This window comes from Methylibium petroleiphilum PM1 (genome assembly GCF_000015725.1).
Lineage (GTDB): Bacteria > Pseudomonadota > Gammaproteobacteria > Burkholderiales > Burkholderiaceae_C > Methylibium > Methylibium petroleiphilum.
Map to the genome: position 1 here is coordinate 557147 of NC_008825.1, position 53221 is coordinate 610367.

65 protein-coding genes and 1 tRNA gene (2 of these 66 cut by a window edge) are annotated in these 53221 nt (G+C 67.6%); 36 read left to right on the top strand and 30 right to left on the bottom strand.

The annotated features are described in order from the left end of the window. Nucleotides 1-409: the 3' portion of a lytic transglycosylase domain-containing protein gene (locus MPE_RS02605; protein WP_011828118.1), read on the top strand. The gene continues 212 nt to the left of window position 1, outside the view; only the last 409 of its 621 coding nucleotides appear in the window; its start codon lies beyond the left edge, outside the window; its stop codon occupies nt 407-409. A 13-nt stretch (nt 410-422) separates the two neighbouring features. On the opposite strand, the gene MPE_RS02610 is transcribed toward MPE_RS02605, so the two are convergent. The 6 genes from MPE_RS02610 to hemA form a co-directional block, all read right to left on the bottom strand. Further along, nucleotides 423-986 carry a UbiX family flavin prenyltransferase gene (locus MPE_RS02610; RefSeq protein WP_011828119.1) on the bottom strand — a complete coding sequence of 188 codons (564 nt, stop codon included), beginning with the start codon at nt 984-986 and terminating at the stop codon, nt 423-425. Between the two features lie 79 nt (nt 987-1065). Beyond that, nucleotides 1066-1398 carry a Grx4 family monothiol glutaredoxin gene (grxD, locus tag MPE_RS02615; protein WP_011828120.1) on the bottom strand — a complete coding sequence of 111 codons (333 nt, stop codon included), beginning with the start codon at nt 1396-1398 and terminating at the stop codon, nt 1066-1068. Nucleotides 1399-1488: 90 nt separating this feature from the next. Continuing rightward, nucleotides 1489-2178: a hypothetical protein gene (locus tag MPE_RS02620; RefSeq protein WP_011828121.1), complete on the bottom strand. Its 690-nt coding sequence runs from the start codon at nt 2176-2178 to the stop codon at nt 1489-1491. Nucleotides 2179-2355: 177 nt separating this feature from the next. Continuing rightward, the gene (prmC, locus tag MPE_RS02625) at nt 2356-3195 is read right to left on the bottom strand and encodes a peptide chain release factor N(5)-glutamine methyltransferase (RefSeq protein WP_041929502.1); all 840 of its coding nucleotides are present in this window, start codon (nt 3193-3195) and stop codon (nt 2356-2358) included. Nucleotides 3196-3197: 2 nt separating this feature from the next. Further along, complete coding sequence (gene prfA, locus MPE_RS02630; RefSeq protein WP_011828123.1) at nt 3198-4277, bottom strand: peptide chain release factor 1; 1080 nt, start codon at nt 4275-4277, stop codon at nt 3198-3200. A gap of 66 nt (nt 4278-4343) precedes the next feature. Then, complete coding sequence (gene hemA, locus MPE_RS02635) at nt 4344-5675, bottom strand: glutamyl-tRNA reductase (RefSeq protein WP_011828124.1); 1332 nt, start codon at nt 5673-5675, stop codon at nt 4344-4346. A gap of 116 nt (nt 5676-5791) precedes the next feature. On the opposite strand from hemA, the gene MPE_RS02640 reads away from it, so the two are divergent. The 7 genes from MPE_RS02640 to trhA all read left to right on the top strand — a co-directional run bounded on the left by MPE_RS02640 (nt 5792) and on the right by trhA (nt 11216). After that, a complete protein-coding gene (locus MPE_RS02640) occupies nt 5792-6067 on the top strand; it encodes a hypothetical protein (protein WP_036229630.1) in 276 nt (91 codons plus the stop codon). A gap of 10 nt (nt 6068-6077) precedes the next feature. Further along, nucleotides 6078-6713, top strand: coding sequence for a 7-carboxy-7-deazaguanine synthase (gene queE, locus MPE_RS02645; protein WP_011828126.1), 636 nt, complete (start codon nt 6078-6080; stop codon nt 6711-6713). Between the two features lie 146 nt (nt 6714-6859). Then, nucleotides 6860-7249 carry a 6-pyruvoyl trahydropterin synthase family protein gene (locus tag MPE_RS02650; RefSeq protein WP_011828127.1) on the top strand — a complete coding sequence of 130 codons (390 nt, stop codon included), beginning with the start codon at nt 6860-6862 and terminating at the stop codon, nt 7247-7249. Beyond that, complete coding sequence (gene bioA / locus MPE_RS02655) at nt 7246-8577, top strand: adenosylmethionine--8-amino-7-oxononanoate transaminase (RefSeq protein ID WP_011828128.1); 1332 nt, start codon at nt 7246-7248, stop codon at nt 8575-8577. The genes MPE_RS02650 and bioA overlap by 4 nt, the downstream gene beginning before the upstream one ends. Beyond that, entirely contained in the window at nt 8574-9287 is a 714-nt protein-coding gene (gene bioD, locus MPE_RS02660) for a dethiobiotin synthase (protein WP_011828129.1), read from the top strand. Before bioA ends, bioD begins: the two co-directional genes overlap by 4 nt. Further along, on the top strand, nt 9277-10467 hold the full coding sequence (gene bioF / locus MPE_RS02665) for an 8-amino-7-oxononanoate synthase (RefSeq protein WP_011828130.1): 1191 nt from the start codon (nt 9277-9279) through the stop codon (nt 10465-10467). The genes bioD and bioF overlap by 11 nt, the downstream gene beginning before the upstream one ends. Before the next feature lie 104 nt (nt 10468-10571). Beyond that, nucleotides 10572-11216: a PAQR family membrane homeostasis protein TrhA gene (gene trhA / locus MPE_RS02670; RefSeq protein ID WP_011828131.1), complete on the top strand. Its 645-nt coding sequence runs from the start codon at nt 10572-10574 to the stop codon at nt 11214-11216. Nucleotides 11217-11234: 18 nt separating this feature from the next. Here trhA and miaB read toward each other — a convergent pair whose 3' ends face one another. Both miaB and MPE_RS02680 read right to left on the bottom strand, forming a co-directional pair. Further along, nucleotides 11235-12608, bottom strand: a complete 1374-nt coding sequence (miaB, locus tag MPE_RS02675; RefSeq protein ID WP_011828132.1) for a tRNA (N6-isopentenyl adenosine(37)-C2)-methylthiotransferase MiaB — start codon at nt 12606-12608, stop codon at nt 11235-11237. Next, nucleotides 12605-12979: a hypothetical protein gene (locus MPE_RS02680; RefSeq protein ID WP_011828133.1), complete on the bottom strand. Its 375-nt coding sequence runs from the start codon at nt 12977-12979 to the stop codon at nt 12605-12607. Before MPE_RS02680 ends, miaB begins: the two co-directional genes overlap by 4 nt. Before the next feature lie 219 nt (nt 12980-13198). Here MPE_RS02680 and MPE_RS02685 point away from each other — a divergent pair, with 219 nt between their 5' ends. Continuing rightward, on the top strand, nt 13199-13687 hold the full coding sequence (locus tag MPE_RS02685) for a DUF3568 family protein (protein ID WP_011828134.1): 489 nt from the start codon (nt 13199-13201) through the stop codon (nt 13685-13687). 35 nt (nt 13688-13722) lie between these two features. On the opposite strand, the gene MPE_RS02690 is transcribed toward MPE_RS02685, so the two are convergent. Together MPE_RS02690 and MPE_RS02695 are read right to left on the bottom strand one after the other, a co-directional pair. Next, nucleotides 13723-13971: a hypothetical protein gene (locus MPE_RS02690; RefSeq protein WP_041929503.1), complete on the bottom strand. Its 249-nt coding sequence runs from the start codon at nt 13969-13971 to the stop codon at nt 13723-13725. 112 nt (nt 13972-14083) lie between these two features. Further along, nucleotides 14084-14329 (bottom strand): hypothetical protein, encoded by a 246-nt coding sequence (locus MPE_RS02695; RefSeq protein ID WP_041929504.1) that lies wholly within the window; start codon nt 14327-14329, stop codon nt 14084-14086. 329 nt (nt 14330-14658) lie between these two features. Between MPE_RS02695 and MPE_RS23120 the strand changes: the two genes are divergently transcribed. After that, nucleotides 14659-16227 carry an anti-phage dCTP deaminase gene (locus MPE_RS23120; protein WP_011828136.1) on the top strand — a complete coding sequence of 523 codons (1569 nt, stop codon included), beginning with the start codon at nt 14659-14661 and terminating at the stop codon, nt 16225-16227. Nucleotides 16228-16502: 275 nt separating this feature from the next. Here the strand turns inward: MPE_RS23120 and MPE_RS02705 are convergent, their stop codons facing one another. The 8 genes from MPE_RS02705 to MPE_RS02740 all read right to left on the bottom strand — a co-directional run bounded on the left by MPE_RS02705 (nt 16503) and on the right by MPE_RS02740 (nt 23341). Continuing rightward, the gene (locus MPE_RS02705) at nt 16503-18881 is read right to left on the bottom strand and encodes a phage tail tape measure family protein (protein ID WP_011828137.1); all 2379 of its coding nucleotides are present in this window, start codon (nt 18879-18881) and stop codon (nt 16503-16505) included. Nucleotides 18882-19114: 233 nt separating this feature from the next. Next, entirely contained in the window at nt 19115-19504 is a 390-nt protein-coding gene (locus MPE_RS24840) for an HNH endonuclease signature motif containing protein (protein ID WP_011828138.1), read from the bottom strand. 3 nt (nt 19505-19507) lie between these two features. Continuing rightward, nucleotides 19508-19909, bottom strand: coding sequence for a hypothetical protein (locus MPE_RS02715; RefSeq protein WP_202796704.1), 402 nt, complete (start codon nt 19907-19909; stop codon nt 19508-19510). Nucleotides 19910-19933: 24 nt separating this feature from the next. Continuing rightward, nucleotides 19934-21100 carry a phage major capsid protein gene (locus MPE_RS02720; RefSeq protein WP_011828140.1) on the bottom strand — a complete coding sequence of 389 codons (1167 nt, stop codon included), beginning with the start codon at nt 21098-21100 and terminating at the stop codon, nt 19934-19936. 360 nt (nt 21101-21460) lie between these two features. Next, nucleotides 21461-21718 carry a hypothetical protein gene (locus tag MPE_RS02725; protein WP_041929505.1) on the bottom strand — a complete coding sequence of 86 codons (258 nt, stop codon included), beginning with the start codon at nt 21716-21718 and terminating at the stop codon, nt 21461-21463. Nucleotides 21719-21876: 158 nt separating this feature from the next. Next, the gene (locus MPE_RS02730) at nt 21877-22839 is read right to left on the bottom strand and encodes an AAA family ATPase (RefSeq protein ID WP_041929506.1); all 963 of its coding nucleotides are present in this window, start codon (nt 22837-22839) and stop codon (nt 21877-21879) included. Then, complete coding sequence (locus tag MPE_RS02735) at nt 22836-23084, bottom strand: hypothetical protein (RefSeq protein WP_011828144.1); 249 nt, start codon at nt 23082-23084, stop codon at nt 22836-22838. The genes MPE_RS02730 and MPE_RS02735 overlap by 4 nt, the downstream gene beginning before the upstream one ends. After that, nucleotides 23084-23341 carry a hypothetical protein gene (locus tag MPE_RS02740; RefSeq protein ID WP_011828145.1) on the bottom strand — a complete coding sequence of 86 codons (258 nt, stop codon included), beginning with the start codon at nt 23339-23341 and terminating at the stop codon, nt 23084-23086. The genes MPE_RS02735 and MPE_RS02740 overlap by 1 nt, the downstream gene beginning before the upstream one ends. Before the next feature lie 20 nt (nt 23342-23361). Between MPE_RS02740 and MPE_RS23855 the strand changes: the two genes are divergently transcribed. After that, nucleotides 23362-23556: a hypothetical protein gene (locus tag MPE_RS23855; protein ID WP_148210874.1), complete on the top strand. Its 195-nt coding sequence runs from the start codon at nt 23362-23364 to the stop codon at nt 23554-23556. Nucleotides 23557-23686: 130 nt separating this feature from the next. On the opposite strand, the gene MPE_RS23860 is transcribed toward MPE_RS23855, so the two are convergent. From MPE_RS23860 to MPE_RS02755, 4 genes are all read right to left on the bottom strand, one after another. After that, nucleotides 23687-24406, bottom strand: coding sequence for a hypothetical protein (locus MPE_RS23860; RefSeq protein ID WP_011828146.1), 720 nt, complete (start codon nt 24404-24406; stop codon nt 23687-23689). Nucleotides 24407-24515: 109 nt separating this feature from the next. Next, the gene (locus MPE_RS02745; RefSeq protein WP_011828147.1) at nt 24516-24986 is read right to left on the bottom strand and encodes a hypothetical protein; all 471 of its coding nucleotides are present in this window, start codon (nt 24984-24986) and stop codon (nt 24516-24518) included. 106 nt (nt 24987-25092) lie between these two features. Beyond that, nucleotides 25093-25965 (bottom strand): tyrosine-type recombinase/integrase, encoded by an 873-nt coding sequence (locus MPE_RS02750; protein ID WP_049820746.1) that lies wholly within the window; start codon nt 25963-25965, stop codon nt 25093-25095. A gap of 215 nt (nt 25966-26180) precedes the next feature. After that, nucleotides 26181-26257: transfer RNA gene (locus tag MPE_RS02755), tRNA-Met, on the bottom strand. Between the two features lie 121 nt (nt 26258-26378). On the opposite strand from MPE_RS02755, the gene MPE_RS02760 reads away from it, so the two are divergent. Beyond that, nucleotides 26379-26777 carry a hypothetical protein gene (locus tag MPE_RS02760; protein WP_011828149.1) on the top strand — a complete coding sequence of 133 codons (399 nt, stop codon included), beginning with the start codon at nt 26379-26381 and terminating at the stop codon, nt 26775-26777. 10 nt (nt 26778-26787) lie between these two features. Here the strand turns inward: MPE_RS02760 and MPE_RS02765 are convergent, their stop codons facing one another. Both MPE_RS02765 and MPE_RS02770 read right to left on the bottom strand, forming a co-directional pair. Then, the gene (locus tag MPE_RS02765; RefSeq protein ID WP_011828150.1) at nt 26788-26982 is read right to left on the bottom strand and encodes a DUF2905 domain-containing protein; all 195 of its coding nucleotides are present in this window, start codon (nt 26980-26982) and stop codon (nt 26788-26790) included. Between the two features lie 15 nt (nt 26983-26997). Then, the gene (locus tag MPE_RS02770) at nt 26998-28074 is read right to left on the bottom strand and encodes a class I SAM-dependent methyltransferase (protein ID WP_011828151.1); all 1077 of its coding nucleotides are present in this window, start codon (nt 28072-28074) and stop codon (nt 26998-27000) included. A 78-nt stretch (nt 28075-28152) separates the two neighbouring features. On the opposite strand from MPE_RS02770, the gene MPE_RS02775 reads away from it, so the two are divergent. From MPE_RS02775 to MPE_RS02790, 4 genes are read left to right on the top strand one after another with little or no spacing between them, the layout of a single operon-like run. Next, nucleotides 28153-28932 carry an SDR family oxidoreductase gene (locus tag MPE_RS02775; protein WP_011828152.1) on the top strand — a complete coding sequence of 260 codons (780 nt, stop codon included), beginning with the start codon at nt 28153-28155 and terminating at the stop codon, nt 28930-28932. Between the two features lies 1 nt (nt 28933). Further along, nucleotides 28934-29335 carry a dihydroneopterin aldolase gene (locus MPE_RS02780; RefSeq protein WP_011828153.1) on the top strand — a complete coding sequence of 134 codons (402 nt, stop codon included), beginning with the start codon at nt 28934-28936 and terminating at the stop codon, nt 29333-29335. Next, nucleotides 29332-30273, top strand: a complete 942-nt coding sequence (gene ttcA, locus MPE_RS02785; protein ID WP_011828154.1) for a tRNA 2-thiocytidine(32) synthetase TtcA — start codon at nt 29332-29334, stop codon at nt 30271-30273. The genes MPE_RS02780 and ttcA overlap by 4 nt, the downstream gene beginning before the upstream one ends. A gap of 19 nt (nt 30274-30292) precedes the next feature. Further along, nucleotides 30293-30928, top strand: a complete 636-nt coding sequence (locus tag MPE_RS02790; RefSeq protein ID WP_011828155.1) for a DUF4136 domain-containing protein — start codon at nt 30293-30295, stop codon at nt 30926-30928. 4 nt (nt 30929-30932) lie between these two features. On the opposite strand, the gene MPE_RS02795 is transcribed toward MPE_RS02790, so the two are convergent. After that, a complete protein-coding gene (locus tag MPE_RS02795) occupies nt 30933-31808 on the bottom strand; it encodes a DUF6279 family lipoprotein (protein ID WP_148210875.1) in 876 nt (291 codons plus the stop codon). On the opposite strand from MPE_RS02795, the gene glmU reads away from it, so the two are divergent. Beyond that, nucleotides 31807-33189, top strand: a complete 1383-nt coding sequence (gene glmU, locus MPE_RS02800; RefSeq protein WP_011828157.1) for a bifunctional UDP-N-acetylglucosamine diphosphorylase/glucosamine-1-phosphate N-acetyltransferase GlmU — start codon at nt 31807-31809, stop codon at nt 33187-33189. The genes MPE_RS02795 and glmU overlap by 2 nt on opposite strands. Before the next feature lie 170 nt (nt 33190-33359). Next, nucleotides 33360-33893: a J domain-containing protein gene (locus MPE_RS02805; protein ID WP_011828158.1), complete on the top strand. Its 534-nt coding sequence runs from the start codon at nt 33360-33362 to the stop codon at nt 33891-33893. A gap of 38 nt (nt 33894-33931) precedes the next feature. Here the strand turns inward: MPE_RS02805 and MPE_RS02810 are convergent, their stop codons facing one another. Continuing rightward, nucleotides 33932-34420 (bottom strand): Lrp/AsnC family transcriptional regulator, encoded by a 489-nt coding sequence (locus MPE_RS02810; protein ID WP_011828159.1) that lies wholly within the window; start codon nt 34418-34420, stop codon nt 33932-33934. A 152-nt stretch (nt 34421-34572) separates the two neighbouring features. Here MPE_RS02810 and glmS point away from each other — a divergent pair, with 152 nt between their 5' ends. From glmS to MPE_RS02830, 4 genes are all read left to right on the top strand, one after another. After that, nucleotides 34573-36432: a glutamine--fructose-6-phosphate transaminase (isomerizing) gene (gene glmS / locus MPE_RS02815; RefSeq protein ID WP_011828160.1), complete on the top strand. Its 1860-nt coding sequence runs from the start codon at nt 34573-34575 to the stop codon at nt 36430-36432. Between the two features lie 99 nt (nt 36433-36531). Further along, entirely contained in the window at nt 36532-36978 is a 447-nt protein-coding gene (locus tag MPE_RS02820; protein ID WP_011828161.1) for a hypothetical protein, read from the top strand. 285 nt (nt 36979-37263) lie between these two features. Continuing rightward, complete coding sequence (locus MPE_RS02825) at nt 37264-38391, top strand: aminotransferase class V-fold PLP-dependent enzyme (protein WP_011828162.1); 1128 nt, start codon at nt 37264-37266, stop codon at nt 38389-38391. A 14-nt stretch (nt 38392-38405) separates the two neighbouring features. Continuing rightward, the gene (locus MPE_RS02830; RefSeq protein ID WP_049820866.1) at nt 38406-38783 is read left to right on the top strand and encodes a translation initiation factor Sui1; all 378 of its coding nucleotides are present in this window, start codon (nt 38406-38408) and stop codon (nt 38781-38783) included. Between the two features lie 30 nt (nt 38784-38813). On the opposite strand, the gene fliE is transcribed toward MPE_RS02830, so the two are convergent. After that, nucleotides 38814-39146 (bottom strand): flagellar hook-basal body complex protein FliE, encoded by a 333-nt coding sequence (gene fliE, locus MPE_RS02835; protein WP_011828164.1) that lies wholly within the window; start codon nt 39144-39146, stop codon nt 38814-38816. Nucleotides 39147-39330: 184 nt separating this feature from the next. Between fliE and fliF the strand changes: the two genes are divergently transcribed. The 14 genes from fliF to MPE_RS02905 all read left to right on the top strand — a co-directional run bounded on the left by fliF (nt 39331) and on the right by MPE_RS02905 (nt 51856). Beyond that, nucleotides 39331-41034, top strand: a complete 1704-nt coding sequence (gene fliF / locus MPE_RS02840; RefSeq protein ID WP_011828165.1) for a flagellar basal-body MS-ring/collar protein FliF — start codon at nt 39331-39333, stop codon at nt 41032-41034. A 61-nt stretch (nt 41035-41095) separates the two neighbouring features. Continuing rightward, complete coding sequence (gene fliG, locus MPE_RS02845) at nt 41096-42091, top strand: flagellar motor switch protein FliG (protein ID WP_011828166.1); 996 nt, start codon at nt 41096-41098, stop codon at nt 42089-42091. Beyond that, nucleotides 42075-42881, top strand: coding sequence for a FliH/SctL family protein (locus MPE_RS02850; RefSeq protein ID WP_011828167.1), 807 nt, complete (start codon nt 42075-42077; stop codon nt 42879-42881). The genes fliG and MPE_RS02850 overlap by 17 nt, the downstream gene beginning before the upstream one ends. 95 nt (nt 42882-42976) lie before the next feature. Continuing rightward, nucleotides 42977-44341, top strand: coding sequence for a flagellar protein export ATPase FliI (fliI, locus tag MPE_RS02855; protein WP_193373383.1), 1365 nt, complete (start codon nt 42977-42979; stop codon nt 44339-44341). A 44-nt stretch (nt 44342-44385) separates the two neighbouring features. Beyond that, nucleotides 44386-44862, top strand: a complete 477-nt coding sequence (gene fliJ, locus MPE_RS02860) for a flagellar export protein FliJ (protein ID WP_011828169.1) — start codon at nt 44386-44388, stop codon at nt 44860-44862. A 23-nt stretch (nt 44863-44885) separates the two neighbouring features. Continuing rightward, a complete protein-coding gene (locus MPE_RS02865) occupies nt 44886-46379 on the top strand; it encodes a flagellar hook-length control protein FliK (protein WP_148210877.1) in 1494 nt (497 codons plus the stop codon). Between the two features lie 158 nt (nt 46380-46537). Continuing rightward, complete coding sequence (locus MPE_RS02870; RefSeq protein ID WP_011828171.1) at nt 46538-47170, top strand: flagellar basal body-associated FliL family protein; 633 nt, start codon at nt 46538-46540, stop codon at nt 47168-47170. Between the two features lie 184 nt (nt 47171-47354). Beyond that, a complete protein-coding gene (gene fliM / locus MPE_RS02875; protein WP_011828172.1) occupies nt 47355-48356 on the top strand; it encodes a flagellar motor switch protein FliM in 1002 nt (333 codons plus the stop codon). Further along, a complete protein-coding gene (fliN, locus tag MPE_RS02880; RefSeq protein WP_011828173.1) occupies nt 48349-48777 on the top strand; it encodes a flagellar motor switch protein FliN in 429 nt (142 codons plus the stop codon). Before fliM ends, fliN begins: the two co-directional genes overlap by 8 nt. 28 nt (nt 48778-48805) lie before the next feature. Further along, nucleotides 48806-49150: a FliO/MopB family protein gene (locus MPE_RS02885; protein ID WP_011828174.1), complete on the top strand. Its 345-nt coding sequence runs from the start codon at nt 48806-48808 to the stop codon at nt 49148-49150. 130 nt (nt 49151-49280) lie between these two features. Then, nucleotides 49281-50021, top strand: a complete 741-nt coding sequence (gene fliP / locus MPE_RS02890; protein ID WP_041929853.1) for a flagellar type III secretion system pore protein FliP — start codon at nt 49281-49283, stop codon at nt 50019-50021. 9 nt (nt 50022-50030) lie between these two features. Then, the gene (gene fliQ, locus MPE_RS02895; protein ID WP_011828176.1) at nt 50031-50300 is read left to right on the top strand and encodes a flagellar biosynthesis protein FliQ; all 270 of its coding nucleotides are present in this window, start codon (nt 50031-50033) and stop codon (nt 50298-50300) included. Nucleotides 50301-50342: 42 nt separating this feature from the next. Beyond that, nucleotides 50343-51113, top strand: a complete 771-nt coding sequence (gene fliR, locus MPE_RS02900) for a flagellar biosynthetic protein FliR (RefSeq protein ID WP_011828177.1) — start codon at nt 50343-50345, stop codon at nt 51111-51113. 116 nt (nt 51114-51229) lie between these two features. Continuing rightward, nucleotides 51230-51856, top strand: coding sequence for a M48 family metalloprotease (locus tag MPE_RS02905; RefSeq protein WP_011828178.1), 627 nt, complete (start codon nt 51230-51232; stop codon nt 51854-51856). Nucleotides 51857-51866: 10 nt separating this feature from the next. On the opposite strand, the gene MPE_RS02910 is transcribed toward MPE_RS02905, so the two are convergent. The 3 genes from MPE_RS02910 to MPE_RS02920 all read right to left on the bottom strand — a co-directional run. Beyond that, nucleotides 51867-52292 carry a GFA family protein gene (locus MPE_RS02910; protein ID WP_011828179.1) on the bottom strand — a complete coding sequence of 142 codons (426 nt, stop codon included), beginning with the start codon at nt 52290-52292 and terminating at the stop codon, nt 51867-51869. Nucleotides 52293-52298: 6 nt separating this feature from the next. Continuing rightward, nucleotides 52299-52550, bottom strand: coding sequence for a DUF1272 domain-containing protein (locus MPE_RS02915; RefSeq protein WP_011828180.1), 252 nt, complete (start codon nt 52548-52550; stop codon nt 52299-52301). 67 nt (nt 52551-52617) lie between these two features. After that, nucleotides 52618-53221, bottom strand: partial view of a response regulator gene (locus tag MPE_RS02920; RefSeq protein ID WP_011828181.1) — the 3' portion only. Its footprint extends 29 nt past the window's final position; 604 of the gene's 633 nt are visible here — the last part of the coding sequence; its start codon lies beyond the right edge, outside the window; the stop codon is at nt 52618-52620.

A 53221-nucleotide genomic window follows, 5' to 3' on the forward strand; every position in this document is an offset into this window, starting at 1 on the left:
GATGAGCCAGCGTTTGCAGAAGCGCAAGGCCGAACACCTCACGCGCGTCGAGTTCCTCGAAACCCTCTGGTATGAAAGCCGCCGCGCCGGACTCGATCCGGGGCTGGTGCTGGGGTTGGTGGAAGTCGAGAGTGGCTTTCGCAAGTACGCGGTGTCGGTGGCCGGCGCGCGCGGTTACATGCAGGTGATGCCGTTCTGGATGCGAACCATCGGCGATGGCGACGTCGGCCGTCTGTTCCATCTGCAGACCAACTTGCGCTTCGGCTGCGTGATCCTGCGGCATTACCTCGACCGCGAGCGCGGTGACCTGTACCTCGCGCTGGGCCGCTACAACGGCAGTCGCGGCCGCCCCGAGTATCCGAACGCCGTGTTCGCCGCGCGCAAGCGGTGGGAATACAAGCCCGGCTGAGCGGCTCCGAACCTCAGAGACCCGACCACGCCCTGGGCGTCGCGGCGTCGAGCCCCAGCAGGCCGAGCACTCGTTCCACCGTGTCGTCGACCAGCTCGTCGATGCTCGCTGGCCGGTGGTAGAAGGCCGGCAACGGTGGGAACACAATGCCGCCCATCTCGGTCACCGCGGTCATGTTGCGCAGATGTGCCAGGTTGAACGGTGTTTCGCGCACCAGCAGCAGCAGCCGGCGTCGCTCCTTCAGCGTCACGTCGGCAGCGCGCGTCAGCAGGTTGTCGCCGAAGCCATGCGCAATGGCGGCCAGCGACTTCATCGAACACGGCGCGATGACCATGGCCGCGGTCGCGAAGCTGCCGCTGGCGATGCAGGCGCCAATGTCACCGGGCGCATGCGCGTGATCGGCCAGCGCTTCCAGCGCCTGCCGGTCCAGGCCGAGTTCGTGATGCACGTTCAGCACGCCGGCCGGCGTCACGACGAGGTGCGTCTCGGCGCCCAGCGCGCGAGCGCGTGCCAACAAGCGTGTGCCGTAGACCGCGCCGGTCGCTCCGGTGATGCCGACCACGAGGCGTCGGGTCATGTGCTGTACCTTCAGGTGAAGGGTCGTCCTGCGAGGCAGGACGACGGCGGCCAGGACGGTGGCCGTGCGGAGCGGGGCCTCAGGCCTGGGTGCTCAACAGCGGCTGCAGTTCACCGGACTGGTACATCTCGGCCATGATGTCCGAGCCACCGACGAACTCGCCGTTCACATACAACTGCGGGATAGTGGGCCAGTTGGCGTAGTCCTTGATGCCCTGGCGGATGCCGTCGTCCTCGAGCACGTTCACCGTGGCCAGGTCGGTGACGCCGCAGGCCTTCAGGATCTGCACGGCGCGGCCCGAGAAGCCGCACATCGGAAACTGCGCGCTGCCCTTCATGAACAGCACCACGCGGTGGGACTTGACCAACTGGTCGATGCGCTGCTGGACGTCGGAGGAGGTGGTCTGGGTCATGATGGCTCGCGGCAAGAATTCGGAAACAGCCGCGGTTATACGGCAAAGCGGGCCGCTGTCGGCCGCCGCCGCGGCAAATCCCCACCCGGGTCAGAACGAGTATGAGGCGCCGAGTTGCAGCAACGGACTCAGTTGCAGATCGCGCAGGCTGTCGCTCAGGCCCTGTTGGCCGAAGCGCACGGCCGAGCGCGGTTGCAGCGCCACCAGACCGACGTCGGCGCTGAAGCCCCAGCCGCCACCGGTGGCGCGCAAGGACTGCAGCCCGGTGTAACCCACGCCCACATAAGGCACCGAACTGTTGCCCTCCTCCGTGCCCAGCCCTGGGTTCGCGAGGCTGAAGTTGCGTCGCACCGCGCTGAAGCTGCCGCTCAATGCCGTCAGGCCTGACGGCAGCGAGGACCATGCTGCGCTACGCGGTCCGTAGATCAGCCCGCCGGTGGCTCGCAGCCCACCGCTGTAGCCTGCGCCGGCGATGCCTTGCTGAAAAAAGTAATAGTCGCCGAACAGGCTCAGACTCTGTTGCGGACGTTCCCCGCCGTAGGCGGTGATGGTGTCCAGCCCCGGGTCGTAGCGCCCGCCGGCCAAGGCCGCTGGGCTGCCGCTGATGAGTCCGAGCCGGCCTTGCCAACGAGGCCAGATACTGTCGCTGCCGCGCAGGCCGAGGCCACCGGCGTGGGGGGAGGACGTGATGGGTTCGCCGCTCCAGGCGGGCGTGACGCCCGCCGCCATCGCGAAGACCAGGGGCAGTGTCGGGCGGAACAAGGTGCGGCACACAGGCATGGCGAGCTCCTCGGGCAGACCGGGAAAGCGCCGGGCATTGCATCCGGGCCTTCCGAAAATCGATCCTACGCCGCTGCGACGGCTTGTGGGATCGGGGTCGTCGGATCGCAACAGGCACGCGCGTGGCGGTGCGATCTTTCGCACGGTCCGCGCACCGGGGCCGGGGCCCTCCCAGGTTCAGTCGCGGCAGCGACCGCCCGAGCAGCGTGGCTGGCCGCCCAGGTCATGCCGGGTGGCGATGTGCTCGAAGCCCGCCACGCCGAGCAAAGCCTGGACCGCCTCGGCTTGGTCATAGCCGTGCTCGATCAGCAGCCAGCCGCCCGCTGTCAGGAAGCTCGCGGCGCTCGCAACGATGTGACGGATCGCTGCCAAGCCGTCAGGTCCGGAGGTGAGCGCACGCTGCGGTTCATGTGTCAGGGCATCGAGGTGGCAGTCGCCATCGGCGATGTAGGGCGGATTGCTGACGATCAGCGCGAATCGGCGGCCTTCGAGGGCCGAGAACCAGTCGCTGAGCCGCCATTCGACCGCCAAGCCAAGTCTGCCGCCGTTCCGCTCGGCGACCGCGAGGGCGTCCGAGCTGGCGTCCACGGCGGTCACACGGCACGTGGGGCGTCGCGCGGCCAGCGCCAGCGCGATCGCGCCGCTTCCCGTGCCAAGGTCGGCCACGGCAGTCTCGACATTGCAGGGCAGCAGCTCGAGCGCCCATTCCACCAGGGTCTCGGTATCGGCGCGGGGGATCAGGACATCGGGCGTCACCTCCAGCCTCAGGCCGAAGAACTCCTTCTCGCCCAGCACATAGGCCAAGGGTTCGCCGGCAGCGCGGCGCGCCAGCAAGGCGTCGTAGTGACGGGCTGCCTGGGGATCGAGAGCCTCGTCCGCGTGCGCCAGCAGCCAGCTGCGGGGGCGTGCGAGAACCGCGCTGAGCAGGCACTGCGCGTCGAGCCGGTCGATGCCGCGCTCGCGGGCCGCCAGCAGCGCGGCGGCGACGCTGTCGGGGGGCGGCACTGGGCAGCTCATCCTCAGCCGATTTCCAGCTCGGCCAGCAACTCGGCCTCGCGCGCCGCTACCAGCGCCTTCACGACCGGGTCGAGGTCACCGTCCATGATTGCGCCGAGCTGGTAGAGCGTGAGGTTGATGCGGTGGTCGGTGAGTCGCCCTTGCGGGAAGTTGTAGGTGCGGATGCGGTCACTGCGGTCGCCGCTGCCGATCAGGCTCTTGCGTGTGGCTGCTTCCCTGGCTTGCCGCTCCAGCCGGTCCTTGTCGCGCAGGCGGGCTGCGAGCACCGCCATGGCCTTGGCCTTGTTGCGGTGTTGCGAGCGGTCGTCCTGGCATTCGGCCACCAGCCCGGTCGGAAGGTGGGTGATGCGCACGGCCGAGTCGGTCTTGTTGACGTGCTGCCCGCCGGCCCCGCTGGCGCGGTAGGTGTCGATGCGCAGGTCGGCCGGATTCAGCGTCACCTCCTGCGCTTCGTCGGGCTCGGCCAGCACGGCGACGGTGCAGGCGCTGGTGTGGATGCGGCCCTGCGTCTCGGTAGCGGGCACGCGCTGCACGCGGTGGCCGCCGGATTCGTATTTCAGGTGACCGAACACCGCGTCGCCCTCGATGCGCGCCACGACCTCCTTGTAGCCGCCCAGCTCGCTGTCGCTCGCCGACAGCAGCTCGACGCGCCAGCCCTTGCGCTCGGCGTAGCGGGTGTACATCCGCAGCAGGTCGCCGGCGAACAGGGCCGATTCATCGCCGCCGGTGCCGGCGCGGATCTCCAGGAACACCGAGCGCGCATCGTCCGGGTCTCGCGGCAACAGCAGGCGCTGCAGCTCGGTGGCCAGGCGATCGAGCTCGGCCTGCGCGCTCGCGGCTTCCTCCGCGGCCATGGCGGCCAGCTCCGGGTCCGAGGCCATTTCCGCGGCGGCCGCCAGGTCGCGCTCACGCTGGGCGTGGCGGCGCTGGCGCTCGACGATGCCCGACACCTCGACGTGTTCGCGGCTCAGAGCCCGGAAGCCGCCGGCGTCCCGCATCACCGCGGGATCGGCGAGCAGCGAATCGAGCTCGGCGAGACGGCGGACGTAGCGGTCGAGTTGCAGGCGCAGGGCGGGTTTCATCGGTGGGCAGGGGAGCGCCAGACCGGCAGCCGCTGCGGCTCCCGGTAGCCGGCAACGGCCGGCGGGCTACACCCCGTCGAGATGATCGTCTTCGCGGGGCCCGCTGGGCCGCACCGCGTCGGGCGGGATCGCCCCGCGCAGGAACAGGCGCGACACTGTGGTGGCGAGCTGAGCACGCTGGGCCGGGTCCGAGGCGTGCAGTTCGGCCAGCGTGCCGTGCAGCATCTTCTGCGTGAGCCCGCGTGACAGCGCGTCGAGCACGGCGTCGACGCTTTCGCCGCGGGCCAGCAGCTTGCGCGCGCGCACCAGTTCGTTCTCGCGCCAGCTGTCGGCCTGGGCGTTCAGCGCCTGGATCAGCGGCACCGTGCCCCGCTGACCCAGCCAGTGCACGAAGCTCTGCACGCCGGTCTCGATGATGGCCTCGGCCTGCGCCACGGCAGCCAGACGCTTCTCGCCGCCGCTCTGGACGATGGCCGACAGGTCATCGACGGTGTACAGGTAGACGTCGTCGAGCCGCGCCACCTCGGGCTCGATGTCTCGCGGCACGGCCAGGTCGACCATGAAGATCGGGCGGTGGCGTCGCACTTTCAGCGCGCGCTCGACCGCGCCCAGGCCGATCAGCGGCAGTGAGCTGGCGGTGCAGGAGACCACCGCGTCGAACTCGTGCAGCCGCTGCGGCAGATCCGACAGCCGGATCGATTCGGCACCGAAGCGCGAGGCCAGTCGCTCGCCGCGTTCCAACGTGCGATTGGCCACCGCCATGCGGGCCGGTGCCCGCGCGGAGAAATGCGTGGCGGCCAACTCGATCATCTCGCCGGCGCCGACGAACAGCACGCGGATCTCGCGCAGATCCTCGAACAACTGCGCGGCCAGGCGCACGGCCGCCGCCGCCATGCTGATGGAGTGGGTGCCGATCTCGGTGGCCGTCCGCACTTCCTTCGCCACCGCGAAGCTGCGCTGGAACAGCTGGTGCAAGGTGCTGCCCAGGGTGCCAGCGGCGTCGGCCTCGCGCACCGCCTGCTTCATCTGACCCAGGATCTGAGGTTCGCCCAGCACCATGGAGTCCAGTCCGCTGGCCACGCGGAAGGCGTGGCGGGCCGCCTCGCCCCCCTCCAGCATGTAGGCGTGGTGGCTCAGCGTGTCGGCGCCGACGCCGCCCACCCCGGCTAGCCACTCGAGCGCCGGGCGCACCAGTTGCGGCTCGGCGGCGCAATACAGCTCGGTGCGGTTGCAGGTCGAGAGGATGGCGGCCTCGGGCGTGCCGGGGCGCTGCCCTGTGGTCAGGCGTTCGCGAAAGCCTTGCAGCGTGGGAGCCAGTTGTTCGAGCGTGAACGCAAAACGACCGCGCAAATCCACAGGCGCGGTCGTGTGGTTCAGGCCCAGGGCAAACACTGACATGGCCTGATTATAAAATTGATGTCGACTTCAACGGCCGTACTTACCAGCAGTCCGAGCGCCATCGGCGCCTTCTGCAACGGCCAGCGGCCCCGGCTCTGATGCCATCCGCACACCCCATGACCGCGCTTGACGCCCTGACCCATCTGCTCAACTTCGTGCTGCCGGCCCTTCTCCTCGGGGGCTTGGCCGCGGGCCTGGCGAAGCTGGTGTGGTTCCGTGCACTGAAATCCGTGCCGTTGCGGCGGTTGGCCGGCTGGGCCAGCGCGGCTGCCACGGCGGCCCTGGTCGGCGGATTGCTGCTGACGGGCCGCGACGGCGCGATGCTGACCTACGGCGCCATGGTGTTGGCTTGTGCCGCGGCGCTGGGTTGGGCCGGCTGGGGCCGGCATTGAGGCGCAACCGATGACTTACTCGGTCAAGGAAGTCTTCTATACCCTTCAGGGAGAAGGCAGCCATGCCGGCCGCCCGGCGGTGTTCTGCCGCTTCGCCGGCTGCAACCTGTGGAGCGGGCGCGAGGCGGACCGGGCCGATGCGGTCTGTCGCTTCTGCGATACCGAATTCGTCGGTACCGACGGCACCGGCGGCGGCAAGTTCACCATCGCCGAATCGCTCGCATCGCATGTGGCGGCGCATTGGCCCGCGGGCGATGCGGGTCCCCGCTTCGTCGTGCTGACCGGTGGTGAACCCCTGCTGCAGGTCGATGCCCCGTTGATCGACGCGCTGCACGCACAGCGCTTCGAGATCGCGGTCGAGACCAACGGCAGCGTGCCGGCGCCGCCCGGCATCGACTGGCTCTGTGTCAGTCCGAAGGCCGGTGCGCCGCTGCTGCAGCGCTCGGGCCAGGAGCTGAAGGTGGTGGTGCCGCAGGGCGGCATCGATCTCGGTGAACTCGACGGACTCGATTTCGCGCAGCGCCGCGTGCAGCCGATGGACGGTCCCGATCTGGCCGCCAACACCGACTGGGCCGTGCGCTGGTGCCTGGCGCATCCACGCTGGCAGCTCAGCCTGCAAACCCACAAACTTCTCGGCATCCGCTGAACATATGAATCACTCCCGCTGCGGCTATGCCGCTTCCCCTCGAGGGGGAGCCGCTGGGGCGGCCCGGCAGAGCCGGTCCGCGGCGGCTGCTCGGACCCTGCCGCCTCGTGCGTCGCGGGTGGCGCGGAGCGCAATGGACCTCTGAGATGTTCGAACTGAGCCAGTCCTTCTATTTCGAGTCGGCGCACACGCTTCGCCGCCAGGTCGAGCGCAACGAGGCCGACGGCAGCCGGCGTGTCCACGGCCACACCTACACGGCCGAGGTCACCGTGCGTGGCGAGGCCGATCCGGCCACCGGCATGGTGGTGGACCTGGCGCTGCTGCGTTCCGCCATCGCCACGGTGCGTGAGCAGCTCGACCATCACTTTCTCGACGAGGTGCCCGGCCTGGGGCTGCCGACGCTGGAGAACCTGTGCCGCTTCATCCACGAGCGGCTGCTGACCACGGTGCCGGCGATCGCCAGCGTCAGCGTCGGGCGGCAGAGCAGTGGGGACCGCTGTACCTTCCGGCCGGTGCTCGCGGATCGCCGGCGATGACGCGCGGACCCGACACCCTGGCCGAGCGCAGCCGGCGCGCGGTCTGGCACCCCTGCACGCAGATGAAGCGCCACGAGCGCGAGCCGCTGCTGGCGATCGCGCGCGCGCAGGGACCGTGGCTGTTCGACCCCGACGGGCATCGCTACCTCGACGCTGTCAGTTCCTGGTGGGTCAACCTGTTCGGCCACGGCCACCCTCAGCTGCGGGACGCACTGGCCGAGCAGCTGGCGACGCTCGACCACGTGATGCTCGCTGGCCTGACGCACGAGCCGGTGGTCGAGCTCTCGGAGCGCCTCGCCGCGCTGACCGGCCTGGGCCACGCCTTCTATGCCAGCGACGGCGCCTCGGCCACCGAGATCGCACTGAAGATGAGCGCGCACAGCTGGCGCAACCGCGGCCGGCCGCAGAAGTGCGAGTTCGTCGGACTGGCCGGCGGCTATCACGGCGAGACCGTGGGGGCGCTGTCGGTCACCGACATCGCACTGTTCCGCGAAGCCTATGCGCCGCTGGTGCGCCTGAGTGCCGCGCTGCCGTCGCCTGACACGCGCCATGCCGCGCCGGGCGAGGACGCCGCAGCCCACGCCCGGCGCTGCGCGGCGTCGCTCGAGGCCTATCTGGATCAGCACCACGAGCGCACCGCGGCGCTGATCGTCGAGCCGCTGGTGCAATGCGCCGCCGGCTTCGGCATGCACGACCCCGAGTACCTGCGGCTGGCGCGCGCGCTGTGCGACCGCTACCAGGTGCACCTGATCTGCGACGAGATCGCGGTCGGCTTCGGCCGCACCGGCACGCTGTTCGCGCACCAGCAGGCCGGCATCCGGCCCGACTTCATCTGCCTGTCCAAGGGCCTGACCGGCGGCACGCTGCCGCTGTCGGCGGTGCTGACGACCGACGCGGTCTACGAGTCCTTCTACGATGACCTGGCGTCGCGCGGCTTCCTGCATTCGCACTCCTACACCGGTAATCCGCTGGCCTGCCGCGCGGCGTTGACCGTGCTCGATCTGTTCGAGCAGCCGATCGACGGCGAGCCGGTGCTGGCGCACAACCGCCGCACCGCCGCGCGACTGACCGCGCTGTGCGAGCCACTGAACGCCCACCCGCGCGTGCGCGCGGTGCGCCAGCTCGGCATGCTGTGGGCCTGGGACATCGACGACGACGGCGTGGTGGGTTTCTCCAGCGCCTACCACCTCGCGGCGCGTGAGCAGGGCCTGCTGCTGCGACCGATCGGCAACACGCTGTACTTCATGCCGCCCTATGTGCTGGACGACGGGGCGCTGGAGCAACTGGCCGGCGGTGCGCTGCGCGCGCTCGAGGTCGCGCTGGCATGACGGCACCGCGGACACCCGCCGCGCGCGGCTGGTTCGTGACCGGCACCGACACCGGGGTCGGCAAGACCCGCGCGAGCGTCGCGCTGCTGCGGGCGCTGCGCGCGCGACACGCGCGCTGTGTCGGCATGAAGCCGGTCGCGGCAGGCACCGAGCCGGCACCCGATGGCGGCGAGCGAGAGAACGAGGATGTGCTGGCGCTGCGTGCCGCGGGCACGGCACGCGTGGCCGCTGCGCTCGACAACCCGGTGCGTCTCCACGACGCGATGTCGCCGCACCTCGCCGCGCGGCGCGCCGGCCGAACGATCGAGATCGAACCGCTGGTCGCGGCCTACCGCGCGCTGGCCGCACAAGCCGATGCGGTGGTGGTCGAAGGCGCAGGAGGCTTTCTCGTGCCCTTGTCCGACACGCTGACCGGTGCCGACCTCGCCGCGGCGCTCGGCCTGCCGGTGATCCTCGTCGTCGGCCTGCGCCTGGGGTGCCTGAACCACGCGCTGTTGACGCGTGACGCGATCCGGCAACGCGGCCTGCCGCTGGCCGGCTGGATCGTCAGCCGGCTCGATCCCGCGATGCCGGAGCAGGACGCCAACGTCGACTACCTGCGCCGGCAGCTCGATGCACCCCTGTTGGCCGACTGGCCCTGGCAGCCCGATGCCGACCCGGGCACGCTGCTGTTGCAACTTCCCCCTGAGCCAGTTCTCGATGCCGCCTGACATCCACGACGTTTTCGGGTCGGCGCTCGCCGCGCTCGACACGCAGCAACTGCGCCGCCACCGCCGCGTGGTCTCGGCGCTCGACGGCGCGATGGTGCAGGCCGACACGCAGCCGCGCCTCGCCTTTGCCGGCAACGACTACCTCGGCCTGTCGCAGCACCCGGCACTGATCGAGGCCGCCCGGCAGGGCGCGGCGCGCTATGGCGTCGGTGCGACAGCCTCGCCGCTGATCTGCGGTCACAGCCCGGCGCACGAGGCGCTGGAGCAGGAGCTGGCGCGTTTCGTCGGTCTGCCGCGCGCGCTGTACTTCTACGCGGGCTATGCGGCCAATGCCGGTGCGATCCCGGCGCTGGTCGAGCGCGGCGATGCATTGATCTCCGATGCCCTGAACCACGCCTGCCTGATCGACGGCGCCCGCCTGTCGCGGGCCGACCTCACGGTCTACCCGCACAATGACCTGGCGGCGCTGGAGCGGGCGCTGGTCGCGGCGCGCGGCGCGCGCCGGCGGCTCGTCGTGGCCGACGCGGTGTTCAGCATGGACGGCGACCTGGCGCCGCTGCCGGAGATGCTCGCCCTGTGCGAGCGCCATGACGCCTGGCTCTACGTCGACGACGCCCACGGTTTCGGCGTGCTCGGTGAGGGCGGGCGCGGAAGCCTGTCGCACTGGCGCGTGCCGACCGACGCGATGTCGTCACGCTTGATCTACATGGCCACGCTGGGCAAGGCCGCCGGCGTTGCGGGGGCCTTCATCGCCGGCGCACCCGCCGTGATCGAGTGGCTGGTGCAGAAGGCACGCACCTTCTTCTTCGCCACCGGTGCGCCGCCCATGATCGCCGAGGCGCTGCGCGCCAGCCTGCAGGTCATCGAGTCGGAAGGCTGGCGGCGCGAAAGGCTGCTGCAGCTGCGCACGCGCCTGGCTTGCGGACTGGCCGCGCTGCCTTGGCCGGCGCCTGCTTCGCAAAGCGCCATCCAGCCGCTGCTGCTGGGCGACAACGGCACGGCGCTGCGGGTGATGGCCGCGCTCGATGCCCAGGGCATCTGGGTGCCGGCGATCCGCCCGCCCACGGTGCCGGACGGCACCGCGCGCCTGCGCATCTCGATGTCGGCCGCTCACACGCCGGATGACGTGGATCGTCTGTGCGCCGCGCTGCTCGCGGCCAGCGCCCGGCCCCCTGTCTGAGCTGCCCGTTTCGCGGGGGTGAGCCGCGCCGCTGCGCACGGCGCTTCGCACAATCAAGGCATCGCATCGCAGCACCGTGATGCAGAGAAGCCGGAGCGTGCGCCATGGTCCTGCCCGAGCGCCCACAGACTGCCGCCGAGGAGTTGGCCAACGCGGTCAGTCATGGCCTCGGGCTGCTGCTGGCGCTGGCGTCCTTGCCGGTGGTCGTGGAGTTCGCGGCGCGGCACGGCAGCCCGGTGAAGCTGGTCGGCGTCAGCGTGTTCTCGGCGACGATGATCCTGGTGTACTTCGCGTCCGCGCTGTATCACGCGCTGCCGCCGGGGCGGGCCAAGCGATGGTGCAACACGCTGGATCATGTGGCGATCTACCTCTTCATCGCAGGCAGCTACACACCGGTCGCGCTGGGCCGGCTGCCCGACGGGCCGGGCTGGACGCTGCTGGGTCTGGTGTGGGCGCTGGCCGTCATCGGCGCCTTGCTCAAGATCACCCGGCGGCTGGCGAATCCATTGCTGTCGACCGCGCTCTACGTGGCGATGGGCTGGCTCGCAGTGTTTGCCGCCGGCCCGGTGTTGCGCGACCTGCCGCTGGGCATGCTGGCCTGGCTGCTGGCGGGCGGCCTGGCCTACCTGGTGGGCGTCGTGTTCTTCGTGCTCGACTCGCGTCTGCGCTTCGGGCACTTCGTCTGGCACCTGTTCGTGCTGGCCGGCAGCACCTGCCACTTCTTTGCGGTGCTGGGGCCGGCCGTCTGAGCGGCCGCGCAGCAGCCGTCAGGCCGGCTGCGGGCTGCGCTCCCGCAGCAGCACCTCGCCGCGCAGCGAGTGCGGGTAGGCCTCGGTGATCGTCACGTCGATCAGCTGTCCGGTCAGGCGGGCCGGACCGGCGAAGTTGACGATGCGGTTGCACTCGGTGCGGCCCATCAACTCGTGGCCGGCATTGAGCTCAGGCCGGCGCGACGGCCCTTCGACGAGGATGCGCTGCACGGTGCCGACGCGGCTCTGGCCGATGCGCCGGCCGTTAGCCTCGATCGCTTCCTGCACCTGCTGCAAACGGGCCAGCTTGAGTTCGCGCGGCGCGTCGTCGTGCAGTGCCGCGGCCGGCGTGCCGGGGCGGGCGCTGTAGATGAAGCTGAAGCTGTGGTCGAAGCCCACGTCCTCGATCAACTTCATCGTGCGCGCGTGGTCGTCATCGGTCTCGCCGGGGAAGCCGACGATGAAGTCGGTCGACAGGCTGATGTCGGGCCGGATCGCGCGCAGCTTGCGGATCGAAGACTTGTACTCCAGCGACGTGTAGCCGCGCTTCATCGCGCTCAGGATGCGGTCGCTGCCGTGCTGCACCGGCAGGTGCAGGTGGTTCACGAGCTGCGGCACGCGGGCGTACACGTCGATCAGCCGCTGCGAGAACTCGTTCGGATGGCTGGTGGTGTAGCGGATGCGGGCGATGCCCGGGATCTCCGCCACGTACTCCAGCAGCAGCGCGAAGTCGGCGATCTCGGCCGTGTCGCCCATGCGGCCGCGGTAGCCGTTGACGTTCTGGCCCAGCAGCGTCACTTCCTTGACGCCCTGGTCGGCCAGGCTGGCCACTTCGGTGAGAACGTCGTCGAACGGCCGCGACACTTCCTCGCCGCGCGTGTAGGGCACGACGCAGTAGCTGCAGTACTTGGAGCAGCCTTCCATGATCGAGACGAAGGCGGTCGCGCCGTCGACGCGCGCCGGCGGCAGATGGTCGAACTTCTCGATCTCGGGGAAGCTGATGTCGACCTGCGGGCGCTGCTGCGCATCGCGACGAGCCAGCATTTCCGGCAGGCGGTGCAGCGTCTGCGGACCGAACACCACGTCGACGTAAGGCGCACGCTCGATCAGTGCCGCGCCTTCCTGGCTGGCAACGCAGCCGCCCACGCCGATCTTCACGCCCCTGGCCTTCAGGTGTTTCACGCGCCCCAGGTCGCTGAACACCTTCTCCTGTGCCTTCTCGCGCACGGAGCAGGTGTTGAAGAGGATCAGGTCGGCCTGCTCCACGTCGGTCGTGGGCTCATAGCCCTCGGCCGCGCGCAGCACGTCGGCCATCTTGTCCGAGTCGTACTCGTTCATCTGGCAACCGAAGGTCTTGATGAAGACCTTCTTGCCGGTGCCGGCGGCGCTCATGGCTTGGTCCAGGCCTGCGCGGCCGGGTCGAAGGACCAGCGCGCGGCCTCGTCGGCGGTCTTCGGCCAGAGGCCGGTTTTCTCTTCGGCGCGCAGCACCCATACGTCCTTGACCAGGCCCAGCGTGTCGACGGTGTAGTGCGCCATGAAACGCTGGCCGATCAGTGCCCCGGACACCTGCACGAGGTTGTTGGTGTCGCGCAGCCTGGCCCCGGGCGCGAGCCGAGCCGGCTTGCCGTTGAGCAGCACGTCGGGGGGATTCACCATCGCGATCTCACCGCGCAGCGCGTTGTAGGGGAAGTTGCGCTGCACCTGGGCAGACGCGGCGAACGGGGCACTCAGAGCGAGCACGAGCAGGGCACAGCGGTACATGGTGTGGATCCAGTGGCTGCAGAGGGGGAAGCTCGAAATTGTAGTGACCCGCAGAGCCTGTCGGACTTGTTCGAAAACGTACCGGCGGTGACTTTCGCGGATGCCAGATCCGTCACGAACGCTGGCAGGTTTCGGGAGGTTTGAACGACCCTGGCCGCATGCCGCCTCATGGCGCGGAAGTTGCCTTGCCCCTTCGATTCTCAAGTGCCGGAGCGCGGAATGTCATCGAACCCTGGTCGGATCCTGGCGTCGTGGATGCGCTTGCTGGCCTTGGTGGGGATGGGGGCGTCGCTGTCCGGCTGCGGCGCGCTGGCGATCACCGCACTCGGCGTCGGCGCCTCGGCCGGCGTCTCGCACACGGCGAGCGGCACGAGCTACCGCACGTTCACGGCCAGCGCCACGCAGGTGAAGGCGGCCTCGCTCGCGGCCCTGAGCAAGATGGGCGTCACCGTCGAAGGCATCGCCAAGACCGAGAGTGGTGAACTGATCAAGGGCAACTCTGCGGATCGCAGCATCGAGGTCGAACTCGAGGCGATGAGCAAGTCCACGACGCAGATGCGCGCTTCGGCGAAGCGCAACCTGTTCGTTCACGATGCCGCCACGGCGAAGGAGATCGTCGAGCAGACCGAGCGCGCCATGGCGGCGGCCGACAAGCGTGCCAAGGCCGCGACCACCAGCTACCTGGTCAGGGCTTCGGGCTCACTGTGATCCGGAGCATTTGCCCGGGACCTTGACGGCGGATGTCAGGAGGCCACGGCCTCGCGCAGCCGGATCGCCTGGTGACCGATGTCGAGCGCATGCCGCAGCGCCGCGGCCGGCGCCTCGAAGCGGTGGCCGCCGGAGACCCGGTCGCTGCTGAACACCACTTCGGGCGGTTGGTCAGCACCGCGCACGCGATGCACCTCGACCGCGGCCGTGTAGCCGCCGCGGGCGGCGTCCAGGGCGCCGGCGTAGATGCGGAAATCGCCGACCTCACGTTCTTGCAGGTTCATCCAGAGCTCCTTTTCGGCGGCGGTCGCCAAAGTTGAATCGAAGCATCGGTGATTCGCCGGCAGCGAACCATCCCTCACTGGCGTCCGCCCCGAATGGGGGAGGTCGAGCTGTTCAGCCACGGACATGTTTGGCAAGCAGATAGATGGCGACCGTGCCGGCGAACAGCACCACGGATAGCGCACGCCAGGCATTGAACGCACCGGTCCTGTGGTGACGCGACGGTGGGGCCCGGCGTTGTCGATGCGCATGGTCATCTTCGCCATGCAGCAGCGAATAGGACGTGGAGGTCTTGAACTCGCTCGGCCGGTCGTCGGTCCGCTCGCGGTCCCAGTTGAAGGCTTGAGTGTCGTGGCGCATGCGCGCAGTGTCTGCCTGCACCCAGCCGTGCTGAATCCCGCGCTCGCGGGCCCCGCAGATGCGGGTGGACCGACGCCACGCCGCAAACGAGAAGCCCCGCACGGGGCGGGGCTCGGGTGTCTTGGTGGCGCTTCAGGGATTCGAACCCCGGACCTGCGGATTATGATTCCCGCGCCAGACTCACTGGCGCGCAGTTTGGCACTGAAGAACACGCGGCGCAAGGGGCGGATTGCACGGACTGCGTTCCGAAGAAACCTGTGTACGCTTTTGCTGCAGCGGTATTTTCAGGCGCTTGGAGTCGCCCGTCGGCCATTCCCTAAGGGTGAGCAATGCTCGATCAGAACGCAGATGCGGGGGCGTTGGCAGAAGCTGTTCAGACGCCGACACACGATGCATGCGAGCTCGTGTTTGGGTTGGTAGGTCCGACGGGAGTCGACCTATCAAAAGTTTGCACATCTCTGGACACTCAACTTAAAGGCGTTGGGTATAAGACCGAGATCGTGACGCTCAGTGAACTCATTCTTCCGTTTAGGGCGAAGGCGACCGCATTTAAGGATGAGTACGAGCGTATAGATAACTTAATGACAGAGGGAACGGCACTTAGGAGAGAGACGGATCAAGCTGATGTAGTTGCGAGATTAGGCTTGGCCAAGATCCGTGCGATCAGAACTCAGATGACCGGGTCGCCCCATCGAGTACCTGGACACGGAGTGGCCTACATCGTTCGATCTTTTAAGCGCCCTGAAGAGGTAGAGTTATATAGGAACGTGTACGGCAAGGCGTTTACGTTGATATCTGTCTACGCGCCAAGAGAGTCTAGGAAAAGAAATCTTGCAAGAAAACTGCAGGGGGTTATAGCAGAGCAAGGCTCCAGCCCCGAGGAACTTGCGGTTCGATTAATCACGCGCGACTTCACTGAAGATGGGAAACTTGGTCAAAAAGTAAGTGCAACGTTCCCGCTTGCTGATTTTTTTGTGACGAGTGAATCAAGGACTCAGCTTGATGCTGCGCTAAAGCGACTGGTGCGATTGACGTTTGGCGATCCCTATATTTCTCCGAGTCGTGATGAGCAAGGAATGTTTTTTGCACAAGCAGCGGCGCTTAGATCGCTCGATCTTTCGAGGCAGGTAGGCGCAGCAATAGTTTCTCAAGATGGCGATATCGTCACGACTGGTTGTAACGAAGTTCCAAAATTTGGTGGTGGGCTTTATTGGGAGGGCGATGATGGAGTCACCAGAGATTTCGAGCAAGGATTCGATTCGAACGCCACGATAAAAAAAGAACTCGTGCAAGATGCAGTGCAGAGAATGCGTGGAAACGGATGGTTGAGTGGCACGCTAAAGAAATTATCCGACGAAGAATTGGCGAACCAGTCACTTTATGGGGACGAAGCGTTTTTCCGTGACTCGAAGCTCTTTGACGTTATCGAATTCGGGCGCTCGGTTCATGCGGAAATGGCCGCGATTACGCAGGCTGCGAGAGCAGGTGTGCCGCTTGCAGGGACGCGATTGCTATGTACAACTTTCCCATGTCATATTTGCGCTCGCCACATCGTTGCGAGTGGAATAGGGGAAGTCGTATTTATCGAGCCTTATGAGAAGAGTCGTACCGACCAACTCTTTGGCGATTCGATCAGCGTTGAGCCTCATGACCCTTCACCGAAGCGGGCAAACTTTCGATCTTTTGTTGGAGTCGCGCCAAGAAGATATATGGATTATTTTTCGCTTGGTTGTGATCGAAAAACAAAAGAAGGCCGAATTCTTGGGCCAAATGCTATCGCCTCGAACCCAAGAATTAAGAGATTCGTGCTGACATATTTGGTTGTTGAGACTAAAATGATTGACGACACAAAGCGCCCATCGCTTCAATTGCCACTCGCCGAAGAGGGAACGTCATGATTAACAATGCTGACGAGCAATTCTTGAAGCAATTTGACGACTCTCGAAAAACGGTAGAGGGATGGCCGCAATGGATGCGAGAGTCGGCGCGTGTAGTGACGGTTACTCTGCCCTGCGTACCCGAGCCACAATGCGTCGCCCCCACCAAGTCAATTGAAGATCCGTCGAAAGATGGCCTCATTTGATTGATTTCAGGTGAGCAATGATTGACGGATAGAACATCCGTCGCTATGCCGCTGGCCGGTCATCCTCGATCTGGCACAGTTCCTTGATCGTCATGCCGTACCGCGCCGCATCGCGGCCGTGATCGCCGCGCCAGCCCTTGACGCGATCTGCTGCTGAGTCTCGCGACTTGCCGGCTGGTGCAGCGTGAAGTTGTTGGTGACAACGACGCTCTGCTCCTTCGTACCGGCGGACTGCACCTTGCCCGACTGATTGCCCATCATCAGGAACTGCTGGCCGCCCACGTCAAGGACCTCAGGGCGCCGCTCGTTAACGCGGTACATCTTGCCGGCTGACACTGGGCCGCCGATCGCACGACCGCCTCCGAAGAAGCTTCCGACGGCGCTGAGGATCGATCCCCACCCGCCTTCACCTGAGTTCTTGAAGAACCCTTCAGCGGCATCGGCGAAGGGCTCAGTGATCCCCTTGCGGACCGCCAGCCGCAACAGATCCTGTTCCACGCCCTTGAGGATGTCGCGAAGGCCCTTGCCGCCGACGATCGCGTCTTCGAAGGCCGATGAGAATGTCAGGCCCAGCTCCTTGGCCGCGTCGCCCGCCTTCTCGGCTTCGGCCGCCACCTTCTCGGCTGCGCCACGATCGTCGATGAGGCCTTGCCGCTCGCGAAGCAGGGCGATCTCCTTCTGCAGCGATTCGATGACGACCTTGCTGGCTCCGACGGACTGCAGTTGTGCGAGCGTTTCCTCTTTGATCGCGATGGCCGAGCTGATGCGGGCCTTCTCGATCGCGACGCGCTGACCGATCGAAGCACCGATCAGGGCGATCTCGTCCTTGAGCGCCTGGTTCTGCTCGATCATCTGGGCCACGCTCGCGACCGCGGCCTCATCTGCCCGCTGTTGAACCCGTGAAGCCTCTTCGCGAGCCTGTGCCGCGTCCTCCAGGGCCTTCGTCCAATCGCGCGCCAGGTCGACTTGTTGAGCCGTCGACAGCAGGGCCTCGCGCAGGGCAGGCGACACCTTGCCCAACCGATCCATCTGCAGATCCCTCAGCGTCTGCTCTGAAATGGTCAGGTTCTGGGTGGCCTCAAGCTGCTTTTGGAGGCTCTCCAGGTAGCGCTTGGCCTCGGCCTGCGGGTCGGCCTTGCTTCCGGTGGAGCGAGGCGGCTTGTCGGGGATCTTTAGCGAGGGCGCGGCGGACGGGGCCAGGCGGCGCGAGAGCGCATCGCTGGTGTCACCAACACCCTGAAGCGCTTGGCGCTGCTGCAGTTCACTGAGGAAATCGATCTGCTTGCGCGCGTTCCTGATGGCGTCGTCGATGGCTCGGGTGTCGGAGCCCGCACGCACGTAACGCTGCCGGTCTCCCTCCAGGCCGGCCAGTTCTTCGCGCAAGGACTTGAGGTTGCCGGCCTGCGTCTTGAACGGGTTGATCGTGCCGAAGGTGATGATGGCGTCGAGCAGACCGTCGGCGTGCTTCATGCCCACCAGGAACTCGTCCGCCAAGTTGCTGACGGTCGGGATCAGGCTCGAAGCGAGGATGCGAGCCGCGTCCTCCGCGTTGGCCTTGATCTGGAAGATCTTCTTGTTGAAGTCTTCGGCCTTGAGCGCTGCCGCCGTGGTCGTGGTGGCGACAAGCTCGGTCTTCTCGGCCAGGTCGTTGAGCAGCGGCGCCGCCTCGCGGACGCTCTTCCCAAACAGCACCTGAATCGCACGGGCCCGACTGCCGTCATCAGCGACCTTGGCCAGGGCGACCGCGGTTTGTCGCAGGGCTTCGGCGGGATCGATCTTCCGCAGCTCCTCTGCATTCAGGCCCAGCGCCTTGAGGATTCGGGCGGCTTCGGCGGAGTCGTCATCGGTCTTGCTCAGCACCTGGTTGAACTTCACCAGCGTAGACGACATGCTTTCGAAGCCACCCCCGGTCTCGCGGGCGATGCGGTCCAGGGCGCTGATGTTCTCGATGCTGGCGCCTGTGGCGTCCTTGAGATCGTTGAAGGCATCTTGGGCGTTGATGGAGCGCTTGATGATGGCGGCGACCGCAGCACCGGCAGCGACACTCAGCGTGGCGAGATAGGCCCCGTAGCGGGTCGCTGAGGCCCGCGCGGAGTTGTAGGCCGCCTCGGACTTCACCAGGGCTTCGGCTTGCGCCTTGCTGGCGGCGACAGAGCGAAGGGCGGCTTCAGCGGCCACAAGCTGGGAGCGGCTGGCGCCTCTCTGCGCGAGTTCGAACAGCTTCGCATCCACAGTCGACTTGTTGACCGTAGCGGCCTGCATCTGAAGTCGAGCGACCGTTGCATCGATCGAGCGGCGGGCGCTGGCACTGGCGGTGCCGATCTTGTCGAACCCGTCCGCAGCGCGCTTACCCGTCGCGTCTGCCGTGACGCCCAGGCTGGCGAGGCTCTTCTTCGCCTTGCCGACGCCGCTCTCGACGCCCTTGGAGTCGGCACTGATCTCGATCTGCGCCTTCAAATCACCGGCCATCGTCAACCACCTTTCAAGTTAGGGTGCCCGCCACGCGCCCCGAAAGAGGGCTCTGCGGGCTGTCGCGGTTGCTTTCATGGACTCGGCGACTCACGACTTAGGCCGAGTGGGGCCGGCAGACACAGCCGACCCCATTTGTTGATTTCAAACGGCAATCAAATGCCGGGAAGGCCAGCATCCATGCGGGCTTGCAGGGCGTTTCGGTCCGTTTTGAATTCATTCAAATGGACGATTTAATCCGTGCGTGCGGGAACCTGCGGTCTAGGTTTCATGGCCTTGCAGAGATCCGATCCCCCTCCGTCTCTCTCTTCGCGGGCCTTCTCGCCGTCATGACACTGCTTGCACATGGGCTGCCAGTTGGACTCATCCCAGAACAGCGACTCAATGCCCTTATGTGGCACCTTGTGGTCAACCACTGTGGCCCGTGTGATCTCGCCCTTGCGCTCGCAGTAGCAGCACAAGGGATGCGCCCTCAGGTAGCGCTCTCGTGCCTGCTGCCAGCGGTAGCCGTAGCCTCGGGCTGTTGAGCCTTCCTTGCCTGCTCTCCAACTGCCCGGAGCAAGTGTGAGGAGCGGGCTGCCAAGGGCCGAAACCCTTGGCTTGAGCCTGATGAGACGGACCACGGGTCACGGGACCGGGCACTGCACCGGATGGCCGAGCACAGCAACGGCCGAGATGAGCGCCGCCGATGCATTCCCGCTCGGGATGATCGTCATGCGCACATAGCGCTCGCCGCCCGTGTAGCCAAGTTTGCGGACCTGGTTGTCGCTGTCGTACCGGAAGCTCGCTAGAAACTCCGTGCCAATCATGTCCTTGTCGTACACGTCATAGGCCGTGCTCATATCCGATGTGGCTGAGTTCTCCAGCAGAACGGTGAACACCGCATCGGCGTCAGCGACCGAGCCAATGGCAATGCAGAAGGTGAGCGACCGATAGCCCAGCATGTCGATGACTTGGGACACGATCTGTGTGTTGTCGCTGACGCTGACCGGGCTGATGGCCCGACGGACATCGACGTTGTTGTACATATCTTTCATCGTTGTTCCCCTCGATCAGGCTGCAGAGAAGCGAACCAGCTTGATCGCTTCGAAGTTGGCGACAGCGCCACCGACACGCTGGTAGGCGTACAGGTTCACCTTGGGCTTGTTGGTGTACGGGTCCACCAGGAAGCGTGTGCCCAGACGACGAACGAACGTGTAGCCGCGCCGGAAGTTGCCGAAGGCGATCGACAGCGAGTTCGTCGCGATCGATGCCATCTGGTCGTCTTCGATCACGGGGTAGCCCAGCAGCGTGGACGGCAGGCCAGCCGTGGTCGACGCGGCCCAGAGCGATTCGCCGTCGGTCGTCTTGAGCTTGCGCAGCGTCGCCGCGGTGGAGCGGTTCATCACCCAGGAAGCGCCGGTGCGGTACTGCGGCTTGAGAGCGGCCACCGTGTCCACCAGAACGTCCGTCTTCGTGGTGCTGTTGAAAGCGCCATCGGTGCCGGTCGGCAGGTACTGCAGCGTGCCCCAGGGGCGCGTGGCATCAGCCGTGGCGGCGATCGGGTAGTTGGTGAACCCGGACGGTCTCGCGGCGCCGTCACCAGCGATGATCGACGCGCCGAACGAGAAGCCGAACTTCTCGCCGATCTTGGTGTTGAGCCAGTCCATCACGTTGAACGACGCGGTGTCGATTAGCTTCTGGCTCACGGCCGGCATCGCGTACACCTCATGCAGCGGCACGATGAACTTACCCAGGGCCGGCGCCGTGGTCTCGGAGCGACTGTCTAGCTCGCCCACCCAGGTGACGCCCACCTCGTCGCGGTCGACGATCTCTTCGAACTCGTCGGTCGGCTCGAGATCCACGAGGCGAACCGAACTCAGTAGCGGCGAGGTTTCGAGCATCACCCGCGTGACCTCGTCCGACATCTGAGGCAGCACCATGTAGCCGCCGGCCGGGTCGTTGCCGGTGTGCATGGCCTTGGCCTCGACGAAGTGCTTCTCAGCGCGGGCCTGGTCGCCTGCGATCAGGGCACGAGCGCCGAGATCGAGCGACTTGCGCTGAGCGTCCGACAGAGGCATCGGCGACGCGAAGCCGGCACCGGGGCGGTTCGACTTCTTGGCGAAGTCTTGAACCAACTGCCGCACTTCCTCGAATTCCTTGTCTTTCCTGTCGCGCCAAGCCTCAAGGGACTTGTTGCTTTTGTCGAGCTCTTCGGCGATGTCTGCAATCGTCATCATCACAATTTCCTTTCGATAACTTCCGTGGTGCGCCTCAGGAGCGCAGCGAGTTCGGACAGGTCATCGGAAGGAGCCGCAAGGGCTTTGAACCCCCGGGTTGCGATGGTGTTAGCTTCGCGCTTGCTGAATCCAAGCATGCGCAATGCCGCCTCCATCTCGCGGATGGTGCGGGGCTTCGACTGCGCTGGAGACGAACCAGGCGGCGGAGAAGAACCACATTCTTCGCGAGAGCAAACCGAGTGTCCCGATGACACGTCCGTTTCCTGCTCGCCTGTGGTCCCGCCACTGGTTGAGTAGGCTGAGGCCAGAGCATCCCGCTCGGCCTCGACGCTTGTATTGTAAGAGCTGCCGCTCATGTGTTCAATGGCCCGACGGCAATTGCAGCTCGATTCGACGCAGCAAATGCGTGTCGTTGCCTTGGGTATCGACAGTGACGACGCGCAGATGCGGGAAAGCACCGAACGTCATCTCGACGCGGATCTCGTGAGCATCGCGAAGACTGGCGCGCAGCGCCGGTACGTCTTCAGGTTGGACGAGCCCTTGCATGGTGATCAGCTCGCGAGCGGCCTGCATCAGGATGCCGACGCACTTGTCTTCGATGGTCTGTGGTGTGCTCATGTGGTTCTCGTTGAGGTCACGAATCGCAGCGTGCGATTCGAAAGACGGGCTTTGCACTTCCCACCCTTACGCCCTTACCGCCCTTACGACCTATCCATTCGGTAAGGGTCGTAAGGGCCGTTAGGTCTGTAGGTCCGTAAGGTAGGTAAGGTAAATGTTTAAGAGACATGCCAGTGCTCCCCGGCGAAGCGGACAAGCCCGCGATCAGCCATGCGCTTCAATCGTTCATAGGCAGAGACGCGGTGAATGCCGAGCGCTTCGCCGAGCTGAGGCCCTGTCATGCCGCCGGAGATCTCGAGGTGCTTCAGCACTTCTGCCTCGTTGGACGAGTAGCGCGGCCCGTTGACGAGCTGCCATCCCTGATCGACGCGCTCAATCGGGAAGGTGTCTTCATCACGTTCCCAGTCCCGACCTTGGATGTGCAGGGTGTACTCAGACCCCTTGCGGCTCATGATCCAGATCGAATCGCAGGCGCCAGCGATTGCGGCGGACCCGCTGATGCTGTCGATCGGGTCGTCACTGATGGACTTGCGCTTGTGGTGGACACAGACGATCGCTAGGCCCGGCCGATCTCGGCATAGCTGCTGCAGGGGGCCGAGTGCCTCGTAGTCAGCCGCATAGGCGTTCTGCTTCCCGGCGCCGGGATCTCGGAAGCGCTGCAGGGTGTCGATCACCACGAGCTTGATCTCGGGATCGCGGTCGAGCGTGTTGGCAATCTCATCGATGCCCAGCAGCCCGCGCGGCCAGCTCGTCGCGTACAGCAACCAGCCTGACTCGATGCCCACCGCGCCGGCTTGCTCCAGCTTGCGGCGCAGGCGCCTCTCGTTGGTCTCCAGGTCGATCATCAAGACCTTGGCGCGGGGTACGGACTGGCCCCACATCTCGCCGCCCTTGGTAACCGCGACGACGATCTGGAGCATCAGCGTCGACTTGCCGACCTTGGGGTTTGCTACGAGCAGGCCGAGGCCCTCGTATAGCCAGGTCGGTACGATGGCCCGCACAGGTGTTGGTGTCGTCATCAGCAGCCTCGCAGCGTCGTGAATCAACGGGGTGGCAATGCGCTTCGCCTGTGCCCTGCGATCGACCTTCTCCTGCGCTTCCTGCAACAGCGGCGTCGTCATCCGATGGCCTCATCTGCCAGCACATCAACGCGCTGTGCGGCCACAAGAAGGCGTTGCCGGTCTTCGGCGGTGAGGGGCTTGCCGTTGGCCAGGCCGCAGGCGGCCACGGCGACGAACGTGGCCTCGAACTGCAAGACGGCGAGGGCCTCCCGAGCACTCAGCGTGCGCGGCCTCTTCTTGGCCCATGCGCGCGACTCGACCGCGATCTTGTCGATGGCGGATTCGGCTGCGTAGACGGGCTCCATCAGCGGCCCTCCGTGCGGTCCAGGAAGGCGCTCACGCTGCGCAGATCGGGTGCGTACGCGGTACGGTCCCACCGAGCTATCAGGTAGCCGCCGCATGTCAGCCGATGCAGGGCGAAGCCCTTCAGCGCGAGGTGCGCCGCGAGCGTCGCGAACTTCTTGTCAACGTCGGCGCCGTCGCCGACAATCGGGGTGCGTTCTATCTCTAGCGCCCGGTCGGCTGCAACCGCTCCGGGCGCTTTTTCGTCCGGGCCGCTCATTGCGCCCCCGCGACGTTCGCGTGCCCAATGGCAAGAACCGCATCGTCGAACTGCTGTTCATCAACAAGCAATCGACCGGTTGGCATCAGGATCGCGCGCTTCTCGATAAGCGCTGGACGGTGCCGCCGCATGAACCATTGAAGGCTCGTTGGACTAGGGAAGATGTGACCGCGCGCGGCTTGATATTCCTCGGCGGTGATCAGTCGAGAAAGTAACGTGGTATCAGGTGCCAAAGCAAAACCCTCCAAAGCTAGCCAGCAAGACGGGCCGCCAGACCCGAAGTCACTGCGTATTGCTGTGACTTGCCGCGCAGTTTGGAGAGGGCTTGCTCTTTTGCCAGACTACCTAAGAAGCTTGTTTTTTCTTCTTAGGTTTGCTCCGCCTTTCTAGCGGGGAGTCCTTGAGGATGGCTGCAACATCATCTTTGGTGAGTTGATCGACTGGCCGCAGGACGGCGTTAGTAAAGCGCGCCGCAACGAGTGGAAGTTCGCTGTCAAACCTGCGCACAAAGTTGAAGCAGAGCCATCTGACAAAGGCGGCGACCTTTGGGCGGCTTTTTTGGCGCGTCACCGCACGCGGACCCAGCGATACAAGGTGCTTGTCTGCTAGTTCAACCGTCCGATCGAGCATTTCGCTGATAGACATGGAGTAGCCAAATCCAAGTCCCACGCCTTCGGTAGGAAGATCGCGCCAGCCGATCCAAAGCTGAGCAGGCGGCTCACAATTGCTGTTGAGCTGATACAGCGTCGCAGTCCCGGGTGGCAAGGAAGAAAGCTTGATCGCCTGCTTGAGACGCAAGGCAAGGTCTTTGACTCGCTCTACCTCTTTACGCTCAACCAGCGTCGGCTTGCGACGGGTCTCATTGCTCGCTCGCTCGACCGCATGGCAGATATCACTGAATACAGCCATTTGGATATCGCCAAATCGACGCAACTGACTCCACGCCTGTTTCGCTGATTCGTCGGATAGCAAACGGTCAGCAATTGATATCCATGCCGCGGGCGCCGAGCTGCGATGCTCTTCGGCCCACGTCGCAAGGGTCGGCGCTGGTTGAGGTTTTGTCATTTTGTTCTTTGCCGCTGCGGAGCTAAGAATCCACCGAAGACGGTATCCTGAAGCAACCCCCCAGACGTACCTCTCGGCGCCGCTTCAGTCTTGTTTGTCTTACCCACCTTTAATGCGCTTGGGAACTGCGGGCGGTCTTCATCTTCTGCGACTGTTCGCGCACAAAGACCAAGTCCTGATGAGCCAGGCTCAGGGCCTTCTCGAAGTATTCAGGATTCGCGATCTGGGCCGCACCAAAAAGCGCATCGTGCATGACGCTCACGAAGCCATTCGCGGCGCCTTGCCGGCTTTTCGTTTCGAAGTCTGTCTGTTCGTCTTTGATCCGCATCGCCTCTTTAAGGGCTTCTTGCAACACAAATCGGTTCCGGACTGAACTGTCGCGCGACAGCGCAGTGAACATCTCCCGCGCCGCACGGATCCCGGTCAGCTTGCCCTCGTAGAAGTGTTCTTCAGGAACATCGAAGAACGATACAAACAGCAGGCGCTTTCGCCGCGTGTAGGTTTCACTCACGAACGAAAACTGGTCATCTCGAACCAAGACGATGTTTGCTGGCACGGGGGCTAAAGTTTCGGAAGCCATGGTGTGCGATTCCTTTAAGGGTTGCACGTTAGGGTCAGCGGTCGGTCGGTGTGTCAGCACCTTCCGGCCGCGCTTGCACCAGGACCGCTGATGCGCCGGATGATCATCAACGAATGTCGCCAAGCACGCGATTGATGAGCTTGGTCTTGTGGTCGGTCGCGAGGTGGCTGTAGCGCTTCGTGACGCTCAACTGCCGGTGCCCCAGCACCTCGGCGATTTCCAGCAGCGTGGCGCCGTTCTGGGCCAGCGCAGAGGCGCATGAGTGCCGCAGGTCGTGAAACCTGAAGCTCTTGACGCCCGCGGCTTTCAGGGCGCGATCCCAAGCAGGATCGAAGTTATAGGCAATGTCAGGTCTGCGCGTCGAGGGGAAGACCAGCGCGTTCGCAGCGCCGGCATGCTTGGCCAGTTCGTCGACCACGGCGGGGACGAGTGGCAGCACCTTCTTGTCGCCGTTCTTGGACCGGTGCACGGCAGCCTCGGCCCGCTCAAGGTCCACGTCGGCCCAGCGCAGGGCCTCCAGCTCGCCGCGACGGGCACCGGTGGTCAGCCCCATCATCACCAGCAGGTAGAGGCGGGGCCATGACGACTTCCGGCAGGCAGCGAGCAGGGCGGTGCGCTCCGCATCGCTGAGGAAGCGGACGATCTCGTTCTTCTCGGCCTTCAGCTCGACGTGCCGGCAGGGGTTCTGCCAGTTCTTCGGGGCGATGCGGCGCCGCTGCGCCCAGGTCAGCACCGCGGAGAGAGCGGCCTGATACCGGTTCAGGGTGGCGGGCGCCAGCGGCCTGCGCTTGGCCTTCATGACGGGCTTGCCGTCGGCGTCCTTGCCGGCGAAGTAGCGGCCACGCTGGGTGGCGAGCTGCTCCAAGGCTGTAAAGACGTGGTCGTCGGTCAGATCGGCCAGCGAGACGCCGCCGAGCTTGGCCACCCACCAATCGAGGCGCTGGGTGCGGCTGGTGTCGCGGCCGGCATAGGCGGCCATGTAGGCATCAATCAGGTGCCGGAGGGCGATAGACCCGTCCCGGACACCTGGTGCCGGTGGTGGAACGCCGGTATGCGGGACGCTGGCGGGCGTCGTCGCAAAGTCACCGGTGGACTGTGCAGAACAGTTCATTGCAAGACCTCATCGCATCTTGCCCGCCTTGTTCACCGGCGGACTAGGTGGAGAGTCTGGCAAGGCCCGTCCTTGCTGGCATCTGGTGGCGCTTCAGGGATTCGAACCCCGGACCTGCGGATTATGATTCCGTCGCTCTAACCGACTGAGCTAAAGCGCCAAAGCCGCGCATTATAGCGAGCCTTCTCTTGGCTTGCGAGTGCCGCACGGTTTTCGGGGCAGCACCCTGCCTGTGCCAGCATCGGGCCGCGATGCGCAGCACGCATCGAACGAGGTGTTCCATGGGCTGGTGGCGATCAGACCTCGCGGATGGGATCCGCAAGCGCGGATTCCGCAAGTGGTACGAGCGCGAGTTGATCTCCAGCCATGCGCATCTGGTGCTCACCTTCATGTGCATGGTCGGGCTGCTGGGAGGCTTGGAGGTTTACGACCGCCGCGCGCCGTTGAGCGACCAGATGGTGACGGGTATCTCGGTGCTGTTGTCGGCGGGGATCGGCTTGTGGGCGTTGCGCCGCTACCTGTTCCTGTTGCTGCATGCGGAAACCACCGCCAACCAGGCGGTGTGCCCGCAGTGCGATGCCTATGCCCGCTTCGATGTGGCTGCCGGGCCGCAGGCCGAGGCCGATGCGGTCGCCGTCCGATGTCGTGGCTGCGGGCAGGAGTGGACGATCACGCGCTGAGGAGCGCCTGTCAGATCAGTTCGCCGACGGCCATGGCCAGGAAGCTCAGCAGCAGCGTCGTCGCGATCGGCAGCGACCATTCCCGGCCGCCGAGGCGGAAGTTCAGGTCGCCGGGCAGGCGGCCGAGGCCGAACTTCTGGAGCCAGGGCCGCAGGCCGTTGAAGACGACCAGCGTGATGACGACAACGAGCAGCCAGCGCAGCATGGTGGGGTTCCGGTCTCAGAGCATGTGGCTGCGATCGCCCTGGGCGAAGCCGATCGCATCGAAAGGCTCGCCGGCCGCGAAGCCGATCACCTTGAACAGCTCGCCCATCTCGTGCTCGGTCAGCAGCTTCTGCGCCGCGGCGATGGCGCGCAGGTCGGCGCCCTGCAGGTCGTCGAGCAGGCCGCAATTCATCAGGAAACGCGCCTGGGTGGTGTAGCCCAGCACCGCGAGCCCGGCGTTCTGGCCGGCCAGCGCGATGCCGGTGAAATCGACGTGGGCGGTGATGTCCTTGTCGCCCACGTCGCTCAGCGGGTCGCCGTCGGCCTGGTGCGCGCGGTGGCACATCAGCGTGCCGCCGATGCGCTGCGGATGATGGAACTCGGCCTCGGGGAAACCGTAGTCGATGAAGAAGGCCGCACCGCGCCGGAGCGTGGCGGCCAGCGTGCGGATGAAGGCCTCGCCCTGGCGCTGCAGTTCGACGGTGGTGCCAGGTACGCGGTCGGCGGCCAGCGGCGGGCGCAGTGAGGTCGGGCGGTCGGCATACATGAAGCGGCCGTCGGAGAACACCACGCCGCGCTCGAGCCACTGGTGGCCATCGAAGTGCAGCAGGGCCACCGGCATCGCATCGAGCACCTCGTTGCCGACCAGCACGCCGTCGATCCGCTCCGGCAGGCGGTCCAGCCACACGGCCTTCGCCGCGTGCTGCGGCGGCACCCGCGCGGCGATCGTGGTTCGCTGACGCTCGCGCAGCGCTCCGGACAGGTCGACGATGACGTAGCGGTCGATCCGTTCGCCCAGCGCCTCCAGCAACTGCGTGGCCAGCGCTCCCGAACCGGCGCCGAACTCCCACACTTCGCGCGTGCCGGTGGCGTCCAGCGCCTGGCCCATCTGGCGCGCCAGGGCGCGGCCGAACAACGGGCTCAGCTCGGGTGCGGTGACGAAATCACTGCCGGAGCCCGGCATCAGGCCGAACTGGCGATCGCCGCGCACGTAGTAGCCCAGACCGGGTGCATACAGTACGAGCTCCATGTAGCGCTCGAAGCCGAGCCAGCCTCCGGCGCGCTCGATCTCCGTTGCGATCCGCGCTTTCAAGGCCTCTTGCAGGCTCGGCAAAGGGGGGCTGGCTACACTGACGGGGCTCGATTCCACCCCTCCATTGTCCCGCACGACATGAGCGTCGATTCCCGTCCCGTGGTGCTCGTCACCGGTGCCGCACGGCGCGTCGGCCGCGCCATCGCGCTCGAACTGGCCGCGCACGGCTTCGACGTGGCGGTGCACAGCCATCGGGCCAGCGACGAGTCGATCGACACGCTGCAGGCAGCCCGCGCGGCCGGTGCGCGCGCCGAGGCTTTCGTGGCCGACCTGGCCGACGAGACCGCCTGCCGCGCGCTGCTGCCTGCCGTGGCCGAGCGCATGGGGCGCATCGACGCGGTGGTGAACAACGCCTCGCGCTTCGAGTACGACGGCGCAGGGGACTGCAGCTACGCGTCGATGGCCGAGCACTGGCAGGTCAACACCGCCGCGCCGGTGCTGCTGGCGGCCGCGCTGCACCAGCGGCTGAGCGGTAGCTCGGGGCGTGGCTGTGTCGTCAACCTGCTCGACCAGAAGCTGTGGAACCCGAATCCGGATCATTTTTCGTACACGCTGTCGAAGGCCGCGCTGGAGGCGGCGACCACGCTGCAGGCGCAGGCCTTCGCGCCCACGCTGCGCGTGGTTGGTGTTGCGCCCGGCGTCACGCTGCCGTCGGGACCGATGGACAGCGCGGAGTTCGTGCGCGCACACGCGATGACGCCGCTGCGCCGTTCGTCGACGCCCGAGGACGTGGCTCGTGCCGTGCGCTTCCTGATCGAGTCGCCGGCCATCACCGGCACCACGCTGCTGGTCGACGGCGGGCAGCACCTGTCTGCGCAGCCGCGCGACGTGCTGTTCCTTGCGCGCGAGGGGGTTTGAGGTGCCGCACTGGACCCTGCATCCCCGGCTGGCGGCGTGCCGGCGCGTGTTCCTGAAGTCGTATGCGCTGCCGGTGCGCATCGGCGTGCACGACTTCGAGCGCGTGGGTCCGCAGCGGCTGCTGATCGACGTCGATCTGTACGTGCCGCTGGTGGCCAGCACGCCGCGCGAGGACCGGCTCGACGAGGTGGTCGACTACGACTTCATCCGCCACGCCATCGCCGAGCGCGTGGCGCAGGGCCACATCGGACTGCAGGAAACGCTGTGCGACGAGATCGCCGCGCGCATGCTGGCCCATCCCCAGGTGCGCGCGGTGCGCGTGTCGACCGAGAAACCCGACGTCTACGCCGACTGCGCCGCGGTCGGCGTGGAGGTGTTCCACATCAAGGAGAGCGACGCATGAGTGCCGTCGTCATCGAGCCCGGCGTCACGCAACGTCAGGCCGGCAAGCCCGCCTTCGAGGCCAACAAGCTCAGCAAACGCCTGCACCGGCTGGTCGGCCAGGCCATCGGCGACTTCAACATGATCGAGCCCGGCGACAAGCTCATGGTCTGCGTGTCGGGCGGCAAGGACAGCTACGCGCTGCTCGACATCCTGCTGAACCTGCAGCAGCGCGCGCCGATCGACTTCTCGCTCGTCGCGGTCAACCTCGACCAGAAACAGCCCGACTTTCCCGAGCACGTGCTGCCCGAATACCTGGCGAGCCGCGGTGTGCCTTTCCACATCGAGAACCAGGACACCTACTCCATCGTCAAGCGCGTGGTGCCAGAAGGCAAGACGATGTGCAGCCTGTGCTCGCGGCTGAGGCGCGGCATCCTGTACCGCGTGGCCGGTGAGCTGGGGGCGACCAAGATCGCGCTCGGCCACCACCGTGACGACATGCTGCAGACGCTGTTCCTCAACATGTTCTTCGGCGCCAAGCTCAAGGGCATGCCACCCAAACTGGTCAGCGACGACGGCCGGCATGTCGTGATCCGCCCGCTGGCCTACGTGCCCGAGCACGACCTGGAAGCGTGGGCCGCGCACCGCCAGTTCCCCATCATCCCCTGCACCCTGTGCGGCAGCCAGGAGAACCTGCAGCGCAAGCAGATCGCGCAGATGCTGCGCGACTGGGAGCGCCAGCACCCGGGTCGGCTCGACAACATGGCCAGCGCGCTGGCCAACGTGGTGCCTTCTCATCTGCAGGACCGGAACCTCTACCCCTTCACCACCCTCCAAGCCACCGGAAGAGCCGACGAACTGGGCGACAAGGCCTTCGATGACGACGAGACCTGTGCGCCGCCCGGCGCGGCGTCGGTCATCGAGGCCGCGATGCCGATCCGTTGGCATGGGCAAGGCTGAGTCAGGGCAAGGAGTCCGCATGCATCGAACCCGATCCGCCATGGCATCGCTGGCGGCATGCGCTGCGGCGCTGCTCGTCGCCGGTTGCGCCAGCCTCAACAGCGTGGCCGTTGACGTGTCCAGCCAAGGGAGCTGGCCGGCCGATCGCAAGCCGGGCAGCTACGCGGTCGAACGCCTGCCGTCGCAACAGGCGAACGCGGCCGAGCAGGACCGCATCGAGGCCGCGGCCCTGCCGGCGCTCGAGGCAGCCGGCTTCACTCGCGTCCCGTCCGAGCAGGCCGATGTGCTGATCCAGGTCGGGGCCCGGGTGTTCGAGGTGGCGCGCCGCGATCCCTACATGAGCCATTGGGCCTGGCGCAACGACTGGTGGTTCTACGGCGCGCGCCGACCGTTCTTCCATGGGCCGGGCTTCGGCTATGCACCGGGGTTCGGCTATGACTATTACGACATCCCGGATTACCAGCGCGAGGTCGGCATCCTGATCCGTGATCGGCGTAGCCAGCAGATCGTCTACGAGACGCGTGCCGCCTATTCGAGTCGCTGGACCTCGGAGGCGCTGCTGCCGGCGATGTTCGAGGCGGCGATGAAGGACTTTCCGCTGCCGGCGCTGACGCCGCGGACGGTGACGGTGGCGTTGCCCCCCTCGGCGCGCTGATCGATCAGGCGGGCGTCGCGAGACGCCGCAGGTCGGCCGCCCACCCTCTGAGCTTGCGCTGGGCCTCGTGCCGTTGCTCGGGCGTCGTGCGGTTGTGGATCTGCGCGAGCAGTTCGCAGTTCGCCGCGTCGAGGCGACGCTGGTAGCTCTGGTAGGCGTCGTCCGGCGAGCGCTTGACCTCTTGCCAGTGAGTCCGCAGTGCGTCGGTGGCCGAGGTGACCGACAGTGCGCCGGACTGCGCCTGCCGCAGGATCAGCAGCAGGTCGCGCTGCCGACGCTGCCGCTCGGCCAGCCAGCGTTCCGGCTCGAACGGCGATTTGCTCAAGGATTGCGCGATGCGCTCGCGCTGCAAGCGGTCGAGCCGGCCATACAGCTGCTCGGCCCGATCGACCACGCGCTCGACCGCCGCCGCGCGCCGCTCGGCCGGGTCGGGCTGCAGGAAGTCGTCTCGGAACTCGGCGTTGTTCTTCGCCTGCTTGCGTTCCAGGCGATTCAATTGCTCCGGGCTGAAGCTCATGGCAATGGCTGCGGTGTCGGGCAGTGCGTGGTCGACGGCGCGATCGATGCGCAGGCGCACCTCGTCGAACCAGCGGCAGGCCTGGGCGGGCGTGGCGTCCTGGCCGGCCTCGGCCGCCGCGCGGTCGAGCAGCGCCACATAGTCCGGCAACTCGGTCCTGCGATGCCAGGCGAACCACCGGGTGATCGCGTCGCGCGTGCGCAGCGTCTGATCGCCGTTGAAATCGACGTAGCCGTCGAGCCACCAGTATGCAAACTCCCCGGCCTGCGTGTAAGCCAACCGCAGCGCGCTGCAGCCGCCCAGTGCCAACAGTACACAGGCCGCGATAATTCTCCAACCTCTCAACCACCTGACCATCAGCATGCTGGACATCGTGATCATGGCCGCCGGCAAGGGCACCCGCATGAAGTCGAGTCGGCCCAAGGTGCTGCACACCCTGGCCGGGCGAGCCTTATTGCAGCACGTGCTGGCCACGGCCGCCGGTCTGGGGGCGCAAAGACTCATCACGATCACGGGTCATGGCGCCGAGCAGGTGGAGGCGGCCATGCGCTCGGCCTTTCCCGCGGCGCCGCTCGCCTTCGTGCGGCAGGAGCCGCAGCTCGGCACCGGGCACGCCGTGCAGCAGGCGGTGCCGCTGCTCGACGATGCCGGCACCACCCTGATCCTCAACGGCGACACGCCGCTGATCGAGGCGTCGACGGCGCGTGCGCTGGTCGATGCCTGCGACGGCACACGGCTCGCGCTGCTGACCATCGACCTGGCCGACCCCACCGGCTACGGCCGCATCCTCCGTGACGGCGACGGGCGGGGCGAGAAGCTGCTCGGCATCGTCGAGCACAAGGACGCCAGCGCGGAACAGCGCGCCGTCCGCGAGGTCTACACCGGCATGATGGCCGCGCCCACCGCGCTGCTGAAGCGCTGGCTCGCGTGCCTGTCCAACGACAACGCCCAGCGCGAGTACTACCTGACCGACGTGGTCGCGATGGCCGTTGCCGACGGCGTGGCGGTGGTCGCTGCGCAGCCCGCCAGCGAGACCGAGGTGCTGGGCGTCAACAGCCCGCTGCAGTTGGCGGATCTGGAGCGCCGTCTGCAGCGCAAGCAGGCCGAGGCACTGCTCGAGGCCGGCGTGCGGCTGGCCGACCCGGCGCGCTTCGACCTGCGCGGCACCTTGGGCTGCGGCAGCGATGTCGAGATCGACGTCAACTGCGTCTTCGAAGGTCGGGTCGAACTCGGCGACGGCGTGCGCATCGGGGCCCACTGCGTGATCCGCGACGCGCGCATCGCCGCGGGTGCGGTGATCCATCCGTTCACGCACATCGACGGTGCCGAGGTCGGTGCGGGCGCGCTGGTCGGGCCGTTCGCACGCCTGCGGCCGGGCGCCGAGCTGGGCGCCGAGGTGCACATCGGCAACTTCGTCGAAGTCAAGAATTCCACGCTCGCGCGCGGCGCCAAGGCCAACCACCTGGCCTACCTGGGGGATGCGACGGTCGGCGAACGCGTGAACTACGGCGCCGGCAGCATCACCGCCAACTACGACGGCGCGAACAAGCACCGCACCGTGATCGGCGACGACGTGCATGTGGGCAGCAACTGCGTGCTCGTTGCACCGGTCACGCTGGGCGCGGGCGCCACGATCGGCGGCGGCAGCACGATCAGCAAGGACGTGCCGGCTGGGCAACTGGGTGTGGCCCGGGCGCGGCAGACCGTGATCGCAGGCTGGCAACGGCCGCAGAAAAAACGCTAGCAGTTGTTACGCCGGTAACGGCGGGCCGAGCGGGCGCGTGGCCTTGCGTGGGCACGGTGGGCGCGCCAGCGGCACAGTTGCAACAGCGGGGCGCAGCCGATCGTGCCGGTTGCAGACGCGCCAACTCTGCACGACATGCCGTGACATCGCGCCAGTAGCATCGGAAACCGATGCGACGCCCCAAGATTCCCCACTACTACGGCCGCCTGAAGGTGGCGCCCGACGCGCCGCCCGAAGTGATCCGTGCCGCCTACAAGGCGCTGGTGCAGAAGTACCACCCCGATCGCCATCACGGCAGCGTCCGCCATGAGCTGGTGCTGACGGCCTTGAACAAGGCGCAGGACGTGCTGCTCGACCCCGACCGGCGTGCCGCCCACGACCAGTGGATCCGGCGCGAGGAGATTCGCCTGGGTTATCGCGATCCTGAAGATCAACCGGGACCCGGGTTGCGGGTGCGATTGCAGTTGCTGGCGTCCGGCGTGCGGGAGGGCGGCTTATCGTTCGGGGAGGCCTGGCTCACCTACCTCACCGGCGCCCAGCGCTTGGCGGTCGGTGCCGTCGGCGTGGTGGCCCTGGGGCTCGGTCTCGGTGGCCTGGTGGTGATGCTGATGCCGCACGACGACGTGCTGAGCGGATTGACGTCGCCGGCCGGTCTGCACAAGTCGCTTTCCGCGGCGGAAGGCGCGGCATCCGCGCCGAACTGAGGAGTGGTTGCCGCGGGGCGCTCGCCGGTCGGCGCAACTCACCGCGCGGGCAGCGGCAGTTCGCTGCCGAACTTCGCGCGCTTGATGCTGAAGAAGGCCCGCACGTTGCGCACGTTGGCATCGGCCGTCAGCAGCCGCGCGGTGAAGGCCTGGTAGGCCTCCATGTCGCGCACCCCCACCACCAGCATGAAGTCAGGCCCTGGAGAGACCCGCCAGCACTGCTGGACGCTGGCGTCGGCCACGGCGCGCACCTCGAACGCGTCCAGGCCCTCGCTGGTCTGCACGTCGAGCGAGACCTCGAGCAGCGCATGCAGTTGCGGCAGGCCGGCGTCGGCCAGGCGCTGCGGCGACAGCTGGGCGGTCACGCGCTCGATCAATCCCAGCGCATGGAAGCGTCGGACGCGGCGGTGCGTGGTGGCCGTGGCCACGTGGACCTCGGCCGCCAGCGCCTGATTCGAGAGCGACGCGTCGCGCTGCAGTTGCGCGAGCAGCCGGAGGTCGAGGGGATCCAGCGTGATCTTGTTCACGAAAAAAATTGCATCTAATTAACTAAACTTTGCTCTAAATTTTCATTCTAGAAAGTTTTGAGATTTTTATGCCGTTTTATTTTGAATTTAGAAAGCATATTTGTTGCTGCCGTCCCTAGGATGCGCCATCCACAGCTCAGCAAGGCCATCTCATGTGCGGCATCGTCGGCGCGGTCGGTACACGCAACATCGTTCCCATCCTCGTCGAAGGCCTGAAGCGGCTCGAGTACCGGGGCTACGACTCCTGCGGCGTCGCGGTGCACCAGGACGGCGCGCTGCGACGCAGCCGCAGTACGTCGCGCGTTGCGGAACTCGACGTGCAAGTGACCGCCGACGCGGTGCAGGGAACGACCGGCATTGCCCACACGCGCTGGGCCACGCACGGTGCGCCGGCGGTGCACAACGCCCATCCGCATTTCTCCAGCGGCCCGGGCGCCGACGCCGCGCGTCCGGCGCGCATCGCCCTCGTGCACAACGGCATCATCGAGAACCATGACGACCTGCGTGCCGAGCTGCAGGCGCGCGGCTATGTCTTCGCGAGCCAGACCGACACCGAGGTCATCGCCCACCTGATCGACTCGCTGTACGACGGCGACCTGTTCGACGCCGTACAGCAGGCCACGCAGCGGCTCAAGGGCGCCTACGCGATCGCCGTGTTCTGCCGCGACGAACCGCACCGCGTGGTGGGTGCGCGAGAAGGCTCGCCGCTGATCCTGGGCGTGGGGCAGGGCGAGAGCTTCCTCGCGTCGGACGCGATGGCGCTGGCCGGCGTGACCGACCAGATCGTCTACCTGGAAGAGGGCGACGTGGTCGACCTCCAGCTCGGCAAGCACTGGATTGTGGCGCGCAATGCCGCGACCGGCCGCCACGAGCGCGTGCAGCGCGAAGTGCGCACCGTGCATGCCCACACCGGCGCGGCCGAGCTCGGGCCCTACCGCCACTACATGCAGAAGGAGATCTTCGAGCAACCGCGCGCCATCGCCGACACGCTCGAGGGCGTGCAGGGCATCGTGCCGGAGCTGTTCGGCGACGGCGCGCACCGGGTGTTCAAGGAGATCGATTCGGTCCTGATCCTGGCCTGCGGCACCAGCTACTACGCCGGCTGCACCGCCAAGTACTGGCTGGAGTCGATCGCGCAGATCCCCACGCAGGTGGAAGTGGCCAGCGAGTACCGCTACCGCGACAGCGTGCCCAACCCCAAGACGCTCGTCGTCACCATCACGCAGAGCGGCGAGACCGCCGACACGCTGGCCGCGCTGAAGCACGCCCGCTCGCTGGGCATGAAGCACACGCTCACCGTGTGCAACGTCGCCACCAGCGCGATGGTGCGCGAGTGCTCGCTGGCCTACATCACGCGAGCGGGCGTCGAGATCGGCGTGGCCTCCACCAAGGCCTTCACCACGCAGCTGGCAGGCCTGTTCCTGCTTACGCTGATGCTGGCCAAGACCCGTGGGCGGTTGAGCGAGGACGCCGAGGCCGGGCACCTGAAGGCGCTGCGCCACCTGCCGGTGGCGCTGCAGGCCGTGCTGGCCCTCGAGCCGCAGGTCATGGCCTGGGCGGAAGAGTTCGCCCGCAAGGAGAACGCGCTCTTCCTGGGCCGCGGGCTGCATTACCCGGTGGCGCTGGAAGGCGCGCTCAAGCTCAAGGAGATCAGCTACATCCACGCCGAGGCCTACCCGGCCGGCGAACTGAAGCACGGCCCGCTCGCGCTGGTGACCAGCGCAATGCCGGTCGTCACCGTGGCGCCGCACGACGCGCTGCTCGAGAAGCTCAAGAGCAACCTGCAGGAAGTGCGCGCGCGGGGCGGCGAGCTGTTCGTCTTTGCCGACGCCGACACGCGGATCGAAAGCAGCGAAGGCGTGCACGTGATCCGCATGCCCGAGCACTACGGCGCCTTGTCGCCGCTGCTGCACGTGGTGCCGCTGCAGTTGCTGGCCTATCACACGGCCTGCGCGCGCGGCACCGACGTCGACAAGCCGCGCAACCTGGCGAAGAGCGTGACGGTGGAGTGATAGAACGAGGCGCCGTCGCTGGAGTGACTCCTCATTGCTTTCTCCGGTGCCGCGGCCGAAGATCGATCGACGAGGGGATCTGCTGGCGGAGGGCGCGCGATGGGAAGCAAGGAATCGGTTGCCACGCTGAGTGGCGTGCTGGTTGCAACGGCACTGGTCCTTTTGCCGGCGCTTCGCGTCTCCGCGGCTGAAAGTGGCTCGGGGGCAGCGCGCGACGGCGGTGCGCTCGTCATGGCCAGCTGCGTGGAGGGCAGTCCGCCGCTGGTCTTCGCCAGGGCCGACCCGCGCGCGCTGCTGGATCCCGAAGATCGCGAACGATTCCAGGGCGCGGCCTTGTCGCTCTACCGCGTGCTCGACCGCAGCGCGTTCGCGCCGGTGCAGATCATGCTGTGGGACAAGGGGCCGGGAGAGTGGGTGTACGTGAGCGTGCTGCCGGTCGACGGCGATGCGCAGCGGTCGTGTTTCACGGCCACCTTCACCGCCGAACCCTTCGAGTTCACGCCCGCGCTGATCCGCAAGTACTTTCCAGGCGCCAGCCGCACTTGATGCGGTGCCGGACCTAGTTGGGCCGGGCCGTGCGCGGTTACTCGGTCGAGGAGACAATGCGCCGTTGTCGGGCTGCTCATCGCAGCGTGACGGCTTGAGACGGGAGGCGGCTCATTCGGGTTCACCTCAGCGTGTTGCGGCGATGTTTTGGTACACAGTGGGCGGCAGCCGATCCTGGCAAAGCGCATCGCTCTACGGCGATGGCAGGCCTTCGTGCAGTGCCCCATGGCCCGCATGAAGGCCGAAAACCCCTGCAACAGAGACAGTTTCTCAGTGGAGTGATCGATGCCTGGCTTGCTGCCGAACGTGGACCCTGAGGGTTTGCTCGAGTACTCGGTGGTCTACACCGACCGTGCCCTCAACCACATGTCCCAGAGTTTCCAGGGGGTCATGCGTGACATCTCGGCCACGCTGAAGCGCGTCTACAACGCGAAGTCGGCGGTCATCGTGCCCGGCAGCGGCACCTTTGGCATGGAGGCGGTGGCGCGACAGTTCGCCACCGACCGCAAGGTCCTGGTCATCCGCAACGGCTGGTTCAGCTACCGGTGGACGCAGATTCTCGACATGGGCCGCATCGCTTCCGACGCCACGGTGCTGAAGGCTCGCCGCACCGGGCCGGGCGCGCAGGCACCCTTCGCGCCGGCGCCGATCGGCGAGGTGGTGGCCACGATCCGCGCGGAGCGTCCCGCGGTCGTGTTCGCGCCACACGTCGAGACCTCGGCCGGGATGATCCTGCCCGATGCCTACCTGCGCGCCGTGGCCGACGCGGTGCACGAGGTCGGCGGGCTGTTCGTGCTCGATTGCATTGCATCGGGCACCTTGTGGGTCGACATGCAGGCGACCGGCGTCGACGTGCTGGTCAGCGCGCCCCAGAAGGGTTGGAGCGGCTCGCCCTGCTGCGCGCTGATCGCGATGAGCGATCTGGCGCGTGGGCGCATCGACGGGACGCAGAGCACCAGCTTCGCCTGCGACCTGCGCAAGTGGATGCAGATCATGGAGGCCTACGAGGCCGGTGGCTACGCCTATCACGCCACGATGCCGACCGACTCGCTGGCCCGCGTGCGCGATGTGATGCGCGAGACCGAGGCCTATGGCTTCGAGAAGGTGCGCGCGGAACAGCAGCAGCTGGGCGAGCAGGTGCGTGCGCTGCTGGTGCGCAAGGGCCTGCGCAGCGTGGCGGCCGAAGGCTTCCAGGCGCCCTGCGTGGTGGTCAGCTACACCGAGGATCCGGCCATCCAGTCGGGTCAGAAGTTCCTCGGGCTGGGCCTGCAGGTGGCCGCCGGCGTGCCCTTGCAGTGCGACGAGGGGGCCGACTTCCGGACCTTCCGCATCGGCCTGTTCGGCCTCGACAAGCTGCATCACATCGAGCGCACGGTCCGTCACCTAGACGACGCGCTGAACCGCATCCTCTAGGGCTTTTCAACGCGATCGGGGCACCCGGCACGAAGAGCCGGCCGGCCGCTGGCGGCCTGGTCTACTCGACCGAGCTCGGCCGGACCTGCCCGGCCTGCCGCCAGGCGATCGCCCAGTGCGCCTGCCGCAGCGCCGGCGCCGTGCCGGTCACCGACGGCATCGTGCGGGTTTCGCGCGAAACCAAGGGCCGCAACGGCAAGGGCGTCACGCTCGTCAAGGGCCTGGGGCTGGAGCCGGTCGCATTGGCCCAACTCGGCAAGCAGCTGAAAGCCGCCTGCGGTTCGGGCGGCACGACGAAGGACGGGGTGATCGAGGTGCAGGGCGATCACTGCGAACGCGTGATCGGGTGGCTCCAGGCCCGCGGGCATACGGTCAAGCGCGCTGGCGGCTGACCGACCCCGTCTGGGGGCCCGTCACCGGCCTCACATGGCCATGTTCATGATGTCGGTGTAGGCCTGCACCAGCTTGTTGCGCACCTGCAGCGTCGCCTGGAAGCCGATCTGGGCCTTCTGCATCGCGACCATTGTTTCTTCCAGCGAGACCGAAGAATTGCCCAGCTGAACCTGCTTCTGCAGCTCGGTGGCCTGGTTCTGCGCGGAACTCACCGACTTCAGCGCGGCGCTGAAGCTGGTCTGGAAGCTCGCCGGCTCCACGCCCTGCGACTGTGTGGCCAGGCGCACGCGCTCGGCCACCTGCGGCATCCCGGCGCGGGCGGCGGCTTGGGCAAAGTCGAAGGGCTTGAGCTTCACGTCCATGGGGAAGGATCGTAGCCAGGGGCCCGCGGCGCAATGGAGGGAACTGGCGGGATTTGGCCGGCCTGTTCGCCGCTTTTCCGGCTCAAGGGTAACGAAACAATGCCGAGGCGCCGATGGGAATGGTCCCATCGCGCTTCGACCCACGATCCGACACGGACACGCCGCGACGCCCGACCCCCTGCCGATGGACACCGCACTTGCCCCCGTGAATTCCCTGCCGCTCACGCCGGCCAACGCCGACGGCTTTGGCTCGCGCCTCGCTGCGCTGCCCGCCGGCCGCAAGTTCACGCTCGGCATCGGCCTGGCCGCGCTGGTGGGCATCGCCTTCGCGATGTCGATGTGGTCTTCGCAGGGCAACTACAAGGTGCTGTACGCCGGCCTGTCCGACAAGGACGGTGGCGCGATCCTGGCCCAGCTGTCGACGATGAACGTGCCCTACAAGCACGCCGACGGCGGCGCCGCGATCCTGGTGCCGGCCGACAAGGTGCACGACGTGCGCCTGAAGCTGGCCTCGGCCGGCCTGCCCAAGGGCTCGATCGTCGGCTTCGAGCTGATGGACAACGCCAAGTTCGGCCAGACGCAGTTCCAGGAGCGCCTGACCTTCCAGCGCGGTCTCGAGGGCGAGCTGACCCGCTCGATCGGTGCGCTGGCCGCGGTGCAGAGCGCCCGCGTTCACCTCGCGCTGCCCAACCAGAACGGCTTCTTCCGCGAACAGCAGAAGCCCAGCGCCTCGGTGCTGCTGACGCTGCACCCCGGCCGCACGCTCGACCGCACGCAGATTGCCGGCATCGTTCACCTCGTGTCGTCGAGTGTCCCCGAGATGGACCCGAAGGCGGTGACCGTGCTCGACGCCACCGGCGCGCTGATCTCCGGCGCCGGCGACGCCGGTTCGGCCGGCGGCCTGGACGCCCAGCAACTGCAGTACGTGGGCCAGATCGAGGGCAACTACACCAAGCGCGTGTTCGACATCCTCGAGCCGGTGCTGGGCCGCGACAACCTGCGCGCCCAGGTCACCGCCGAAGTCGATTTCTCGCAGACCGAATCCACCTCCGAGGCCTATGCGCCGAACCAGGGCCTGGGCGCCGACGGCAAGCCGGCCGCGGCCACCCTGCGCAGCCACCAGGTCAGCGAGGCCAGCGGCGGCGGCAGCGCCCAGCCGGCCGGCGTGCCCGGCGCCGCCAGCAACCAGCCGCCGGTGCCGGCCACCGCGCCGGTCAACGGCAGTGCGCAGCCGCTGCAGACCGCGCAGTCGGGCGGCGGCAGCGGCGGTAACAGCCGGCGCGAGGCCACCACCAACTACGAGGTCGACAAGACCGTGCGCGTCACGCGCAACGCTACCGGCACCATCAAGCGCCTGAACGCGGCGGTGGTGCTGAACCACCGCTCGGTGACCGACGCCAAGGGCAAGACCAGCACCACGCCGATCTCGGCCGAGGAGATGGAAAAGCTCACCGCGCTGGTCAAGGAGACCATCGGCTTCAACGCCGACCGCGGTGACTCGGTGAAGCTGATCAACGCGCCCTTCAAGGTCGAGAAGCCGCCGGTCGAGGAAGCACTGCCGCTGTGGAAGCAGCCCGAGACCCAGGATCTGCTGCGCACGCTGGCCGTGCCGGGCGCGCTGACGCTGCTGGCGATGATCATCGTGTTCGGTGCGGTGCGGCCGGCGCTGAAGGCGGCCCAGCCGGCCCAGCCGCAGCGCCAGCTCGACGCCGTGGTCGACGACGTGCCGGCGCTGCCGTCCCCGTCGTCGGCCCAGGCCGCGGCCCTGCCCGCGCTCGAGGCGCCGGTGGTGGACACGCGGCTGAACCAGGCCCGTGCGCTCGCCAAGGAAAACCCGGCGGCCATGGCCAACATCGTGCGCGGCTGGTCCGCCAAGGAGGCCGCATGAGCCGGCGTGAGCCCCCGCGGGAGGCCGCCGCGCCTGACGCGACCTGGGGAAGGAAGTAACCATGGATGCCCAGGGACTGGAAGATGCGGCCATCCTGCTGATGTCGATCGGCGAGGAAGAGGCCGCCGAGGTCTTCAAGCACCTCGCCCCGAAGGAAGTGCAGCGCCTCGGCGAGACCATCGCCAAGATGAAGAGCGTGCCGCGCGAGCGCTTCGAGCAGGTGCTCGAACGCTTCACCGGCGACGCCGCCGACACCAGCATGCTGGTGAGCGACACCGACGAGTACGTGAAGGCCGTGCTGCGCAAGGCGCTCGGCGACGACAAGGCCAATCTGCTGATCGACCGCATCCTGCAGGGCGGTGATGTCTCCGGCATCGAGAGCCTGAAGTGGATGGACCCGAATTCGGTGGCCGAGCTGCTGCGTAACGAGCACCCGCAGATCGTCGCGGCGATCCTCGTGCACCTGGAGTTCGACCAGGCGGCCGAGGTGCTGAAGGAATTCACCGAGCGCCAACGCAACGAGGTGATGGTGCGCGTGGCCACGCTCGACGGCATCCAGCCCAGCGCGCTGAAGGACCTGAACGAGGTGATGGGCAAGGTGCTCGCCGGCGGCGAGCGCATGAAGAAGTCGATGATGGGCGGTGTGAAGCCGGCGGCCGAGATCATCAACATGATGGGTTCGGCCATCGAGACTTCGGTGCTGGACTACATCCGCGAGGCCGACAGCGATCTCGCGCAGAAGATCATGGACAACATGTTCACGTTCGACGATCTGCAGAAGATCGACGACCGCGGCATCCAGGCGCTGCTGAAGGAAGTGCAGACCGAATCGCTGGTGGTGGCGCTCAAGGGCGCACCGCCCGAGCTGCGCGACCGCATCCTCGCGAACATGTCCACGCGCGCGGCCGAGACGCTGCGCGAGGATCTCGAATCGCGCGGTCCGGTGCGCGTCTCCGAGGTCGAGGCCGAGCAGAAGGAAATGCTGAAGATCGTGCGTCGCCTGGCCGACGAGGGCCAGATCGTGCTGGGTGGCGGTGGCGATGACCAGTTCCTTTGAACGCAAGCTCGGCGCCAGCCCGGCGCCGCGCGATCCCGGCAGCCGCAGCCGCGCAACCGACGGCCCGGCGGCCGACGGCTCGCCGAACGCCTATGCGCGCTTCATTCCGCGCGAGGAAGTGCGCAGCTTCGCCGCCTGGCGGCCCAGCAGCTTCGGCAGCGCACCGCAGAACCCGGCGGCCCCGGCACCCGCCGCGCCGCTGACGCCCGAACTGGTGGCCGCGCAGTTGCAGGCCGCGCGCCAGAGCGGCTACCAGGACGGCTACCGCGACGGTCTGACCGCGCTCGAAGGTTTCAAGCAGAGTTACGCGCAGCAGGTGACTGGCCAGGTCACCGCCGTGGCGCAGGCCTTCCGCGGCCAGCTCCAGCAACTCGAACAGGGCCTGGCCGCGCAGCTCGCGGACGTGGCCGTCGCGCTGGCGCGCCAGGTGCTGCGCAGCGAACTGGCAACGCGCCCCGAGCTGGTGGCGGCGGTGGCCCAGGAGGCGCTGGTCGCCACGCTGGCCTCGGCGAAGCAGGTGGCGGTGCACGTGCATCCCGAGGACCTCGCCTTGCTGAGCCTGCACGCCGGCGAGGCGCTGGCCGCGCGTGGCGCGCGCCTGGTGCCCGATGCGGCCCTGGCACGCGGCGGCTGCGTCGTCGACAGCGAGGTCGGCATCATCGATGCCAGCATCGAGGCGCGCTGGCGCCGTGCCATGGACGGCATGGGACAGCGCGCTGCCTACGAGGTGGCGCCGTCGGCCGACGACGCGGCCGCACCGGTGACCGACGAGAACGGGGCGGGCGCATGAACGCCCCGACCGAAGGCTGGCTGCCCGCCGCCACGCCGGCGACCGAGCGCCCTGCAGCGCCGCCCGCCGCGCTGCCGGCGTCGTGGCAACGCTACATGGATGATCTGAAGGCGCATGCCCTCGGCCCGGTGCCGCTGGAGGCGCAGGGCACGCTGGTGCGCGTGGCCGGACTGGTGCTGGAGGCCGCCGGCATCCGCGTGCCGGTCGGCTCGGTCTGCGAGGTGCGCATGGACGGCCAGCCGCCCGTGCTGGCTGAGGTGGTCGGCTTCGCCGCCGACCGTGCCTACCTGATGCCCACCGGCGAGCTGCACGGCCTGGCCAGCGGCGCGCGGGTGGTCCCGCGCTCGACCCCGAGCGTGGCGCCGGTGCTCGGCGAGGCGCATCACCCGTGGCGTCGCAGCGAAGACCGCACCCGCCACCTGCCGATCGGCGACGGCCTGCTGGGCCGCGTGATCGACCCGCTGGGCATGCCGCTCGACCGGCTCGGCCCGATCGGCGCCGTGCGCAACGAGCCGCTGGTGCGTCGCCCCATCAACGCGATGGAGCGCGACCCGGTGCGCGAGCCGCTGGACACGGGCGTGCGCGCGATCAACGCCATGCTCACCGTCGGCCGCGGCCAGCGCATCGGGCTGTTCGCCGGCTCCGGCGTCGGCAAGTCGGTGCTGCTGGGCATGATGGCCAAGTACACCGCGGCCGACGTCATCGTCGTCGGCCTGATCGGCGAGCGCGGACGCGAGGTCAAGGAATTCATCGAGGACATCCTCGGCGAGGAGGGCCTGAAGCGCTCCATCGTCGTGGCGGCGCCGGCCGACTCGCCGCCGCTGACGCGCATGCAGGGGGCCGCCTACGCCACCGCGATCGCCGAGCACTTCCGCGACCGCGGCCAGCACGTGCTGCTGCTGATGGACAGCCTGACCCGTTACGCGATGGCGCAACGCGAGATCGCGCTGGCCATCGGCGAACCGCCGGCCACCAAGGGCTATCCGCCGAGCTGCTTCGCGAAGCTGCCGCAACTGGTCGAGCGCAGCGGCAACGGCCTCAACGGCTGCGGTTCGATCACCGCGTTCTACACGGTGCTCAGCGAAGGCGACGACCAGCAGGACCCGATCGCCGACGCGGCCCGCGCCATCCTCGACGGCCACATCGTGCTGTCGCGCGACCTGGCCGAGAGTGGCCATTACCCGGCGATCGACATCGAACGCTCGGCCTCGCGCGTGATGCACAACGTGGCACGGCCCGAACACCTGCAGGCGGCGCGCCGCCTGCGCCAGCTGTGGTCGCGCTATCAGAAGGCGCGCGACCTGATCGCGCTGGGCGCCTATGCGCCCGGCCACGATGTCGAACTCGACCTCGCGGTCAAGCAGCACGATGCGATGCGCACGCTGCTGCAGCAGGACATGCACGACGCCTCGCGGCTGACCGACAGCGTGCGCCAGTTGCGCCAGCTGACCGGCATCTGACCCGCGAGCCCCACCGACCGAACGTTCGCCCCCGGAAAGACTCCATGAGCGCCCTCCAGCCCCTGAACACCCTGCTCGAACAGACCACGGTCGCGCGCGATGCCGCGCTGGGCGTCCACCGCAACGCGCTGAACGCCGTGGCGGCGGCCCAGGCCCAGGCCACGCAGCTGGCCGAGTACCGCCAGGAGTACGCGCAACGCTTCGGGACGCAGTTCCAGCGCGCCGGGGCGATCGAGCTGCTGCAGTGCTACCAGGGCTTCATGGTCCGGCTGGACGAGGCGGTGTCGCAGCAGCAGCGCCTGCTGGCGCAGGCCATCGAGCGTGGCGAGACGGCCAAGGCCGCGCTGCTGAGCGCCGAACTGCGTGTGGCTTCGGTGCGCAAGCTGATCGAGCGGCGCATCGCCGAAGCCGTTCGCACCCAGGACCGCAGCGATCAGAAGGCGACCGACGAGCTGGCCTCGCGAGCCGCATGGCTGCGGCTGGCAGGCACCGCACCCGGCGCGGCGCTGGGCGCCGTCTGAGCCGGTACCTGCCCGCCATGAGCATGAACCTGTCCGTCCAGCAGCGCGCTGCCGCCAACGCCCCGACCGCCTTCGCGGCCGAACCGGCGGCCGAGCGCGGCAACTCCCCAGCCTCTTCGCCGTTCGCCGGCCTGCTCGGGGAGCGGCAGCGCTTCGTGGCGGGCCATGGACAGAATGGCCAGAACGCCTTCGCCGCGCCACCGGCCCCCGCGAAGGCGAACCCGCCCGAGTCGCGCGCCGAGGCCGCACGCCGGCCGGAGCCGCAGCGTCGTCCCGCCGGCGACGAGGCGAAACCGATCGAGAAGGACAACACCGCGGCGAAGCGGGCGGCGGCCAAGGACGGAGTCGCGCCGCCGGCGGCCAAGCAGCCCGGCAAGCCCGTCGACGGCGCACGGCGCACCGCCGACGAGGCGTCCGACGAGGGGCTGCCGGCGGATGAAGCCGACGCAGCCCTGGTCGAGCCGGTCGACGAGGCCTCCGCCAGCGACGCGGCCGATGCGGCGGCGGCGGCCCAGCCGGCGCCCGCTGCTCCCGATCCGAAAGTGATGCTCGACTGGCTGGCCCGCTGGGGCACGGTCGCGCCGCCACGTGCCGCAGGCCATGCGACCACGCCCCCAGACGATGCCGATCCGGCTGCCGAGTCCGTGGTCCCGGGCGCAATGGCCGGTGCGAGCGCGGCGGGCGACCTGCGCCCGCCGGGCCCCGGCGTCGCTGAGGCCGACGGCGGCCGCCCGCTTGCCGGCAACGACGCCCGGCGTGCCGCGGCAGTCGAGCCGGCCACCGGCGCCACCGAACCCTCCGCCACGCAGGCGCTTCATGCCGCCCATGCCGACGCGCAGGCCGAAGCGAAGGCCGGCGCCAGGGCCGTGGCGGCCGAGGCGCTGCTGCAACCCGTCCCCGCCGGGTCTGCGCCCGCCGCCGGCTCGCGCGAACTCGCGATGGCGGCGTTGACGGCGGCCGAACCGGTGCGCGGCGTGCCGGCATCCGAGCGGGCGCGCGTCGGCGAGCTGCTGTCGCCGGTGTCGCCGCTCGGCGGCCTGGCGATGCCGACCGCCCCCGCCGCGACCCTGTTGACCGGTGCCCCGCTGTCCCTCAGCGTCGCGACCCCGGTGCAATCGCCCGATTTCTCGCAGGCGCTGGCCAGCCAGCTCACCACGCTGGCGCGGGGCGGCGTTCACGAAGCCGAGCTGCAGCTCAACCCGGCCGACATGGGGCCGATCGCAGTGCAGATCGTGATCGACGGCGCCCAGGCGCAGATCGATTTCACGGCCTCCCACGCCGGCACGCGCCAGGCGCTGGAGAGCAGTCTGCCGGCGCTCGCGGCGGCGCTGAACGGCGCGGGCCTGACGCTCAGCGGCGGCGGTGTGTTCGAGCAGCGCTCCGGGGGCCGCGAGGGCGCGGCCGATGGCGAGCGCCATGCCGGCGGGCGGAGCGAGACGATCGCGCTCGGCGGCATCGAGGGCCCGGCGGGCGCGCGCCCACCCGCGGCCCGCGGCCTGCTCGACCTCTACGCCTAGCACGCGGCGCACGCCGCGGCGGTGGCAGGGGGCGGCGGTAAGCGCCGGTTTCGCCCCCCTTATCGCGGCTTCGCCGTGAGGGCCGGCTCGAATAATCCTTTCCATTCCCTGCGTGCGGCGGCGTCTGCTCCGTGCGCGTTCATGGCAAGGAGTTCCCGATGTCTGCAGCCGCGGCCGATGCCGTCGAAGTGCCGAAGAAGGCCAAGAAGGGCCTGCCGAAGAAGCTCGTCATGATCCTGGCGATCGTGGCGCTGCTCGTGGCAGCCGGGGGTGGCGCCGCGGTCTACCTGCTGAAGAAGAAGGCCGCCGAGGCCGCTGCGGCCGCCGAGGAAGGCGACGATGCGGAAGAAGTGGCGCACGATGCCGGCAAGAAGGACCACAAGGCGCCACCCAATTTCCTGCCGCTCGAGCCCTTCGTCGTGAACCTGGCCGATCGCGACCAGGAGCGCTTCGCGCAGATCGGCGTCACGCTGCAGGTCGACGACCCCAAGGTGGCCGAGGAACTCAAGCTCTACATGCCGGCCATCCGCAACGGCGTGCTGATGATCCTGTCGCACAAGACCTCGGGCGAGCTGCTCGAGCGTGCTGGCAAGGAAAAGCTGGCGGCCGAGATCATGCGCGAGTCGGTGCGGCCCCTGGGCATCGAGATCGAGGTCGACGACGCGCCGGCGCATGACGCGGCGGCCGACACCGATGCCGAAGAAAAGCCGGTCAAGAAGAAGCGCAAGAAGGCCCCGGCCGTGCACAACCCGGTCGAGCATGTGCATTTCTCCAGCTTCATCATCCAATGACGTACCCCCCCGTTGCGGTTTCGCCGCTCCCCCCCGGGGGGGCGACGCTGGCGGATCGGCAAAGCCGGGTCCGCGGCGTCCGCTCGCGTCGTGCCGTGCCTGCGGGCCGAGCGCTGGGCCGCTCCCAAGCCGGCCCGCGTCCCCTCGGGGGACCGGCTGACGTCCTCGTCGGACGAGGGGCACCATGAATCAGCAGATCCTGTCGCAGGACGAGGTGGATGCGCTGTTGCAGGGCATCACCGGCGAGAGCCAGAAGCTCGAGACCGAGGAGGTCGAGCAGGGCGGCGTGCGCGACTACAACCTGGCGAGCCAGGAGCGCATCGTGCGAGGGCGCATGCCCACGATGGAGATCATCAACGAGCGCTTCTCCCGCAACATCCGCATCGGCCTGTTCAATTTCATCCGGCGCACGCCGGAGGTGGCGGTCGGCACGATCAAGGTGCAGAAGTACAGCGCCTTCCTGCGCGAGATCGTGGTGCCGACCAACTTCAACATCATGGCGGTGCGACCGCTGCGCGGCAGCGGGCTGATCGTCTGCGATCCGACGCTGGTGTTCGCGGTGATCGACGCGCTGTTCGGCGGGGCCGGCAAGTTCCACACCCGCATCGAGGGGCGTGATTTTTCGCCGACCGAGCTGCGCGTGATCTCGCGCCTGGTCGAGGTGATCTCGGCCGAGTACAAGAAGGCCTGGGCCGGTGTCTACCCGGTCGAGCTGGAGTACCAGCGTTCGGAGATGCAGCCGCAGTTCGCGACCATCGCCGCGCCGAGCGAGATCGTCGTGACCACCTCATTCACCGTCGAGATCGGCGACACCAGCGGCACCATCCATTTCTGCATTCCGTACGCCACGCTGGAGCCGATCCGCGACACGCTGTACTCCACCGTGCAGGGGGATGCCAACGAGCCCGACCGCCGCTGGGTCAAGCTGCTGACGCAGCAGATCCAGGCCGCCGAGGTCGACCTGGTGGCCGAGCTGGCGCAGGCGCCGGCCACGGTCGAGCAGTTGCTCGCGCTGAAGCCGGGCGACTTCATCGAGCTCGACCTGGACCAGGTGGTCCACGCCAAGGTGGACGGCGTGCCGGTGTTCGACTGCCACTACGGCACGAGCAACGGCAAGTACGCCATCAAGATCGATCAACTGCTGACGAACCAGGGCCCGTCCTGGCTGGGAGAACACCATGGCTGATGCCGCACCGAACGACGAACAGGACGCGATGGCCGCCGAGTGGGCCGCCGCGCTCGAGCAACAGTCGCCCGGCAGCGAGGTCGTCACGACGGCCGAGCAGGTGGCGCCGGCGTCGTTCGCCAACTTCGCGCCCACCCCGGGAGGCGGCGCGGGCAACGACATCAACATGATCCTCGACATCCCGGTGCAGCTCACCGTGGAGCTGGGCCGCACACGCATCCCGATCAAGCACATCCTGCAGCTGGCGCAGGGCTCGGTGGTCGAGCTCGACGCGCTGGCCGGCGAGCCGATGGACGTGCTGGTCAACGGCTACCTGATCGCCCAGGGCGAGGTGGTGGTGGTGAACGACAAGTTCGGCATTCGCTTGACCGACATCGTGACGCCCAGCGAGCGCATGCGCCGGCTGAGCCGCGGCGGCTGATCCGGCCCTCCGGAAGGCGCGCGACATCATGTCCGGTTCCCTGGGCTTCGGCCTGTTGTGGTTCGTCGTCATCGTGGCGGCCATCCCGCTGGCGCTGTGGCTGCTCAAGCGCACGCCCTACGGCGCAGCGATGAGCCAGGCGAACGCTCTGACGCGCACCGTCGGCAGCATGGCGCTCGGTCCGCACCAGCGCATCGTGACCGTCGAGGTCGGCCAGGGCGAGGAGCGCCGCTGGCTGGTGCTGGGCGTCACGCCGCAGTCCATCACCGCGTTGCACACCTTGTCGCCGCAGGCTGACATGGCCGCGAATGCTGCCGCCCCCGAGGCGCCGTTCGCCGCATTGCTGAAGAAGGTTCGCGATGCAAGGAACTGACCATCTCCGCTGCGACTGCGCCGCTCTCCCTCGAGGGGGCGACGCTGGCGGACCGGCGGAGCCGGATCCGCGGCGTCTGCTCGCGGGCATCGGTGCCGCTTCCTTCTTGTGGCGTCACAGGCGCGCCGCGCTGATCGCCGCCGTCTCGGTGTTGTCGGCGTTTCCTGCAGTGGCTTTAGCGCAGGCGGCGGGCGGCAACGCGAACCTGCCGCTGATCGTCGGCCAGGGCGCGGGCGGCACCAGCTACTCGGTGCCGATCCAGACCCTGCTGTTCTTCACGGCGCTGAGCTTCCTGCCGGCCGTGCTGCTGATGATGACCGGCTTCACCCGCATCGTCATCGTGCTGAGCCTGCTGCGACAGGCGCTGGGCACGCAGTCGGTGCCGCCCAACCAGGTGCTGATCGGCCTGTCGCTGTTCCTGACGCTGTTCGTCATGGGGCCGACCATCGACAAGGTCTACAGCGAGGCCTACAAGCCCTTCGCGGCCAACCAGATCGCCTTCGACGAGGCGCTGGCCCGTGGCGAGGCGCCGATGCGGTCCTTCATGCTGAAGCAGACGCGCCAGAGCGACCTGATGCTGTTCGCCCGGCTCGCCAAGCTCGACCCGGCGGTGAAGGGCGAGGACGCGCCGTTCCGCGTGCTGGTGCCGGCCTTCGTGACCAGCGAGCTCAAGAGCGCCTTCCAGATCGGCTTCCTGATCTTCATTCCCTTCCTGATCATCGACATGATCGTCGCCAGCGTGCTGATGAGCCTGGGCATGATGATGCTCAGCCCGGTGTTGGTGGCCTTGCCCTTCAAGCTGATGCTGTTCGTGCTGGCCGACGGCTGGAACCTGCTGCTCGGCTCGCTCGCCGCCTCCTTCGCCACCTGACCGACCGCCATGGATGCCCAACAAGTCTTCACCTTCGGCCAGCAGGGCCTGGTCCTGCTGTTGATGGTCAGCGCGCCGATGCTGCTGACCATCCTGGTGGTCGGCCTGCTGATCAGCGTGTTCCAGGCCGCCACCCAGATCAACGAATCGACGCTGAGCTTCGTGCCCAAGCTGATCGCCGCGGTCGCGGTTCTCGCGATCGCCGGGCCCTGGATGCTCACCACGATCGTCGAGTACCTGCAGCGCACGCTGCAGGCGATCCCGACCGTCGTCGGCTAGCCGCCTCAGCGGCCGGCGGATGCCGCCCCCGACGAACCGACCATGTTCACCTTCGACGAGGCCCAGCTCACCGCGTGGCTGAGCCCGATGGTCTGGCCCTTCCTGCGGGTGCTGGCGCTGTTCATCAGCGCCCCGGTGCTGAGCATGCGCAGCGTGCCGGTGCGGGTGAAGGTGGCGCTGGCCTTCTTCATCACCATCGCGGCCCAGGCCTCGCTGCCGCCGATGCCGGTGATCGCGCTCGACAGCGCACAGGCCTTCGAGGCGGTGATCCAGCAGCTGGTGATCGGACTGGCCCTCGGCTTCTCGGCGCGCATCGTCATGGCCGGCATCGAGTTCGCCGGCGAGATGATCGGTCTGCAGATGGGCCTGAACTTCGCGGCCTTCTTCGATCCCATCAGCGCCTCGCAATCCACCGCGGTCAGCCGCTTCTTCGGCACCAGCGCAGCCTGGCTGTTCGTCGTGATGAACGGTCACCTGCTGCTGACCGCGGCCGTGATCCAGAGCTTCCATGCCTTCCCGGTGGCCACGCCCGAGGCCGCACCGCTCGCCTTCCTGTCGGCCCTGCAACCGCAGCTCTGGGGCGCGGAGGTGTTCCGCCTCGGGCTGTGGATCGCGCTGCCGATCATCACGATGCTGCTGTTCATGAACCTCGTGCTGGGCCTGATCTCGCGCGTGGCCTCGCAGATCAACATCTTCGCGATCGGCTTCCCGATCACGCTCGGCGTCGGCCTGGTCGGCATCACGCTGACCCTGCCCTTCATGGAACAGCCGTTCACGATGGCGCTGGAGCGGATGCTGGCGCAGTTCCAGTAGCGGCCGGACGGCCTGGATCGGCAGGAGCGCACGGACTTCACCCGTTTTGTGCGAATCTGGTACGGCGATTGCATGGAATCTAGGGTCAACCCTGATATTGACGTGCGGAGGTTCTGATGCGCGCGATCCTGTTGTCCCTGCTTGCTTCGTTTGCGGCACCAGCATGGTGCGAAGACGACATCCTGGCCGTGCTGCAGCGTTCGCAGCAGATGCAGCTCGACGCGCTGACCGAGGCCCAGGTCGACGACGCCGACCCTGCCGTGCAGGTGGTTCGCCGCAGCTTCCAGCGGGTCCTGGACGCGGCAGACGCGCCCGGTGACGTCCGCTTGCTGGTCGTGCGGGGGCCGCTGCTCGCGGTGTGCCTGATGGGGCGCGTGGTCGCCGCGAACGTGTCGCTCGCCGACATGAGCGAGAGCGAGCGCAGCTTCGTGCTGGCCCACGAGCTCGGCCACGTGATGCATCGCCACTGGGCTCAGCTCGGACAACTCTACAAGCGACACATCCCCGGGGAGGTGGTGCAGGCGCACACCGACGCCATCGCCGGCGTGCTGGGCCGTGAGGCCTCGCAGCTGTCGCACGAGCACGAATACGAGGCCGATGCCTTCGCGATGCGGCTGATCCGGCATCTGGGCGAGCCCGAGGACACGCCGCTGGTCCTGTTCCAGCACCTGCCGATGATCAAGGCCACCGCCACCCACCCGGGCACCCAGCAGCGCGTGGTGCACCTGCGTACCCTGCAGTAGGGCCGGACGGTCAGCGGCCCGGTTCGATGCCCGGGTATTGCGGCAGCGCGTCGTCGATCGTCCACCACGCCGCCTTCGACGCCACGTGGATGTGCGCGGCGGGCCGCTGGTCGAAGGGATCGTCGAGGCTGCCCACGCGCAGCCGCAGCACCGCGGGCCGGTCGTCGCGGCGGCTGTGGATCGGCGAGCCGCAATCGCCGCAGAAGCTGCGCCACTTGCCCGGCGAGGACTGAAAGCCGCGCAGCCGATCGACCCCGCGCACCAGCCGGAAAGCTTCCACGGCCACCGGGGCCACCGTGGCGAAAGCCGAGCCCTGCGCCTTGCGGCACTGGCCGCAATGGCAGAGCACGATCGGCCCGGGCGCCCGGTCGAGTTCGTAGCGCACCGCGCCGCACAGGCAACCGCCGCTCAGGCGCATGCTGGCTTCGGCCTGCATCGGCGTTCAGGCGCCGGACGGCGCGCAGCCCGCGGGCTTGAACACCCGTTCGGTCGAGGCCGGGTGGCGCGCCAGCGCCGCGGCCGGCCGGCGAGGGCGGGCCAACAACTCGCCACCGCAGTTGGGGCAGCGGCCCTGCAGCCGGGTGTCGGCGCAGTCGGCGCAGAACGTGCATTCGAAGCTGCAGATCCGCGCGTCGGCCGCTTCGGGCGGCAGATCGGCATTGCAGCATTCGCAGTTGGGGCGCAGGCTCAGCATCGCGGCTCTCCCGGGGCGTTGCACAAGATGAATGGAGACGGGGGTCAGGCTCGGTCGCGGCCGAGCCTCATACCAGGCCGTTTCGGATGGCGTAGACCGTGAGCTCGGAGTTGTTGGTCAGGGCCAGCTTCTCCAGCACGCGGGCGCGGTAGACGCTGACGGTCTTCGGGCTCAGCGTCAGTTCGGCGGCGATGTCCGACAGCCGCTTGCCCGACGCGATCAGCACCAGCGTCTGCAGCTCGCGGTCCGACAGCTTCTCGTGGGCGATCTCGGTGGCCGGCTGGCTCAGGCTCTCGGCCAGCATCTGCGCGATCTCGGGCGTGATGTACTTGCGGCCCTTGGCCACCATCCGCACCGCCTCGACGATGAGCTGGGTGTCGCTGCCCTTGTTGACGTAGCCGTAGGCGCCGGCGCGCAGCGCGCGGATCGCATACTGGTCCTCGGGGTACATCGACACCACCAGCACGCGCAGCGCCGAGCCTTCCTCCTTCAGCACGTGCAGCACGTCGAGGCCGCTGCGACCCGGCAGGTTGATGTCGAGCACCAGCACGTCGCAGTCGGTGTCGCGCAGCAGGCTGCGCAGCTCGCCGTAGTCGCCCGCCTCGCCCACGACCTCGATGTCGGGCGCATCCGACAGCGTGTCGCGGATGCCGCGCCGGATCAGTGCGTGG

Coding starts and splice junctions, on each gene's coding strand:
- MPE_RS02610 (WP_011828119.1), bottom strand. CDS start 986: ATGACCCGACGCCTCGTGGTCGGCATCACCGGAGCGACCGGCGCGGTC.
- grxD (WP_011828120.1), bottom strand. CDS start 1,398: ATGACCCAGACCACCTCCTCCGACGTCCAGCAGCGCATCGACCAGTTG.
- MPE_RS02620 (WP_011828121.1), bottom strand. CDS start 2,178: ATGCCTGTGTGCCGCACCTTGTTCCGCCCGACACTGCCCCTGGTCTTC.
- prmC (WP_041929502.1), bottom strand. CDS start 3,195: ATGAGCTGCCCAGTGCCGCCCCCCGACAGCGTCGCCGCCGCGCTGCTG.
- prfA (WP_011828123.1), bottom strand. CDS start 4,277: ATGAAACCCGCCCTGCGCCTGCAACTCGACCGCTACGTCCGCCGTCTC.
- hemA (WP_011828124.1), bottom strand. CDS start 5,675: ATGTCAGTGTTTGCCCTGGGCCTGAACCACACGACCGCGCCTGTGGAT.
- MPE_RS02640 (WP_036229630.1), top strand. CDS start 5,792: ATGACCGCGCTTGACGCCCTGACCCATCTGCTCAACTTCGTGCTGCCG.
- queE (WP_011828126.1), top strand. CDS start 6,078: ATGACTTACTCGGTCAAGGAAGTCTTCTATACCCTTCAGGGAGAAGGC.
- MPE_RS02650 (WP_011828127.1), top strand. CDS start 6,860: ATGTTCGAACTGAGCCAGTCCTTCTATTTCGAGTCGGCGCACACGCTT.
- bioA (WP_011828128.1), top strand. CDS start 7,246: ATGACGCGCGGACCCGACACCCTGGCCGAGCGCAGCCGGCGCGCGGTC.
- bioD (WP_011828129.1), top strand. CDS start 8,574: ATGACGGCACCGCGGACACCCGCCGCGCGCGGCTGGTTCGTGACCGGC.
- bioF (WP_011828130.1), top strand. CDS start 9,277: ATGCCGCCTGACATCCACGACGTTTTCGGGTCGGCGCTCGCCGCGCTC.
- trhA (WP_011828131.1), top strand. CDS start 10,572: ATGGTCCTGCCCGAGCGCCCACAGACTGCCGCCGAGGAGTTGGCCAAC.
- miaB (WP_011828132.1), bottom strand. CDS start 12,608: ATGAGCGCCGCCGGCACCGGCAAGAAGGTCTTCATCAAGACCTTCGGT.
- MPE_RS02680 (WP_011828133.1), bottom strand. CDS start 12,979: ATGTACCGCTGTGCCCTGCTCGTGCTCGCTCTGAGTGCCCCGTTCGCC.
- MPE_RS02685 (WP_011828134.1), top strand. CDS start 13,199: ATGTCATCGAACCCTGGTCGGATCCTGGCGTCGTGGATGCGCTTGCTG.
- MPE_RS02690 (WP_041929503.1), bottom strand. CDS start 13,971: ATGAACCTGCAAGAACGTGAGGTCGGCGATTTCCGCATCTACGCCGGC.
- MPE_RS02695 (WP_041929504.1), bottom strand. CDS start 14,329: ATGCGCCACGACACTCAAGCCTTCAACTGGGACCGCGAGCGGACCGAC.
- MPE_RS23120 (WP_011828136.1), top strand. CDS start 14,659: ATGCTCGATCAGAACGCAGATGCGGGGGCGTTGGCAGAAGCTGTTCAG.
- MPE_RS02705 (WP_011828137.1), bottom strand. CDS start 18,881: ATGGCCGGTGATTTGAAGGCGCAGATCGAGATCAGTGCCGACTCCAAG.
- MPE_RS02715 (WP_202796704.1), bottom strand. CDS start 19,909: ATGTACAACAACGTCGATGTCCGTCGGGCCATCAGCCCGGTCAGCGTC.
- MPE_RS02720 (WP_011828140.1), bottom strand. CDS start 21,100: ATGATGACGATTGCAGACATCGCCGAAGAGCTCGACAAAAGCAACAAG.
- MPE_RS02725 (WP_041929505.1), bottom strand. CDS start 21,718: ATGAGCACACCACAGACCATCGAAGACAAGTGCGTCGGCATCCTGATG.
- MPE_RS02730 (WP_041929506.1), bottom strand. CDS start 22,839: ATGACGACGCCGCTGTTGCAGGAAGCGCAGGAGAAGGTCGATCGCAGG.
- MPE_RS02735 (WP_011828144.1), bottom strand. CDS start 23,084: ATGGAGCCCGTCTACGCAGCCGAATCCGCCATCGACAAGATCGCGGTC.
- MPE_RS02740 (WP_011828145.1), bottom strand. CDS start 23,341: ATGAGCGGCCCGGACGAAAAAGCGCCCGGAGCGGTTGCAGCCGACCGG.
- MPE_RS23860 (WP_011828146.1), bottom strand. CDS start 24,406: ATGACAAAACCTCAACCAGCGCCGACCCTTGCGACGTGGGCCGAAGAG.
- MPE_RS02745 (WP_011828147.1), bottom strand. CDS start 24,986: ATGGCTTCCGAAACTTTAGCCCCCGTGCCAGCAAACATCGTCTTGGTT.
- MPE_RS02750 (WP_049820746.1), bottom strand. CDS start 25,965: ATGGCCGCCTATGCCGGCCGCGACACCAGCCGCACCCAGCGCCTCGAT.
- MPE_RS02760 (WP_011828149.1), top strand. CDS start 26,379: ATGGGCTGGTGGCGATCAGACCTCGCGGATGGGATCCGCAAGCGCGGA.
- MPE_RS02765 (WP_011828150.1), bottom strand. CDS start 26,982: ATGCTGCGCTGGCTGCTCGTTGTCGTCATCACGCTGGTCGTCTTCAAC.
- MPE_RS02775 (WP_011828152.1), top strand. CDS start 28,153: ATGAGCGTCGATTCCCGTCCCGTGGTGCTCGTCACCGGTGCCGCACGG.
- ttcA (WP_011828154.1), top strand. CDS start 29,332: ATGAGTGCCGTCGTCATCGAGCCCGGCGTCACGCAACGTCAGGCCGGC.
- MPE_RS02790 (WP_011828155.1), top strand. CDS start 30,293: ATGCATCGAACCCGATCCGCCATGGCATCGCTGGCGGCATGCGCTGCG.
- glmU (WP_011828157.1), top strand. CDS start 31,807: ATGCTGGACATCGTGATCATGGCCGCCGGCAAGGGCACCCGCATGAAG.
- MPE_RS02795 (WP_148210875.1), bottom strand. CDS start 31,808: ATGCTGATGGTCAGGTGGTTGAGAGGTTGGAGAATTATCGCGGCCTGT.
- MPE_RS02805 (WP_011828158.1), top strand. CDS start 33,360: ATGCGACGCCCCAAGATTCCCCACTACTACGGCCGCCTGAAGGTGGCG.
- glmS (WP_011828160.1), top strand. CDS start 34,573: ATGTGCGGCATCGTCGGCGCGGTCGGTACACGCAACATCGTTCCCATC.
- MPE_RS02820 (WP_011828161.1), top strand. CDS start 36,532: ATGGGAAGCAAGGAATCGGTTGCCACGCTGAGTGGCGTGCTGGTTGCA.
- MPE_RS02825 (WP_011828162.1), top strand. CDS start 37,264: ATGCCTGGCTTGCTGCCGAACGTGGACCCTGAGGGTTTGCTCGAGTAC.
- fliE (WP_011828164.1), bottom strand. CDS start 39,146: ATGGACGTGAAGCTCAAGCCCTTCGACTTTGCCCAAGCCGCCGCCCGC.
- fliF (WP_011828165.1), top strand. CDS start 39,331: ATGGACACCGCACTTGCCCCCGTGAATTCCCTGCCGCTCACGCCGGCC.
- fliG (WP_011828166.1), top strand. CDS start 41,096: ATGGATGCCCAGGGACTGGAAGATGCGGCCATCCTGCTGATGTCGATC.
- MPE_RS02850 (WP_011828167.1), top strand. CDS start 42,075: ATGACCAGTTCCTTTGAACGCAAGCTCGGCGCCAGCCCGGCGCCGCGC.
- fliI (WP_193373383.1), top strand. CDS start 42,977: ATGGATGATCTGAAGGCGCATGCCCTCGGCCCGGTGCCGCTGGAGGCG.
- fliJ (WP_011828169.1), top strand. CDS start 44,386: ATGAGCGCCCTCCAGCCCCTGAACACCCTGCTCGAACAGACCACGGTC.
- MPE_RS02865 (WP_148210877.1), top strand. CDS start 44,886: ATGAACCTGTCCGTCCAGCAGCGCGCTGCCGCCAACGCCCCGACCGCC.
- MPE_RS02870 (WP_011828171.1), top strand. CDS start 46,538: ATGTCTGCAGCCGCGGCCGATGCCGTCGAAGTGCCGAAGAAGGCCAAG.
- fliM (WP_011828172.1), top strand. CDS start 47,355: ATGAATCAGCAGATCCTGTCGCAGGACGAGGTGGATGCGCTGTTGCAG.
- fliN (WP_011828173.1), top strand. CDS start 48,349: ATGGCTGATGCCGCACCGAACGACGAACAGGACGCGATGGCCGCCGAG.
- MPE_RS02885 (WP_011828174.1), top strand. CDS start 48,806: ATGTCCGGTTCCCTGGGCTTCGGCCTGTTGTGGTTCGTCGTCATCGTG.
- fliQ (WP_011828176.1), top strand. CDS start 50,031: ATGGATGCCCAACAAGTCTTCACCTTCGGCCAGCAGGGCCTGGTCCTG.
- fliR (WP_011828177.1), top strand. CDS start 50,343: ATGTTCACCTTCGACGAGGCCCAGCTCACCGCGTGGCTGAGCCCGATG.
- MPE_RS02905 (WP_011828178.1), top strand. CDS start 51,230: ATGCGCGCGATCCTGTTGTCCCTGCTTGCTTCGTTTGCGGCACCAGCA.
- MPE_RS02910 (WP_011828179.1), bottom strand. CDS start 52,292: ATGCAGGCCGAAGCCAGCATGCGCCTGAGCGGCGGTTGCCTGTGCGGC.
- MPE_RS02915 (WP_011828180.1), bottom strand. CDS start 52,550: ATGCTGAGCCTGCGCCCCAACTGCGAATGCTGCAATGCCGATCTGCCG.